The organism is Terrisporobacter petrolearius, from assembly GCF_020748185.1.
In the GTDB taxonomy this organism is placed as follows: domain Bacteria; phylum Bacillota; class Clostridia; order Peptostreptococcales; family Peptostreptococcaceae; genus Terrisporobacter; species Terrisporobacter petrolearius.
Window position 1 is genome coordinate 1 of record NZ_JAHZMO010000022.1, and the last position, 51,555, is coordinate 51,555.

Here is a 51,555-nt window from a genome sequence, read left to right on the forward strand (position 1 = left end):
ATTAGATATGGATGAGAATTTAAAAGAAAGAGTTAAAAAATATCAGTATTAAAAAATCAGGTAGATTAATTTTATCTACCTGACTTATAAAATAAAAACTACTTACACACTTTTATTGACAAACCCGTAATGTATTATAAATCTATATCTATAGAACCTTCATTTTCAAGAGCGTGTTTATATATGGCTTCAGCAGCACATAAATCAAATAAACCAATTCCAACAGATTTGAAAATAGTAGTAGAATTTAATAAATCATCATTTAATTCATTAAGTTGAAGAACTTTACCTAAAGTTTGAATATCTTCTTTTTTTATTAAGTTTTCTTTAACAGGAATTCCTAGGTCGCCACTTTCTTCTATGGCGAATAAAGTATCTGTAAAAATATGATCAGCTGCTTTAATTGCAGCGTTAGAAAATTCTCTAGTATGCGGTTGATAAGAACCTATTCCAATTATATGTTTTCCTTTATATAAATCAACTTCATCAGGAATAACAGGATTTGCTGATGTAGTAGCACATATTATTATGTCGCTTTTCTCTACAGCATCTTTACTAGAATTACTTCTATGGAAGCTCACATTAGGAAGTAATAACTGTAATTTTTCTATGAAAGAGTTTACTTTTGACTCTGTTCTACTATATACATACACGTCTTTTATTGGTCTAACAGCGCATGTAGCTAACACTTGGAATATTGACTGAACTCCAGATCCGATTATGGCTATAGATGAAGCATCTCTTTTTGCTAAATATTTTGCAGATACACCACCAACACACCCTGTTCTTAATGCAGTTAGGTATGTACCATTTAATAAAGCTAAAGATTTACCAGTATTAATGTCATTTAATAAAGTAACACCTTGTGTTACAGCTTCGCCTATTTCACTGTTTTTAGGATAAACAGTTATTAACTTTGTAGAAAAATAGTCTTCTTTAAAACAAGGCATTAATAAAAAAGGATTTTCGTCTTCACCCAAGTGGATACGATCTGGTTGGCTAAAGTTGCCAGACTCTTGTATTAATAATGCTTTTTCTATAGAACCTAATACATCTTCAATTGTTATATTTTGCTCCATGTATTTTTCATTGATGATTAACATATGTTTTTTACTCCCCCTTAATTTGTATTCTTATTTTATTATAAATGTAAAAAAATCTAAAGTAAATTGATATTTATATTAAAAAGAACATAAAAATATATTAGATAAGAACTATACGATTGATATATTATACACTAATGATAATATTTTTGATAAATATGATACACAATATTGTTAAATAAATAAAAATATACTACAATATATAGTGAATAGTACGCATTATAGTTAGAGGATTAAAAAATGGGAGGCTAATAAGCATGGTGGAGATAAGAAAAGATAGTAGTGAAATTCAAGTTTGTAACAAGTGTGGAGAAATTAACTATGACAGTGTTAATTTTTGCCAAGATTGTGGCGGTATGTTAAATGATTTTACTCATGTATTTTGTGAAGTTTGTGGGGAAAAAAATTCAATAGAAAACAAAACTTGTACAGAATGTAAAAACATACTTTAAATTATAACGATATATATTAATCATAGATAAATTAAAAATAAACTCCTTTTTTGAAAGGAGTTTATTTTTTACCTTGAATTTAGTATATAATATTATTAATAAGTTTACGAACTTCAATAGGGGGTAAACATATAGAAATACATATGATAAAAAAATAACAATGATGAAATGTAGACTAAAATTTAAAACGTTATATATAAAAAGGGAGGCCGATTATGAATTTTAAAGAATTGAAAAAAGATTTTTATTGGGCAGGGGTATTAGATAAGGATTTAAGAGTTTTTGACATTATTATGGAAACAGAGTTCGGTACTACTTACAACTCTTATGTGTTAAAAACAAATGATAAAGTTGTATTATTTGAGACAGCTAAAGCTAAATTTTTTGACTCGTACTTAGAAAGTTTGAAGGAAATAGTAGACATAAGTAAGATTGATTATATTGTGGTTAATCATACTGAACCAGATCATGCAGGTAGTGTAGAAAAATTAATAGACTTAAATCCTAATATAAAAGTAGTAGGAAGCACAGTAGCAATAAATTTCTTAAAAAATATAGTTAATCATGACTTCTATAGTTTGACTGTTAAGGATAAGGATACCTTAAAAATTGGAGACAAAACCCTAAGATTTATTTCTGTACCACACTTACATTGGCCAGATACTATGTATACTTATATAGAGGAAGACGAAACTTTAATTACATGTGATTCATTTGGTGCTCACTATTGTTTAGATGATGTAGTATTAAGTAAAGTAACTGATAATGAAGGATATATGAGAGCTACAAAATATTACTTTGATAATATAATAGGTCCATTTAAATCACATATGTTAAAAGCTTTAGACAAAATAAAAGACTTAAAAGTAAATATGATTTGTACAGGGCATGGACCTGTAATAGATTGTAGAATTGATGAAATAAAAGAAACTTACAAAAAATGGTGTACAGTTATAAATCCCAACCCAAGAAAAACAGTAATAATACCTTATGTTAGTGCATATGGATATACAAAAGAATTAGCACATGAAATAGAAAAAGGTATAAAAGATAGTGGAGATATAGATGTTAGAATTTATGACTTAGTTGAAAGTGATATAGACAAGGTGCTAGAAGAGATAGGTTTTGCAGATGGACTATTATTTGGAACACCAACAATTGTTGGTGAAGCATTAAAACCTATTTGGGATTTAACAACTTCAATATTCGCAGGAACTCATGGAGGAAAACTTGCCAGTGCTTTTGGTAGCTATGGCTGGAGTGGAGAAGGAGTCCCTCATATTTTAGAAAGATTAAAACAACTTAAAATGAAAGTTGTAGATGGATTTAGAGTTAAGTTTAAACCAGGGAAAAAAGATTTGAAAGATGCTTATGAATATGGATTCAATTTTGGATGTATATTATTAAATAAAGAAAATAAAAGAGTTAAAAATAAAGTGACAGAAACACCATTGGTAAAATGTGTAGTTTGTGGAGAAATATTTGATGCTAGCTTAGATATATGCCCAGTATGCGGTGTGGGAAGGGAAAACTTTGTACCAGTTAATGTAGAAGATAACAATTTTAATAAAAATACAAATGAAATATTCTTAATTCTTGGTAATGGTGCTGCTGGTATAAACGCTGCCAAAGCTATAAGAGAAAGAAACAATTCTTGTAATATAGTTATGATATCGAATGAAAATGTATTAAGCTATAATAGACCAATGCTTACTAAGAGTATGATTGCTAAGTTTGATGCTAATCAGTTGGCTATTTATAATGAAGAATGGTACAAAGAACATAATATAACTAACATATTAGATAAAAATGTGATAGATATAAATACGGAAGAGAAAATAGTAACTTTAGATGGTGATATGAAACTTAAATATGATAAATGTATTTATGCACTAGGTTCAGAATCATTTATACCACCAATTGCTGGCCACGATAAAGAAGGAGTAATTGCAATTAGAAGAATATCTGATACTGATAAAATAAATGAAGTACTTCCAAATGTTAAAAATGTAGTGGTTATAGGTGGAGGAGTGCTAGGATTAGAAGCAGCTTGGGAACTTTGTAAAGCTAAATGTAATGTAACTGTATTAGAACTTGCACCTGGTTTAATGTCACGTCAATTAGATGAAAAATCTGGAGACTTTTTAGCTAATATAATTAAAGAAACAGGAATAGACTTAAAATTAAATGTTAAAATTAATAGTATTGAAGGAGAAGATAGCGTTACAGGAGTAAAACTTGGTGATGGAGAAATAATACCAGCAGATTTAGTAGTAATGTCTTGTGGTGTTAGAGCTAATACATCATTGGCATCAACTTGTGGAATAAATGTAAATAAGGCAGTAATAGTAAATGAAAAAATGGAAACTAATATATCAGGTATATATGCATGTGGAGATTGTGCAGAATTTGAAGGTATAAATTATGCTATATGGCCACAAGCTGTAGAAATGGGTAAAGTTGCAGGTTCAAATGCAGCTGGAGATTCATTAAAATATGAAACAGTTAGTGCGGGACTTACTTTTAATGGAATGGATACTTCTTTATTTGCCATAGGTGACAATGGAAAAGATCCAAATAAGAAATACAAAACAGTAGAATTTGCAGATGAACAAAAACAAACTTATGAAAAATACTATTTTGTAAATAACCGTTTAAGTGGAGTTATACTAATAGGTGATACTAGTAAATTAGTAGATTTAACTAGCGCGGTAGAAGAAAATAGATTATTCAATAAAATATTTAAATAAAAAGTATATGTAAAAAAACCTCTAAGTTCTAATGATTTAGAGGTTTTTTATAATAAAACTCTAAATAAAGTATAAAAGAAGATTAGATAATAATTATAATATGTATATAATATAATTATGTTCTGTTTGATTTAAAAAATTAAAATAATTTATAGAATAAAATAAATAGTATTTAATGAATAAGAGGATAAGTATGTTTGATTTTAAGGGAGCCATATTTGATTTAGATGGAACTTTGATTGATTCTATGGGAGTGTGGGAGAAAATAGATAAAGAGTTTTTAGAAAAGCGAAATATAGATATTCCATCTGATTACATAGAAAAAATAAATTCCATGAGTTTTGACAAAGTGGCACAGTATACTATAGAAAGATTTAATTTAAAAGAAAGTGAAGAGGAGCTTATAAAAGAGTGGGATGAAATGGCCATATATGAGTATTCAAATAATATTAAGCTAAAGCCCAATGTAGAAGAATATTTAAAGAAACTAAAGCAGAATAATATTAAAATAGCATTATCAACATCATCTCCAAGAATACTTTATGAACCTGTATTAAAGAATAATCATATATATGAGTACTTTGACGTATTGACCTCTTTAGAAGATGTAAAACGTGATAAAAATTATCCAGATATATATTTATTAGCTACAGAAAAATTAAATCTGAATCCACAAGACTGTGTTGGTTTTGAGGATATTTTAGTAGCAATAAATACTCTGAAAAAAGCTGATTTTAAAGCTATAGGTGTATATGATAAATATTCAGATTGTGACATTGAAAAGATAAAAAAAATAAGTGATAGATTTATATGGGATTTTAAGGAAATAATATAATCAAATTTGTTTTAAGTATAAAAAATAAGGTATATGTCAATATATACCTTATTTTTTGTCTATTTTGCAGCAACTAAAAATAATCTTTCATAATTAAATAAAACAGAACCGTTAGGTCTTGGGAAATATACATTTTTAAGTTTAATATAGAAGTTATTTTTAAAGTTTGAAATTATTTCTTCATTTGGAAATGAATCCAAATAAGGGACTAAAGTTGTACTTTCATACCATTTTAATATATCATCTAAGCTATCCATGGCATGAGTATATGTAGTAGACCAAATATAGATGCTCTCTGGATTAAATAATGAAGATAAAATATCATAGTAATACTCTTTAGATTTAGTGTTAAATCTTAAACTTCTATTATCTAGATATTGCTTGTATTTTTTCACGTGTTCTAATTCATATAATGCTTGTTGAGCCTTGACTTCATCAACTAAAGGTAACTGTATGGCAAGTATACCTTCATCTTCAAGTGAATTATATAAAGATTTTATTAAATTTTCATGATCAGGAATACGTTGAATAGCAGCATTAGAAAATATGATGTCAAATTTACCTAACGCGGACAAATCATCCGTTGCATCTTGTAAAATAAATTTAGTATCATCATATAAACTTCTAGCTTTTTCAATCATAGCTTTTGAATTATCAATTCCTATTATTTCTGAATTAGGCCATCTTTTCTTTAGCTCGTGAGTACTATTTCCTGATCCGCATCCAACATCTAGTATTTTTTTGGGATTTATTGCCTCTATTCTTGATATTAAATCTTTAGCAGGTAGTGTTCTTTCTTTTTCAAATTTTAAATAAAGATCTGGATTCCAATCTAACATTTAAAGTCCCCCTTTTTTAATGGAATTACTGTAATAATTCTTATAATTAGAAAATAGCATGTTATTAATAAAAATGCAAGAAAAAAATGGATGAATTCAATTTTCATAAAAAGAAAAAAATAATATAGATATATGCAGAATAAAACGGTATCCTACATGACAATAATGTAATAAAATCTTAATATTATTAATTTATAATTATGTTGTATACTTATATAATAAGAAAATAAAAACTAGGAGATAACTATGGATAATAAAAGAAAGAAAACTTTCCTAAGATATGTATTTTTACTATGTTTAATGGTTGGAACTATATATCTAGTTTTAAAAAGTTTAGACATAAGTATGTTGTCTAGCGTTATTACTATGGTAAATAAGGAGTATTTATTAATAGGGGGAATAGCAATTTTATTTTATATTATTCTTGAAGGAATAATATTGCAAATGATAATTAATGAACAACATAAATTGAAGAGTTCCTTTGTAGGTTTTAAGCTAGCCATAATGGGGTTTTATTATAATTTAGTAACACCTTTTGCATCTGGTAGTCAACCTGTTCAAATATATGTATTAAATAAATATAAAGTTCCACTAAGTAAAGCAACAGGAATAATAACTAATAAAACTATACTTTATCAAGTAGTAATTACAATTTACTGTACTATATTTATTTTTATGAATGCTGGTGAATTAAAGTATGATTTGAAAACAGTGATGCCTTTTGTTATGTTTGGATTAGCAGCAAATTTATTTACATTTATAATTGGATTTTTAGCAATTATAAATACACCAAAGATAAAAGAAATATGTCATAAAGTAGTAAGATATTTATTAAAATTTAAATTTTTTAAATTTTTACAATCTAAAGAAGATAATATAGATTCATTTATAGAGGAATACACAGAGTCAATTAAGTTTTTTATGAAAAATAAGAAATTACTTATTACTACTGTAACTTTAACAATAATTCAAATATCATTCTACTTTAGTGTTGCCTATTGGATATATAGAGCATTCAATCTAAGTGGTCATAGTTTTATTTATCTAATGACTCTTCAAGTATATTTGTATATGGCTATATCACCAATACCAACTCCAGGAAATATTGGGGCCAATGAATTAGCATTCTTTACTATTTTTAAGAGAGTATTCCCTCAAACATTGTTAGGATATGCTGTATTTGTATATGGTGGGTTTATGTATTATTTAATACTAATACTATGTGGAATTTTCACCATATATTCACATTATAAAATGGATAAAAAAATAGAATCTGGTAAAATTAGTTTAAAAACTACGTAAAATAGGAGGCAAAATGTCGTTTGAAAAATTAAACCAAAGTTCAATAAGCAATATTCATGATAGAAGTTGCATAATTGTAGTTAATTTTAATAAAAAAGAATGTAGTATGATAAAAAACATAGGAAGACTGGTAGGAATCAAAGACTGCATTTTTGTAGATAGTAAAAATGGAAAAACTATTATAAAAGATATATTAAAAGATACTGTATCTGATGATAACGAAGAAGTCTGGACAAATAAAGCTGTAATTTTTAATAATATTACTCAATTAAAAATTAATGGGTTTTTAGACAGTTTAAAGAAAATGAAAATAGCAAGACCTTTAAGTGCCGTAGTAACAAATACAACTATAGACTGGACTTTGAATAAATTAGTTTACAATTTAATCCAAGAGAGACAGGCATTAAAGTCAGGTCAAACTTTAAATCACTAAAATAGAAATGACATAATCATTGTAAAAATGGACAAAATAATAGTAACAAATAAATATAAATTACGATTTGTATTTATTTGTTCATATAGATTAATCCTTCAAAATACTTTTGAAGGATTTTTTATTTTATAACAAAGGTATTTTTTAAAAATATGTAGAATATATAATAAGTATGTAGAAATTTTTTAGTTCAGTTGAAGGGAGATGAGTTGTTATTAAAGCATTATTTACACTCAAATTTAGTGATGATGATTTTAATAGAATTAGGGACTTAGGATATGATGTTGTTTTTAATAGTGAAGGTTCAAAATCTACTTTAGATAAAATTAAAGATGAAGAGTTGGAATCTATAGATGTATTAGTAACTTATAATTCCTTTGAAAAATTAGATGTGTCAAAAATGAAAAATTTAAAGTATATACAGCTAGGTAGTACAGGATTTGATCAAGTACCTATAGATAAAGTCATGAATAGAGATATAATTTTATGTAATAACAAAGGCGGATATAGCATTCCTATTGCAGAATGGATTGTATCAATGATTTTACAAATATATAAAAATACCAAAGGATTTTATAACAAACAGTATAAAAGGCAGTGGATATGCGATTATAGCGTTTCTGAAATTTATGGAAGAAGAATAGGCTTTTTAGGAACAGGGACAATTGCATTGGAAAGTGCTAAACGACTAAAAGCTTTTGGGGTAGAAATATGGGGATGTAATACAGATGGAAGAAGTATAAAGTATTTTGATGAATGTTTTTCAACACAAGAGATGGATGAGGTATTTAAACACTGCGATATAGTAGTAAGTACTATTCCATCTACAAAGCAGACATATAAACTTATTAACAAATCAAAGTTTAATCTTATGAAAGAAGGATCATCATTTATTAATGTAGGAAGAGGAAAAATTGTAGATGAAGATGACCTGATAGAATATGCTAATAAATTCAGAGGAATAGCTCTTGATGTTTTTCGAGAAGAGCCTTTATGTGAGAATAGTAGACTGTGGGATTTAGATAATATAATTATAACTCCTCATAATTCTTGGGTATCACAACAAAATTCATTAAGAAGCTTTAATTTATTTTATAATAATTTGAAAAAGTTTATTTCAAATAAAGAATTAGAGAATAAAGTAGAAATGGAAAAAGGGTATTAAAAGAAAAAAGCATCTATATAGATGCTTTTTTTTAATCATGATTTACGCTGAACAATCACATTATTGACACTATTTGGCAATTATACTACTATTATGATAATAAAATGTTACGGATAATTCGGAAAATATTAAAAAAGTGGGGGAATATATGAAAAGGTATTTTACAAGAATATTATGTAGTTTAATAATGGGATGTATTTTAGTAGGAAATTTGGGAATGACAGCTGTAGCAGATGCAATGGAAAGTATTAATATTAAAGAGGGAAACTATAGTTTAAAAAATGTATATAGTGGAAAATACTTAAATGTATCCGGTGGGAAGACAGCAAATGGTACAAATATTAATACTTATGAAGGTAATGGGAGAAAAAGTCAAGCGTATAAAATATATAAAATTAATTCATCTTATGCTTTAACTCCAAATTGTACCTCTAGCGGGAAATTAGTTAATGTAAAAGGTAATAAAGTGAAAGCAAATGCCAATGTTATGTTATATAAAAAAAGTGGTAAAGGTCACTCTACTCAAAGGTGGATATTTGATAAGGTCTCAGGAGGATATGTACTTAGGTCAGCAAATAATACTAAGTATGCACTAACGTGTATAAATAGTAAAAATGGGTCAAATGTTAATATGCAAGTATATAAAAAAGGTAATAAAAAGCAAATATGGAAGTTGGAATCTAAAAAAACTTCATCTAATACAACAGAAGGTTCAAATAATACGAGGAAAGAAAAAGATGTTTCAGAAATAAAGTCACAAATTACTAAAACATATAAAAAATGCAGAGAAAACACAGGAAGAAGTAACTTTAAAAAGCAATGTTCACTTTATGTATACAGTCAGTTAAAAGTTTTAGGAGTATATCAAACTCCGGACACATATTGGAATGGAAATCGATGGTATTCTAAATTAAAATCAAATGCAGTGACTAAAACAGGATATACACAGAAGAAATACTCAGGAAAGTCTTGTTTAAGCAAAATAGTAGGTGCCAATAATAATGAAAACGTATACGATATAGTTGTATCTTTTCCAAATAGATATGTAGATGGAAAGAATACTGGATTTGGTGGAGCAGGTCATGTTTTATTTATACATGGAATAATAGATGGAAAAGTATATTACTCAGATAACTATAGATATTGTGGTATGTCGGAAGGTAGTGTAATAGTTAAAACTGTTTCTGAATTTACTAATTATTTTTCATATCATTATGGTGGACCAACAGGAGCTATACATTTCGTAAAATAGAATTTAAAAAGCATATATTTAAAATTTCTATCTATGATTATTTATCATCTAAAAGTTCAATAGCAAAGGAAGCTAGCCTTAATAGTATTTGTATTATCAATAGATTATAATTTACTTAATACTAATATTTTTAGGGGTGGGGACATGAATGATGAAATATTAAAGAGACAACTAAGTGTAGATAAAATAAAACTGATAGAAAAATATTCTCTTACTTGTTCTGAAGATATGAGATGGGAATTTAAGCATGATAAATATCATTCTGTTAAGTATTTTTCGCATAAATTTGCCCAAAAGGAATCAGCATTAGCACTATTGTTTTATATTAATAGATTGTGTTATGCGAAGATAAAATACTTTGAGAATAATTTTGATAAATATGAACCATATAAGTATGTGTTTTTAAAAGGTTTTTGTAAATGTGAAATATATGATATGGAGTTTTTAAAACATAAACCCAGTAACAGTATGATTGATATTAGAAATTTAAAAGATATAAAGAATATAGAGGAATTTAGAGAATTTTGTGCTGTCTTAGAGAGTTTAGAATAGTAATTAAAGTTATAAAGAAAATATATTAAAAAAACAAGGAATCTGTAACATATGTTACAGATTCTTTTTATTGTTGTATATATAATGTGTATATAAGATAAACATTAAAAATTTGGAGGTATAACAATGGATAATAAAATGTTTTGTTTTCAATGTCAAGAAACAGCAGGATGTACAGGATGTACTAAGTTTGGAGTGTGTGGTAAATCACCAGATTTAGCGAAAATTCAAGACTTATTAATATATACAACAAAAGGATTATCAGAAGTAACTACTAGATTAAGATCAGAAGGAAAAGAAGTAAATGGACAAGTGAATCACTTAATAACTATAAACTTATTTACTACTATAACTAATGCAAACTTTGATGATGCAATATTCTACGATAGAGTAAAAGCTACTTTAGATACGAAGGAAGAATTATTAGCAAAATTAGATAATAAAGAGAACTTAAGTGAAGCTGCTTTATGGGCTGCTTCTACTAAAGAAGAAATGGATGCAAAAGCTCCAATAGTTGGTGTATTAGCAACAGAAAATGAAGATGTAAGAAGCTTAAGGGAGTTAATAATTTATGGCATAAAAGGTTTATCTGCATATATGAAACATGCAAATGCTTTAGGATATGATGATGAGTCTATAAATGCATTTATGCAAGCGACATTAGCTAAAACTTTAGATAATACTTTGAGTGCTGATGATTTAGTTGCTTTAACTTTAGAAACAGGTAAAGTAGGGGTAGATGGAATGGCTTTACTTGATAGCGCAAACACTGGAACTTATGGACACCCAGAAATAACTAAAGTTAATATAGGTGTAAGAAATAATCCGGGGATCTTAGTATCAGGGCATGACCTAAAAGACTTAGAATTATTATTACAGCAAACAGAGGGTTCTGGTGTAGATGTTTATACTCACTCTGAAATGTTACCAGCTCACTACTATCCAGCATTCAAAAAATATTCTCACTTTGCAGGAAACTACGGAAATGCTTGGTGGAAACAAAAAGAAGAATTTGAATCTTTCAATGGACCAATACTAATGACTACAAACTGTATAGTACCACCAAAGGATAGCTACAAAGATAGAATATTCACTACTGGTGCAGCAGGATTTGTAGGAGTTAAACATATAAAAGGAGAAAGTGAAGACAATAAAGATTTCTCTCAAATAATAGAACTTGCAAAAACTTGTGAACCACCAACTGAAATAGAAACTGGTGAAATAGTAGGAGGATTTGCTCACAATCAAGTATTTGCTTTAGCTGATGCTGTAGTAGATGCAGTTAAATCTGGAGCAATTAAGAAATTCTTCGTAATGGCAGGATGTGACGGAAGAGCTAAATCAAGAAATTACTATACTGATTTCGCAGCAGCTTTACCAAAAGACACAGTAATATTAACAGCTGGTTGTGCAAAATACAAATACAACAAGTTAAATCTTGGAGATATAAACGGAATTCCAAGAGTTTTAGATGCAGGACAATGTAATGACTCTTACTCATTAGCTTTAATAGCGTTAAAATTAAAAGAAGTATTTGAATTACAAGATATAAATGAATTACCAATAGCTTTCAACATAGCTTGGTATGAGCAAAAAGCTGTAATAGTATTATTATCATTACTATACCTAGGAGTAAAAAACATACACTTAGGACCAACACTTCCAGCTTTCTTATCACCAAATGTAGCTAAGGTTCTTGTTGAAAACTTTGGAATAGGTGGAATAACTAACGTTGAAGACGATATAAAAATGTTCATGGAACAATAATAAACTAAAAAATATCCTATAGAATTAATTCTATAGGATATTTTTTAGTTTAAATAATGAGGTTTATATTTTTTTCTTTTGGATACACTCTAAATAAGTAAAAGTTTTTAGGGGGTATTTGTTATGAAAAGAATATTTTTAGTTGATACGGAGAATGTGAATATTACTGCTTTAAGCAGTGCAAATAAATTAAATGAAGAAGATATAATAATACTATTTGTAACAGAAAGAACAAATTTATTTCAGTTTGGAAGAGACAAATTAAAATGCTTAAATACAAAGGCAAATATTTTGAAAATAAATGTTGCAACAGGAGTAAAAAACAGCTTAGATTTTCAATTAGTATCTTATCTAGGATTTATAATAGGACAGCATAGATATGAGGCTAATGATTATTACATAGTAAGCAAAGATAGAGGATTTTTAAGTTCTATAAATCTTTTAGAAAATTGTACTGACTACAAAATAGAGCTTATAAATAGCATTTCAGAGCTATTTAAAGAGGATGATGTAGATAATATAATAGATAAGTTTATAGAAAAAGGATTTAGACCAAAAACAGCAATAAAAATGACGCTTATATTAGCTGGAGCAAAGTGTCTATTAGATGCTCAAGATAGATTTCTAATGGAGTTTGGTGGAAATTTTACTGTGCTATATAGATGCATAGATATATTAGAAGGCTACTATAATGAAAAATCTAACGTTAATGAAACTGCATAAACTATTAATAAATTATTAGGAGACAAAAATGAATGCTAAAGAACAATTATTAAAATCACTTTTTCCACAAATTATTAATCATTTTGCAAGTTTGAAAAACATATCATTAGAAGAAAGTACAGATATGTTCTTTAAATCTGTTACTTATGCAAAACTTTGTGGTGACAATGATTTTTACACAAAAGGAATAGATTATATAGTAAATGAATTGGAAAATGAATATTTAACTTTTAGTTAAACAAGAAGAAGCTAGTGTAGATAAAACTGCACTAGCTTTTTACTGTGTAATTAGTAAAGTTAGGTTTATTTATTCGGCTAAAATATTTTCTATTTCTTCTAAATCTAAAATTTTAATATGACTTCGTGAATAATCAATAATACCCATATCTTTCATATTAATCAACTCACGAGACAGAGAAGGTCTAGTTATTCCTAAAGATTCAGCAATTTTTTCTTTAGTCATTTTAAGTTTAATATTTTTGCTATTTTGTAGTTTGTATTCTGTAACTAAGAAGTTACAAATTTTTTGTTTAATGCTATTAAAGGTTAAGCTAGTAATAGAATTATTTAAAACAAAAATCTTATTACTTAAATCATTTAAAAACATTTCTAAAAAATCACTGTGAGAAGTACAGAATTTTATAAAATTATTCTTGCTTATAAACATTATTTTGGAAGAAGTAGAAGACATAACTGTTGCTGGATATAAGTTAATATCAGAAAAAGCGATAACTTCTCCAAAAATATGACCCTTACCAAAGGATGATACGTGTATCACCTTAGTTCCCAATATTCTTTTTATATCAATATTTCCATCTAAAATTAGACCTATGGAAGAGCAAGTATCTCCTTCCATGGCTATGATATGATTTTTTGCATAGTTTTTTATTGTATAGTCTGCATCTTTAAAAAGATCTAAAATATATTCTTCGCTTTTATCTCTAAACATTTTAACTCCTTAAAATAATAAATTTCTTACTATAGATTTTATCATAAAAATGTAAATTTTATGTAGATGTAACATATGTTACAGAATGAAAGTTAATATTAAGGTATTATAAGTACAAATAATACAAAAGATAAGAAATAAAAAAGATAAAGGAGATGTGTTTATGAGTTTATTTTTAGGAAAAATACATTACTGGTTATTCAATAAAATTTTATGGTTTGAGAAACTAGAAGATAAAATAATAAATTTAGCAAAAGAAGAAGGATTTGAGGTTGAAAAATTAAGTACTGAGATTCAAAATAAATATGGAGAAAAACTACCTAATAAACCATTAGAAGAGTTAATAGACACAAGTAACATTCATGGGTGGTTACAAAATCAAATTCACTGCGCTGAAAGAAGAATGGCAGCGTGGACAAAATTATTAGTAGAAGCTGATGAAAAAAATTATTCTAAATTAGAAGAAGTTTATAAATCACAGGGTATAGTAGCAGCTAATGAAATAAAATCAGAAGGAAAGTCGCCATCTACACCAGAAGAATTATTTAACTGCATAAATGACTATATTTTAGATGGAATGCCTTGTGATAGAGTTAATGAAGTTATATGCGAAGATGAAGATAAAATAGAATGGGTACAAAGAATTTGTGTTCATAAAGATATATGGGAAGAGGTAGGATGTAACGTAGGTTATTTTTATGATTTAAGAAATACTTGGATAAAATATTTTGTAAATGAACTAAACAATGCCTATGAATATGACTTACAAGATGGAAATAAAAAAGCAATAAAAAGGAGATAAATCAATGAGTGGGATTGAATTATTAATAGAAGAACACAAATATGTAAAAAGAATGCTTCTAGTAATGAGAAAAGCATGTTTTAAATTAGTAGAAGATGGACAAATTAATTATGATGACTTTAAAAGTATGATAAATTTTGTGAAAAATTTTGCGGATAATCATCATCACAAAAAGGAAGAAATATTTTTGTTTAATAAAATGGTAGAAAATTTAGGAGAAACGGGTAAAAACATAATTACCCACGGTATGCTAGTAGAACATGATTTAGGTAGAAATTATATAAGAAACCTAGAATTAGCCTTAAATCAATTAAAAAATGGAAGTAAAGAAGCAAAATTAGATGTTGTAGCAAATGCTATTTCATACGCAACTTTATTAGAAAATCATATTCATAAAGAAGATAACGTAATATTTACTTATGCAAAGAGAACATTAGATGAAAAATTACTAAAATTAATAGATAAAGAATGTTTTGAATATGAAGAAAAAAATTCTATCACTAGGGAAGAAAATATTGTTATACTTAATAATCTAGAAGAAAAATATATAAAATAAAAAATTTAAAACAATAAGGAGATTAAAACTATGATAACTAAAAATAATACAATTGGTGAAATAATTCAAATGAATCCAGCAGCAGCTGAAATACTAATGAGATTTGGAATGGGATGCATAGGTTGTCCTTCAGCTCAAGTTGAAACTTTAGAACAAGCTTCTGAAGTACATGGAATAAATTTAGAAGAATTATTAGCTGCATTAAATGCATAATAGCAATAAAAAGCTCTTAGGAAGAATCCTAAGAGCTTTTTATATAATATTTTTTAATAATTAATAATTAATGATACTTAATTTCACAGAGCAATTCTAATATTTAAATGAATTTTCCACATCATAATTACAATTTTACAGCCTAAACATTTTCTAAACAGACCTATATTAACTTTAGACAGAAAACATGTGTTTACAAATTATAAATTAACAAAATATACTTAAAATAATAAAAAAGTATTATTAAATATAGAAAATAAATTTTTATTTTAGCCTAAATAAAAGTAGAAATATATAATCATTTTTACAAATTAGCTTTTGTAATATAATAACTATTATATATTTATAAATAAAATTTGAAATGATATACTAAAAAATAGAGGGATAGAAAATACTAAAAAGAGATACTTAAATAAGGAGATTATATTATGGATATAGAAAAAAGAATATCTGAACTTATTGATTTAATAAATTACCACAATGAAAAATATTATAACGAAGATACACCAGAAATAGATGATTTTGAATACGATAATTTAATGAAAGAATTAGTTAAGTTGGAAGAGGAAAATCCAATGCTAAAGAGGGTTGATTCTCCATCAAATAGAGTAGGAGGAAAAGCGCTAGATAAATTTGATCAAATAGTACATAAATATCCTATGTTAAGCTTATCAAATGCATATTCAGCACAAGACTTAAGAGACTTTGACAGAAGAGTTAGAGAAGCTGTGTCGGAAAAAGTAGAATACGTTGTAGAGTTTAAAATAGATGGATTATCAGTAAGTCTTACTTATGAAAATGGAGAGTTTGTAAAAGGTGCTACTAGAGGTGATGGTGTAGTAGGAGAAGATATAACTAAAAATTTAATGACAGTAAAATCTATACCTTTAAAAGTAGATTATAAAGGTGAATTAATAGTAAGAGGAGAGGTTTATATTTCAAAAGATAATTTTGAAAAAATAAATAGACAACAAGAAGAATCTGAACAACCTTTATATGCTAATCCAAGAAATTTAGCTGCTGGTTCTTTAAGACAATTAGATCCTAAATTAACAGCTAAAAGACCTCTTGATATATTTATATTCAATTTAGAACATTTAGCTGCTTATGACTGTAAAACTCATAGTGGCTCTCTTGAATTACTAGACAAATTAAGATTTTCTGTAAGTCCAGATTTTAAAGTGTTTGATAATATTGAAGATATTATCAAATATATAGAATACTGGACAGAGCATAGAGAAGAACTAAAGTATGGAATAGATGGAATGGTTATTAAAGTCAATAACTTTGAACAAAGAGAACAAATGGGGTTCACAGCAAAAAGTCCAAGATGGGCAATTGCTTATAAATTCCCAGCTGAAAGAAAAACAACAAAGTTATTGGATATAATTATAGAAGTTGGAAGAACAGGAAATATAACACCAACAGCTGTTTTAGAACCGGTTAAATTAGCGGGAACAACAGTAAGTAGAGCAACACTACACAACGAAGATAATATAAAAGAAAAAGATATAAGAATTGGTGACATGGTTGTAGTTCAAAAAGCTGGAGATATTATACCTCAAGTTGTGGAAGTTGATAAAGACGCTAGAACAGGTGAAGAAGTAGTTTTTGAAATGCCTCACAAATGTCCTGTTTGCGGGGAGTCGACTGTAAGACTAGACGGAGAAGCAGCAGTGAAATGTATAAATATGTCTTGTCCTGCTCAAATTAGAAGAGGTATTATTCACTTTGTTTCTAGAGATGCCATGAATATAGATGGCCTAGGTGAGTCAATAATAACATTACTACTCGAAAAAAAACTTATAAAAGATGTTTCTGACCTATATTATCTTAAAAAAGAAGATGTAGTAAACTTAGAAAGAATGGGGGAAAAATCGGCAACAAATCTTATAAATGCTCTAGAAAAGTCTAAGACAAATGACTTATATAGATTAATAAATGGACTAGGAATAAAACATATAGGAGTTAAAGGAGCAAAAATCATTGCAAATGAATTTAAGGATTTGGATATAATAATGAATTTAAATGCAAGTCAATTAATCAACCTAGAGGAATTTGGAGAAACTATGGCTGATAGTGTAGTAGAATTTTTCAAAGAAGAAAAAAATATTTCTGTAATAGAAAAATTAAAAGATGCAGGTGTAAATACAAAAAAAATTGATAATGATAATGAAGGTGCTATAAAAGTATTTGATAAAATGAAAATTGTATTAACTGGAACCCTGCCAACGCTTAAGAGAAACGATGCAAAAGATATAATAGAAAAGTTAGGTGGAAAAGCAACTTCAAGTGTTAGTAAGTCAACATCCTTTGTTCTTGCAGGAGAAGAAGCTGGTTCAAAACTTACAAAAGCAAATGAACTAGGAGTGAAGGTAATAGATGAAGAAACTTTCATTAGCTTATCTAAATTATCTTCTAAAGAAGAAGTATTAGAAAGTTTGAAATAATGGAAAAATTATATACATAATATGTTTTAATAAAGGAACCATTATTTTGTAGTAAATTAAATTGAATAGTGCTAAAATTATAACTATGAATAGATTAGAATAAATATTGAAATAGTAGATATTTAAAAAACTAAACTAAAAGATTCTAATATAATAAGCAAAGTAAATTTTAAGCAACGGATTTATCCGAAGCAGTAGCAAGGATATATGTTGACGTTATGAATAAATCGAATTTTGCAAGAAAGGAAAAACAATGATTAGAATTGATGGGAGAAAATTTGATCAAATTAGAGACGTAAAAATCACAAGAAACTTCACAAAGTATGCAGAAGGTTCTGTTTTAATAGAAATGGGAGAAACAAAAGTTGTATGTACAGCTTCAATAGAAGATAAAGTGCCTCCTTTCTTAAGAAATACTGGAACAGGTTGGATAAATGCAGAATATTCAATGTTGCCTAGATCAACTCAACAAAGAAAAATAAGAGACTCCTCAAAGGGAAAAATTGATGGAAGAAGTCAAGAAATACAAAGATTAATAGGTAGAGCAATAAGATCTGTTGTAGATTTAAATAAACTTGGAGAGAGAACTATTTGGGTTGACTGTGATGTTATTCAAGCTGATGGAGGAACTAGAACTGCTTCTATTACAGGAGCATTTGTAGCTGTTGCTGAAGCAATTTATAAATTATATAGTGATGGACTAATAAAAAAAATGCCTATACAAAACTTTGTGTCTGCTATAAGTGTTGGTATAGTTAATGAGGAATGTTTACTTGATATATGCTACGAAGAAGATTCAAATGCACAAGTAGATATGAACATAATAATGACTGACAGATGTGAATTTGTAGAAGTTCAAGGTACAGGAGAAGAAAGACCTTTTTCTAGAAAAGATTTAAATAAGTTGTTAGAGCTGGGGGAAAAAGGGAATAAAGAACTTATAAGGATACAAAGAGCAGCATTAGGAGAGATTGCTGATGAAATATTAGGTATGGATTATGGCAATGATATAGTTATTTCTACAGGAAATGCACATAAATTAGAAGAAATAGGTGCAATACTGAAAGATTTAGATTATAATATATATTCTCTTAAAGATGTTAACTTAGGCAATTTAGATATTGAGGAAAATGGTAAAACATTTGAACATAATGCCTTAATAAAAGCAAGAACTGTTGCTAAACTTACTAATAAGATAACAATAGCTGATGACTCAGGATTAGAAGTAGATGCCATAGGCAAAAAGCCGGGGATTTACTCTGCTAGATATGCTGGAGAGAATGCAACAGATGAAGAAAATAGAGAAAAATTATTAAAGGCTTTAAAAAATACTTCAATAAGTCACAGATCTGGAAGATTTGTTTGTTGTATAGCAGTAGTATTTCCAGATGGTAAGGAATTTGTAGTTAGAGGAACTTGTGAAGGAACTATAGCTTTCGAAGAAAAGGGTAAAAATGGATTTGGATACGATAGTTTATTCCTAGTTAATAATTACAATAAGACTTTTGCAGAATTACCAGCAGCAGTTAAAAATGGTATAAGTCATAGAGCGAAAGCTTTAGAACTTATGAAGGAAGAACTTTCAAGAAGAGTTATAAGATAATAAAGGATAAAAATATATGAAAATAGGAATAATTAGTGATACTCATGGAGATATGAGAACTATAGATAAAGCAATTCCATATTTGAATAAATGCGATTTAATCATACATGCTGGTGATTATATTGAAGATGCAGAATACATATATTATTCAACAGATGTGAAAGTTAAAAGTGTGAAAGGAAATTGTGACTCATATAATATTAATGGACAATATGAATTGAAATTTTCAGTTAAAAATAAAAATTTTTTTGTGTGTCATGGTCATAATCATGATGTTAAAATGGGTATTAGCTCATTATATAAATTTGCAAAAGATAACAAAATTGACTTTATAGTATTTGGACACACTCATATTCCTATATATGAAACAATCGACAATATTACTTTTATAAATCCAGGTAGCCTTACATACCCAAGAGGTGGAAGTGATAGATCTTTTGGAGTATTAACACTGGATGATAATATTTCATATGAAGAAATAAAAATATAAACAAGAAGTGTTGAAATTAAGGGAACACTTGTAAATAAAAAACCTTGTATGATATAATTAAAGAGTTACCTATAAATTAGAATTATAATTTATAAAAATCATTACATAAGATATTTAGGAGGATAAAGTTAATGAAAGTAGAATTAATTAAAACAGAAGGCAATAAAGTAAGTTTTAAATTAACTGTAGATAACGATAAATTTGAATCAGCAATAGTTAAGGCTTACAATAAGAATAAAGGGAAATACAATATACCAGGATTCAGAAAAGGTAAAGCACCTAGAAAAATAATCGAAACTAACTACGGAAAAGGTGTATTCTATTCTGATGCAATAGACATACTATTCCCAGAGGTATATCCATCTGCTATAGATGAATTAAAAATAGATCCAATTGATGCTCCATCAATAGATATAGAAGAAATAAGTAAGGATAATGGATTAGTTATATTAGTTGATGTAGAAGTTAAACCATCTTTTGAATTAGGTGAGTACAAAGGTGTTGAAGTAGAAAAAGTTGAAGAAGCTATAAACGAAGACGCTGTTACTGCTAAATTAGAAGAAATGAGAGAAAAAGGATCTAGATTAGTATCTGTTGAAAGAGAAATAGCTAATGGAGATACTGCTAACATAGATTTCGAAGGATTTGACGGAGAAGTTGCTTTCGAAGGTGGAAAAGGTGAAAACTATGACTTAGTTATAGGTTCAGGATCATTCATACCAGGATTTGAAGAGCAATTAGTTGGTAAAAAAGTTGGAGAGGAATTAGAAGTTAATGTTACTTTCCCAGAAGAATACCATGCTGAAAACTTAGCTGGAAAACCAGTTGTTTTCAAAGTAAAAGTAAATGATGTAAAAGTAAAAGAATTACCAGAGTTAAATGATGAGTTTGCTGCTGATACTACTGAGTTCAATACTTTAGAAGAATTAACAGCTGATGTAAAAGCTAAAGTTGAAGCAGAAGCTGCAGAAGCTGCTAAAAATGAATTAAGAAACAGAGTTATAGAAAAGGTTGTAGCTAATACAGAAGTAGAAGTTCCAGAAGCTATGGTTAAAAATGAAATAGAAAATCAAATGATGGAGCTTAACTATCAATTACAATACCAAGGATTTGGAATGGAGCAATTCTTACAAATGACTGGTAAAACTATGGAAGAATTTAAAGCTGAATTCACTGCTAACAGAAGAGATGAAGCTGTAAAAAATGTTAAAACTTCATTAGTTATAGAAGCAATAGCTAAAGCTGAAGATGTTCAAGTTAGTGAAGAAGAAGTTGATGCAGAAGTGCAAAAAATGGCTGAAGCTTACAACATGACAGTTGAGCAAGTTAAGGAAGCTTTAAGACCAACTGACTTAAAAGACATGGAAGGTCAATTAAAAATAAGAAAAACTATAGATTTATTAGTTGATAGTGCTAAAATAGCTTAATTCTTTACAGTAGTCCCCTCGGACTACTGTAAATTATATATTAAACATTCAGAGGGGGTATGATTTATGGCATTAGTACCTACAGTAGTAGAACAAACAGGAAGAGGAGAAAGAGCCTATGATATATATTCTAGATTATTAAAAGATAGAATAATATTTTTAGGTGATGAAGTAAATGATGTAACTGCTGGGCTTGTAGTAGCTCAACTACTTTTCTTAGAAGCTGAAGACCCAGATAAAGACATACATCTATATATAAATTCCCCAGGTGGAAGCGTTACAGCAGGTATGGCTATATATGATACTATGCAATATATTAAACCTGATGTAAGTACAATATGTATAGGTATGGCGGCATCTATGGGTGCATTTTTACTAAATGCTGGAGCAAAAGGAAAAAGATATGCTCTTCCAAACAGTACAATAATGATACATCAACCATTAGGTGGTGCAAAAGGTCAAGCAACAGATATAGAAATTCATGCTAAATGGATTTTACAAATAAAAGAAAGATTAAATCAAATTCTTTCTGAAAGAACAGGTCAACCATTGGATAGAGTAAAGGCTGACACTGAACGTGACAACTTTATGAGTGCAATGGAAGCCAAGGAATATGGGTTAGTTGACGAAGTCATAGAGAAAGCCCATAGTTAGGAAAGAGGTGCTTGTTATGTCAAAATACGAAGAAAAAAGACAACTGAAATGTTCATTCTGCGGGAAAACACAAGATCAAGTAAGAAGATTAATCGCAGGTCCTAACGTTTATATATGTGATGAATGTGTAGAACTTTGTGATGAAATCATTCAAGAAGAAATTGAAGAAACAATGGAAGAGGATACTACATCTCTACCAAAACCTAAAGAAATGATGGATATTCTTAATGACTATGTAATTGGTCAAGAAAGAGCTAAAAAAATATTATCAGTTGCGGTTTATAACCACTATAAAAGAATATATAGTAAAAAATCTACAACTAAAGATATAGAAATACAAAAGAGTAACATCCTTTTACTTGGACCAACAGGTTCTGGAAAGACACTACTTGCTCAAACTTTAGCTAGAACACTAAATGTTCCATTTGCAATGGCAGATGCTACTTCTTTAACAGAAGCAGGATATGTAGGTGAAGACGTTGAAAATATACTATTAAAACTTATCCAAGCAGCTGATTTTGACATAGAAAAAGCAGAAAGAGGGATAATCTACATTGATGAAATAGATAAAATTGCTAGAAAGTCAGAAAATCCATCTATTACAAGAGATGTAAGTGGTGAAGGCGTTCAGCAAGCTCTTTTAAAAATTCTAGAAGGAACTGTAGCTAATGTTCCTCCACAAGGAGGAAGAAAACATCCTCATCAAGAATTCCTAAAAATAGATACTACTAACGTATTATTTATTTTAGGTGGTGCCTTTGACGGTATAGAAAAAATAATTCAAAGACGTGGAACAGAAAAAACAGTAGGATTTGGTGCCAAAATTGAAAGTAAGAAAGATACAGATTTAGGAAAAATATATGCAAAAGTTCTTCCTGAGGACTTACTTAAATTTGGAATAATACCAGAATTTATAGGTAGAATACCTGTAGTTGCTACATTAGAGTTACTAGATGAAGATGCTTTAATGAGGATTCTGCAAGAACCTAAAAATGCACTAGTTAAACAATATAAAAAATTATTTGAAATAGATAGTGTTGATTTAGAATTCGATGACGATGCTCTAAGAGCTATAGCTAAAAAAGCTATAGATAGAAATACTGGAGCTAGAGGTCTTAGAAGTATAGTTGAGAGTGTTATGATGGAAACTATGTATGAAATTCCATCAAGAGAAGACATTAAAAAAGTAATAGTTACGAAAGAATCTGTTGCTGATGACACACAACCGATTATGGTTCTTAAAGATAAAGAAGAAAGTGCATAATTAATATAAAAAGGAGCTTATATATTAATAAGCTCCTTTTAATTTCCAACTGCTTGATAAAGGTGTTTTGACAACTTGTAACTTAAACAAGAGGATTATTAAATTTAGTTTTATTATGCTAAATTAATACGTACTTTATATGTAGCTTTGATTATGAACAAAATAAATATTTATAAATGAATTATTATTTTATTAATATAGCATAATAAAATTAAACTAGATTATGCATATTGCTATGTTGATTTGTGTTGAAAATTAACATACATAAATATATAATATAAAAAGCAAAGAAAATAGCACTTTAAGGAGTGATAATGATGGAACAAAATTATACTAAAATTGACCATGAGTTACCATTGATACCTTTAAGAGGATTAGCCATATTTCCATATATGATATTAAACTTTGATATAGGAAGAGAAATGTCATTAAAAGCATTAGATCAAGCTATGTTAGAAGATGAATTAGTATTTTTAACTTCACAAATAGAAGCAGAAATAGATGAACCTACAACAGAAGATTTTTATCATGTTGGAACTATTTGTAAAGTTAAACAAGTTATCAAACTACCTGGAGATACAGTTCGCGTTTTAGTAGAGGGAGTATCTAGAGGTAAAGTTAAAGAAATAGACCAAGAAGATGGATACTTTAAGGCAATAGTAGAAGAAATAATATACGACCAAGAAAACGAAGAGGTAGATATAGAAGTAGAGGCATTTGTAAGAAATGTTTTTGATGCATTTGAAGAATACATAAATATAGGAAATAGAGTTTCACCAGAAATATTAGTATCTCTTGGGGAAATAGAAAATGTTGATAGATTTATAGATACTATTGCATCGAATATTTACCTAAAATCAGAACAAAAGCAAGAGATTCTTGAAGAGTTTGATATAGTCAAAAGACTAGAATTATTATATAGCATTCTCTTAGAAGAAATAGACATTCTAAAAATAGAAAAGAAAATAACTCTAAGGGTTAAGAAACAAATGAACAAGGTTCAAAAAGAATATTATCTTAGAGAACAACTAAAAGCTATACAAAAAGAATTAGGAGAAGATGAAGACTTAACTTCTGAAGTTGAAGAATATAAAGAAAAACTTAAGAAAATTAAAGCGCCTAAAGAAACAAAGGAAAAAATAGAAAAAGAAATCAATAAATTTTCTAGAACATCTCCACAGTCTCCAGATTCGTCAGTAAGCAGAACATATTTAGATACTATATTCTCGCTACCATGGAATAAAGAAACAAGAGATAAACTTGATTTGAAAAATGCTAGAGAAATTTTAGATGAACAACATTATGGATTAGAAAAAGTTAAGGATAGAATATTAGAATACTTAGCTATAAGAAAATTATCTAAATCACTAAAAGGACCGATAGTTTGTTTAGTTGGGCCTCCAGGTGTTGGTAAAACATCCATAGCAAAATCTATAGCAGAAGCATTGGGTAAAAAATTTGTAAGGATATCTTTAGGTGGAGTAAGAGATGAAGCTGAAATAAGAGGACATAGAAGAACTTATGTAGGTTCTATACCAGGAAGAATAATTAATGGTATAAAAGAAGCTCAAACTAAGAATCCAGTGTTCTTATTAGATGAAATAGACAAAATGGCAGCTGATTATAAGGGAGACCCATCTTCAGCCATGCTTGAAGTTTTAGATCCAGAACAAAATAAAACATTTGTTGACCATTACTTAGAAGTACCTTTTGATTTATCAAAAATACTATTTGTAACTACAGCAAATAGCTTAAGTACAATACCAGGACCATTACTTGATAGAATGGAAATAATAGAAGTATCAGGTTATATTGAAGAAGAAAAACTTAATATAGCACAGAAATACTTACTTCCAAAACAAATTAAAGAAAATGGATTAAAAGAAGGATTTGTAACAATAGAAGAATCAGCAATGAGAGATATAATAAACTATTACACAAGAGAAGCAGGAGTTAGAACCTTAGAGCGAACTATAGGTAAAGTTTGTAGAAAAATTGCTAAAAAATTCGTTGAAGATTCATCACTAGAAAGTGTTTTAGTAACTTCTAAAGATTTAGAAGAATATCTAGGAAGAGATAAATATATATATGATTTAGCAGGTACAAGACCAGAAGTTGGTATAGTAACAGGTCTTGCATGGACTTCAGTAGGTGGAGTTACGCTTCCAGTAGAAGTAAATGTATTAAAAGGAAAAGGGCAAGTTGTATTAACAGGATCACTTGGTGATGTAATGAAGGAATCAGCTAGAACAGGGATATCTTATATAAGATCTATAGCAGATAAATTTGATATAGACCAAGATTTCTACAAAACAGAAGATATTCATATACATTGCCCAGAAGGAGCAACTCCAAAAGATGGACCATCTGCAGGTATAACTATGGCCACTGCAGTAATTTCTGCATTAACTAAAATTCCTGTTAGATGTGATGTAGCTATGACTGGTGAAATAACTCTTAGAGGTAGAATAATGGTTGTAGGTGGAGTTAAAGAAAAGGTGCTTGCAGCACATAGAGCTGGAATTAAAAAGGTATTAATACCAAGAGAATGTGATGCTCAATTAGATGAAATACCTGAAAATGTAAAAGAAAAACTAGAAATTGTTCTTGTTGACCATATGGATCAAGTTTTAGAACATGCTTTAGTAAAAGACGGTGATAAAAATGAAAATTAGAAGTTCAGAAATAGTAGTAAGTGCAATAAAAAAAGATCAATATCCTGCAGAAGGGCTGCCAGAGATAGCTTTAGTTGGAAGATCAAACGTGGGAAAATCTTCAGCTACAAACGCCTTATTAAACAGAAGAAATTTTGCTAGAACAAGTCAAACTCCTGGTAAAACAAGAACTATAAACTTTTATAAAATAAATGAAGAGTTTTATTTTGTTGACCTTCCTGGTTATGGTTATGCTAAGGTATCAAAATCAGAAAAGGACAAATGGGGAGTTATCATGGAAAGATATCTACAAGATAGACCAGAATTATGTGCTATTTTCTTACTTGTAGATATAAGACATGAGCCAACAAATGATGATGTTATGATGTATGAATGGATAAAGCATTTTGGATATAACTGTGTTATTATAGCAACAAAAGCAGATAAAATATCTAGAGGTCAATATCAAAAACATATAAGTGTAATAAGAAAAAAATTACAACTTGAAAAAGATGAAAAAGTTCTACCTCTTTCTTCTTCAAAGAAAACTGGAGTAGAAGATGTATGGAATGAAATAATAGCTCAATATGAAGAACATGGTTATGAAATAAGGATTGATTAGTATAAAATTGTGCTAAAATGTAAATTAACATTTTAGCACAATTTTTTTATTGAAAAAATTATAATTCTAAAAAATTAATTTAATCAAAATAAAGGCTATAGTTTATAAAAGTTTAGACGTATTATAAATATAAACATTATAATTATTAGACAGAAAAACAAATAAACTATTTAGAAATATATATAAATTTAAGAATATAGGAGTATGATAATGCAATATACAGAGAGTGTTAGTCAAACAAAAATATTATTAGAATCGGGAACTAATGAACTTGAAATAATGGAGTTTACAATAGGGGAAGAATTATTTGGAATAAATGTAGCTAAAGTGCGTGAGATATTAAGAGCTCAAGAAGTAAAAAAAATGCCAAACTCACATGAGGTAGTAGAAGGAATATTTAAGCCAAGAGATGAAATAATAACTGTTATAGATTTAGGTAAATATTTAAATATACCTAGAACTGGCAGTGGAACACATGATATTTTTATAAAAACTAATTTCAACAAATTAGTTTTTGCTTTTCATGTTGAAGCCGTTGTAGGAATCGGTAGAGTTTCGTGGGAAAAAATAAGAAAGCCTGATAAAATCATATATGGTGGAGAAGAAGGTGTTGCAACAGGTATTGCTGAACATAATGATAAATTAATAACTATATTAGATTTTGAAAAAATAGTAGCTGAAATAAGTCCTGAGTCTAGTATTCAATATGATGAGATAGATAAACTAGGAAAACGAGACGATTCTTATAAGCCTATATTAATAGTTGAAGATTCAACACTACTTTCAAAAATGATATGTGATTGTATGAATAAAGCAGGATATAGAAATATAATAAAAATGGATAATGGTCAGGATGCATGGACATATTTAAGTGAAGTTAAAGAAAGTGGCGAACCTATTTCCAATCATGTAACATGTATAATATCTGATATAGAAATGCCTCTAATGGATGGCCATAGATTAACTAAACTGGTAAAAGAAGATCATGATCTTAAAAACATACCTCTTATATTATTTTCATCACTAATAAGTAATGAAATATATGCAAAGGGAAAAGAATTGGGAGCAGATGAACAAATAACAAAACCAGAGATCGGTAATCTTGTTAGTGTTGTTGATAGGCTTATAAATAAATAATCTTATTAAATATTTAAAAATTAACTCATATTATACTTACATAAAGCATTATAAAATTAATGTTTTTGTTAGTTGATATGAGTATTTTTATATAAAATAATATTATCTTAGAGAACAGTTAAAAGCCATACAAAAATAATTAGGAGAAGATGAAGGCTTAACTTGTGAAGTTGAAGAATACAAGTAAAAGCTTAAGAAGATCAAATGTGGGAAAATTTTCGGTTACAAATGCTTTATTAAATAGAAGAAACTTTACAAGAACAAGTCAAACTCCTGAGAAAACAAGAACAATAAATTTTTTAAAAATAAATGAAGAGTTTTATTTTGTTGACCTTCTTGGATATATATATATACGAATAGCAAAATACTACAAAATATAACATTGGGTATATGTATACTATAAATATAGAGTTTATTTAAGAAAAACTCTATATAAAAATAATGTTAAAATAAGGAGATTGAACTTATGAAATTAAAAAAGTATTAGTATCATCTGTTGTACTTATGGGTATATTCTCAAGTACAGTATCATTTGCAGCAACATCAAACTGGGCTGGAAGGTTACCTGGAAATCATGGAAATATATATACGGGTATGGTGACTAAAGCAACTAATAAGCGTACTGGAGTTGCGGAAGCTACAAAAGTTCCAAATAGTGGAATTAATGTTTGGATACAAAAAAATAGAGGCTCAGGAGCATTATTAGCTAGTAAACCTAAATCTATATATACAAAAAACGTGAAAATAAATATAGATTATCATAGCTATTATGCTGTTGGAAACAAGGTATGTGGAGGAGTTGAAAATAAATCATCAGGTCCATTAGGATTTTCAAATGGAACGATAGATTTTAGATAGTAATAAATAATGTTCATAATATGATGTATTATGAACATTATTATATAAATATAATGGAGGCAATTTTGAAAAATTTAGTTAAAATAGAGATAAAAAAATGTTTAAAAAGAAAAGAGTTTATATTCATACTACTGTTGATGATAATAGCTATATCTACAGATTTTACGTTAACTAGTATGTATTTTTATGGTTGTAAAACATCACAATTATTATCAGCACATAATGGTATTATAATCAAAAACATAATAAGAACTCCTTTACAGCCTGTTTTTGGAGTATTGTTACCCCTTACTGTAAGTATTATTGGTTCAGATATATATTTGGAAGAGCAAATTAATGGAACTGAAAATATTATGAATACAAGAATAAGTAAAAAAGATAATATAATAAGCAAAGCTATTGCAATAAGTATTATATCTTTTTTTATAGTATTAATACCATTATTAATAAATCAAATATTAGCACTAATAGCATTCCCTATTCAAGGGCATGGTTCTTTTAGAGAGGCGGGCTATAAGCAATTAATATATATAGACAAAGGAATTATGCTAAGTAAAATTCAAGCTTACTATCCTTATTTAAATAACATAATATTCATGATAATTCGTTCTATATCTGCAGTATTATTTACATTAATATCTTATGGATTTTCATTTATTCCAAAAATAAATAAATATTTAGGAATATTATCTTCATTTATAGTACATACATTATTAACTACTGTATTATCGCTAATAACAATTGTTCTATTTAATATTATTAATGAATCTTTAGCGGAGGCAATGCGTACTGATATTTTGGGTGTTAATGGTTATGGAAATATATATATGCTGTTTGGAATATTAGTTATCTATTTAATTGTAGGAATCTTTCTTATAAATAGGGGGATAAAGATAAAAAATGAGGTATAAAAGTTTATGAAAAATATAACTAAAGAAGAAAAAATATTATATTTAATTTTAATTGCCATGTTTAGTATGTTTACTATTGATAGTTTTAATAAAAGTTCAATGGAATTGTATAATTTAATATTTAATCATATTTTATTTACTTTTTTTTATGTTCCTGCTTTTTTATACATATTACTAAAAAGAATAAAAAATATATCTTTACCAGAAATTTTAATAAGATATGAATCTATCGATGATTTAATAATACATAGAATTAAAATTTTGATTTTTTTATGCTTAAGAGTAAGTATATTTTTCATAATTTTTTCTAATTTATTTTTAATTTTAAAAGATATAAATATAATTTTTTATAAAGAATTTTGGCTTATGAATGTTTTTTCTATAGGAACCCAGTTTATAGGATGGTTTTTTGTAGGTTTAATATATTTATTTTTTATTAAACTATTTAAACATGAAATATTAGTATATACTATGGAAATATTTATGTTAGCATCTATGATATATATATTATCTCCAACAGCTCTTGTTTTTTTAAAGAAATACATTCGCCCTATATGGGAAATAATGTATTTCTATGATTTTAATATAAATATGCAGGATAAAGTTTTATATATAAATTTAACCATAATTATAAATGTAATGATTATATATTTATATAAATATTTATTAAAAAGTAAAGATATAAGGAGATAAAATAAATGAGTATAAAAAAGGTCAAAATAATAAGAAATATGTATACTTTCATTTTAAGTTCATTTGTATACAATTTATTATTATCATTTATGTATATTGACTCTAAAGATATTAATACGTTAATAATAAATATATATAGTAATATAGATTTATTATATTTGGATGATATAAGAAAAATAATGTTATGGATATTTCCGCAATTAATTATAGTTAGATATTTTGGGAACTTTTTTGAAGAAAATTTATTAAATAATACTACTGTTATTTTTACAAGAACAAATAACCGAAGTTATTTTTTGCTAAAAAATATATTTAGCTTATTTATTAATCTTTTAATATTTTGTATAGTCCAAGTAATATGTATTATCATTGTATCGATAATTAATAAAATTCAAATAAATATAGATTTAAGTAGTTTATTAATTGTATGTAGAATAAATTTATATTATTTTTTAATGTTATTAATAGTAAACGGGCTTAGTGTGTTGTGGAAGTCTATTAATGTAGTGTATGTAGTTATGTTACTAAAAATGTCCATGATGTATTTATCAGGTATGCTATTAGAATATTACAATTTAATAATAAGATATTTACCTACAAATATTGGAATAATATTTAATGGAAATTTAAATACATGTATAAATAATATAGAGGCGATAGCTTATTGCTTATTATATATTTTATTGTTTCTAATATTAATACTATTTTTATTTAGAAAGAAAGAATTTTTAAATTAGGAAAATTATCATGGGGGTAAAAGGCAAATGAAAAAAATATGTGTAAATAATATGTCTAAAATAATAAATAATACAGATATATTAAAAAATATAAATATTGAGTTTGAAGAAGGACATATTTATGGTATATATGGACATAATGGTTCTGGAAAAACTATGTTTTTTAGAGCCTTATGTGGATTAATAAAACCATCAAGTGGTTTTATAGAAATAAATGGAGATATATTACATAAAGATATAGATTTTCCTAAAAGTATAGGTGTATTAATTGAAAATCCAAGTTTTTGGAAAGAATACACAGGTATGGAAGTGCTAGAGACTTTAGCTAAAATAAAGAATACTGCAACTAAAGAAGATTTAATACATGCATTAAACAGAGTAGGTCTTGATTATAAAGACAAAAGAGTTTTAAGAAAATATTCGTTAGGTATGAAACAAAGATTAGGAATAGCACAAGCTATAATGGAAAAACCAGAAATAATAATATTAGATGAACCTACAAATGCATTAGATGAAAATGGTGTAAATTTAGTTTATAAGATACTACAAGAAGAAAGAAATAGAGGTGCTATAATATTAATATCTAGCCATAATAAACAAGACATAGAAAAATTATCAGATTATAAGATAAAAATAGATAATGGAAGTATTGTAGAGGTTAGGGGTAATTAAAATATGACGAAATTAAGACGATTTATATGGATAATTATAATAGTTATATTATTAGCTATGACTATATTAGCTTTTAATGTAAGCAAAAGTTTTGTAAAAGATACAGATATTAATTTATATATTGATGACAAAAACATTTTATTTACAACTGTAGATCATCAAGAAGATATAACTAAAGATTTTATAAAAAATGAAGATATATCAAAATTAGAGCAATTAGAAAAAATATCACCAGTTGTAGTAAAAGTAAAAGTAGATAGTAGTTCACCTAGAGAAATATATGAAGAAGCCACTTTGACAAAGGTAACGGTAAAAGAAGTATTAAAAGGAAATTTAGATAAAGGGAGTATATATGTATTTGAGCCACTTTATATTCTAACTGATCCACCTATTACTATAAATTCTTTAGATGGATACAATGTTATGGATAAAGATTTAGAATATATTCTGTTTTTAAGAGATATGAGAGATTCTAATTATACAGAAGATAATACTATATATATGCCAACTACTACATTATTAAGTAAGTATTCTATTAATGATACAATATTAAAGTTAAATAGTGTTAAATTAATAAATAATGAAGTAAAATATTACAATGTTAAGGACTTAGATATTATAAGTGGTGATTCAAATGATATAAAAAAATATAATAACATGAAATTGAGTATTTTAGAAAAATATGTAAATATAGATTGATGTAAAATAAAATTATTTTAGTGGTGTAACAAAACTTACTCCTAATTAATATCTTATTAAGTAGAATATTTTAGGGGGCATGAATATGAAAGGCAAAATTAGAAAGGTATTTCCAGGAGCAAATACAAGTAACGGATTTTATTCCTATTTTGATTATATTATTCCAAAAGATGTAAATAGAATCTTTTGTTTAAAAGGAGGTCCTGGAGTCGGAAAATCATCTCTAATGAAAAAAGTAGCGCGTGACTTTTCAGAAATAGGATATGATGTAGAAGTATTTCCATGTTCATCTGATCCGAGTTCGTTAGACGCAGTTGTAGTAAAAAAACTAAAAGTCGTATTGTTAGATGCAACAGCACCACATGTTGTTGATCCTAAAATACCAGGTGCTATAGACGAAATAGTTAATTTTGGTGATTTTTGGAATGTAGATAATTTAGAAAAAAATAAGGAAGAAGTGGTTCAATGCAATAAAGAAATAGGAGAATGTTTCCAAAGGGCATTTAAATATTTAAAGGCAGCAGAGCCTATTTTTTATGACATAGAAAGCAAAAATATGGATATGATGAATTTTGGTAAACTCAACAAATTTACAGATGAATTTATGGAAGAAATATTTAAAGGAATAGAAAATAAAGATGAATTATCTAATCCTAGACATTTATTTGGAACAGCAATAACTCCAATAGGACATATTGACTATTCAGATAGCTTGCTTCAAGATGCTAAAAAAGTTTATTATCTTGATGGAAAAATAGGTTATGGAAAGACAACTTTTTTAAAGCGAGTATATGATAAAGCAATATTAAAAGGACTAAAGGTAGAAGTATTTCACTATCCTCTTATACCAGAAAAAATAGAATCAATAATGATTATAGATTTAGGGATAGCAATAACTACAAGCTCTTTATTTGAAAATAAGGATGCAATTAACCTAGGAGAATTTATAGATAAAGAAAAAATAGATAATCACAAAGAAGAGGTAGAAGTAGATGAAAAAATATTAGATGAATTAATTAATTATGCTATTTCTAATTTGAAGAAAGCAAAATCAAATCATGATGTAATTGAAGGTTACTATATACCAAATATGGATTTTGATAAGATTAATCAGTTGAAAGAGGAATTAATAGGGCGAATTCTAAAATATGAAAATAAATAGTTAAGATAAAAAGCTATGATGTAAAATGAAAAAATTCATTTTAATATCATAGCTTTTATTGTTTTGGATAAAATAAGAGTTTATATCTGTATAAATAAGAACTTAAGTGTTGATAATCATAGTAGATATTCATTGTAATGGAGGTGATTAAAATTACAACATCAGAAGTGGATTTGTCCATATTAGTACCAGAAAAGCTAGCAAGGAAATATAATTTATTTCCTATGGAGCTAAATGAAGATTATTTAATAATAGGAATAGAAAAAGAAAACATATATGCAGCTCAAGATTTAAAGTTAGTCACAGGAAAAAACATAATTTTAAAACAAGTATCAAGAGAAGAGGTTTTAGAAAATATTGAATTATGTTATGGCGATTCAATTGATATAGATGATGATTATGCTAACTATTTATTTCAAGACATTCTACAAAAAGCTGTAAAAGAAAAAGCCAGCGATATACATATTGAACCTTTTAGTGAGTTATTAAAAATTCGTATGAGGGTGGATGGCAATATGAAAGAAATGTTGAATTTAGAATTGGACTTATACCCATCCCTTGCATCTGTAATAAAATACAAAGCTGATATGGATATTACAGAAAAAAGATTACCTCAAGATGGAAGAATAGACGTAAAAATCAAGGATTTATTAGTAGATATTAGGATTTCAACTGTGCCAACCACTTATGGAGAAAAAATAGTGCTTAGACTTTTAAGTAGGGATTCTTTTCTTAAAACAAAAGAAGAACTGGGATTTTCGAAAGATGCTATAAAAAAAATTCAAGAAATAATAAATAAAAAGACAGGCATATTGCTTGTTACTGGTCCAACAGGAAGCGGAAAAACTACAACTGTATATTCTATTTTAAAGGATTTGAGAAATACAAGTAAAAATATTATGACAATTGAAGATCCTGTTGAATACAAAATGGAAGGCATAAATCAAATACAAGTAAATCACAAAGTAGGTCTTACTTTTGAAAAAGGGTTAAAAGCAATTCTAAGACAAGACCCAGATATTATTATGGTTGGTGAAATTAGAGATATAGAAACAGCAAAAACGGCTGTGAGAGCAGCTATTACAGGACATTTGGTAATAAGTACTCTTCATACTAATGATGCAGTCTCATCTGTAGCTAGATTAATTGACATGGAAATTCCACCATACTTACTAAATGCATCTTTGATTGGCATTATATCTCAAAGATTAGTAAGAAAAGTATGTGAAAGCTGTAGTAATGAAGTTATTATTAATCAAAATGAAAATAAATCAATTTATACAGCTATTCCTATTGGATGTGAAGAGTGCTCACACACAGGATATAATGGCAGAACTGTAGCTTTTGAAATTTTGCCTGTAGATGATGAAATACGAAATGCAATTCAAAAAAACAAAGAAGCAAAGGATATAAAAAGTATAGCGGTTAAAAATGGAATGATTACTTTTGAAGATACTTATTCTTATTTAATTAAAAATAAAATAACAACGTTAGAAGAATGCATAATGAGCAAAGAAATTATTAATTAGGAGAAAAAATATTGTATAAATGCATAATTTATGATGAAGAAAATAATAGAAAAGTTTTAAAACTAGATATTGATAGTGAATACGAAGTATATTCTTATGCTGATAAAAACAGATTTAAAGTAGTAGATATTAAGGAAATAAAATCACTTTTTAAAGGGAAGAAATTAAAAAACAAGGATTTAAAAGTTTTTTCAAAAGAAATGAGTATTCTTTTAAAATCAGGATGTGAAATATCTAAAATTTTAACAATACTAATAAATGAGTCAAAGGATAAAGTAAGAATTGTACTAAAAAAAATACTTGGAGACATTGAAAGAGGTAATTCAATAAAAGAGTCTTTTGAAAATACGAAGGCATTCTCCAATTTTTATATAAGCATGATAGCAGCAGGAGAAATGAGTGGTAACTTAGATGATATTATGGACAAACTAGCAATTTATTATGATAAAGAAAACAAATTGAAAAATAAAATTACAAGTATATTAATTTATCCAACCATATTGATAATCACCGTGATTATATCATTTATATTTATTTTACTTTTTTTAATCCCTAACTTTGAAGATATCTATGCAGATAATAACATGGAAACACCAGGATTAACTAAAATACTAATATTTATCTCTCATTTACTTAGAGATGATTTTCTTTTAATTATAATTGTTAATTTGATTTTAGTATGCGGATTAGTATATCTCAAGAATAATAATGATAAGTTTAATCAAATGCTAAATAAGCTTATATTTAAACTTCCAATTGTTAAAACATATATGAAATTAATTATTAGTAACAGATTTATAAAAGCTTTATCAATTTTAATATCTAGTGGAGTTCAAATTGTAGACTCTATTGAAATATCAGCAAAAGTAATGAGTAATGAATATATATATTTTAAAATATGTAAATCAAATGAGCTTATTAAAAAAGGTAATAGCATAGGAGATTCTCTAAAAACAGTAGAGGAATTGCCATCATTGCTATTATCAATGATAACAATAGGAGAAGAAAGTGGGAAACTAGATACAGTGCTAAATACTGTCACTGAGTACTATGAAAATGAACTAGATTCAAAACTTGAAATTGGGACAAAATACTTTGAAAACTTTATTACTTTAGTTATAGGAGTAGCTGTAGGGATAATTGTTATATCTATGATGGTACCAATGTTTGATGCTGTATCAGCTATTTAAATAAGGAGGAAATAATAATGTTTAAATTAAAGAATAATAAGAAAAGAAGAGGATTTACTCTGATTGAAATGGTTATAGTCATTACTATAATAGGAATTTTATCTAGCATTGCAGTAACAAAATACTCTAAAGTGCAAGAAAATGCAAAGAAAAATGCTGATTATGCTACAGCTGCCAATTTGGCAACAGCAGCAATGATATCTATAAGCGATGGAAATACATCAGTTCAACCAAGTAACTTAGAAAGTGATGGATATATTCAATTTGTGCCAGTTGCGAAATCAGTAAAAGGCGGTTCATTTGATGTAACAGCACAAGGAGATTCTGTAACAGTTAAAATAGGTACTGAAACATTTTATCCAAAGTCTAATGAAACTAACAAAAATTAGTACCTCAACAATATAATTAATAATAAATTTGTGGAGGTGATTTTATAAAGGAATATCTTGTTGTAAATATTAATAATGAAAATACAGAAATACTGCTCATAAGAAAAAATAGAAATAAGTATAATGTATATAATCAATTAACATATGAAAAGGGTAGCAGTTGTTTAAATAATAAAATGAATAATATGTACGGAGATGAATTAGTTAAAATAATAAAGGAAAATATAAATTATAAGTTAAAAAATATATATTTCAATATACAAAATGATGAAATTATAATTAGAAATATACCAAATATAAACTCTAAAAGACAAAAAGAAATTATTCAACTAATTAAATATGAAATAGGTGACCATATATCCTTAGATTTACAAAATTATGTAATAAAATATAAAAAAATTATCAATACTAAGGGAAAGGGATCAATACAAGGAATATTATTTCCCAAGAAATATGTAGACATATGCAAATCTATAAGCGAAAAGCTAAATATTAAGAAAAAATATTTATATATTAATTTTGATATTTTACAAAAACTGATTGATATGAAAGTTATTAGTTTATTGCAAAGTGATTATGAAAAAATAACTATAATAGAAAATAGAAAAAAAGATATGGTTTTAAATACAGTTTGTAATAAAAAAATTATTGAATCTTATGTGGTAGATAAATCCAATAGCCAGTGTTCTATTAATCAATTTTCCTGTGATAATACATACTATTATGGAATAAATGATGAATTTATAGAGAGTTTACAAATACAAAAACTAGATCTGAAGAATAAATTAATTTTAAATAATAGTGAAGAAATTGTAGATATAACATTAGACAATTTATTAGCTTGGGGGATGATAGTATAAATGAAAAAGAATAAAAATATCAATTTTTTGAAAGAAGAAAAACAAGAAGAAAAAATTTTTAAGTGTACTGTAATAATATTAATATACTTATTAATTTTTCAAACTTATACAAATATAAAAACAGTTAACAATTTAAAAGAAGAAATCAATAACACTAAATTAATGACTCAATCTAATGAAGTACTAAAATCGGAAAATAAAAAGAGTACATTAATAAAAGATACAAATAAAATATATGATTTGTTAGGCTTTTCAAATGTAGAGAAACTATCAGTTGAAAATAATAAAGTAAGTATAGAAGGTAAATGTAAAAACTTAAAAAAATTAGATGAATTAAAATATATGGATAATATAAAAAATTTTTCTATAGCTAGTGTGGAAAATAAAAATAATAGATTATATTTTCATGCAGTATACGAAATAGGAGGTTCTGAATAATTTTGAAGAATAAAAAAGAATTTAAAAAAATATGCATAGCAGTAATAACATTTACAGTAGTTAGCATTGTTGTTTCTTATCCTATGAACAATAAAATCAATGCTTTGGAACAGGAAAAAACTAAACTAACAGAAACTAAACCTCAATATAAAGGCGACTGTTATGATGAAACAATGGATTTAAATGATGATATAGTGATTAAGATAATTGGGAAAATGGATTCTAGTTTAGATATTAATTTTGTTAATAAATTTGATGAAACTGATGAAAATAATAAATCATATTCCTCAATTGAATTAAGTGTATCTGGAAATTTAGATAAAATTAAAGAAATAGAAAGTGTTTTAAATGATTTGAATCTAAATTATAAAATAGAAAAGATGGATATAAAAAATGCTAAAGATGAAAAGGGAAATGAGAAGAATTATGTAGATTGTATGATGACGTTTAAAGTCATATAAAGTAATATGACAAGGTAATAATTTATGAATTGGAGTTTTATGAAAGTTTACAATGAAAATAGTAGTACGATTGTTAATAAATTTAAAAGGATAATAGACTAATTTCTAGAAAATTATTATTAAAGTATGGAAGTCTAAAAGATTATATGAAACTATAAAAAGCAAACTTATAATAATAATTAACAATATAAATGAATGATAAATTCTAATATAGGATCAAGTATATATTGCCGTGCTTAAAAATAGTAAAGGAGTGAAGATAACTTGATAGGTAGAAATGAACTATGTCCTTGTGGTAGTGGTAAAAAGTATAAAAAATGTTGCTTACAAAAAAATCAGTTAGTAGAGTTTACAAGAAACAAAATATTATATGCAAAAGGTTTGTATAAAAATATGGAAAATAAAATATATGAATATTCTAAGACATCAAGTTTCTACAGTGATAGAGAAGAATGTGGGAAGAAATTTCATATTTCACAAGAAAGTAACTCTAAAATAGACAAGCTATATAATACATATTTTATGTATGATTATAGAAACGATAAGGGAAATACTATAACTAAAATGTTTATAGACGATAATAAACTAACTTTAAATAAAAATCAAAGAAATTTATTATCGGCAATGCTTAAAGCTAATATAAGCATATTTAAAATTGAAAATATAGGAATTACAAAATCAATAATTAGAGACTATTTTAATGATAATAAAATAGTGGTGGAAGATGTTGATGCTTTCAAAAACTTAAATGTTGACGAAAGTATAATTGTAAGAGTGGTAAATGTTCAAGGAATGAACATATTAGTTGATGAATGTATAAATGTATCAGATAAAAGCTTAAAGATTATACTTGATAATGTTAAGCAACTATACAAATCTAACAGCAAAAAAACAAAGAGTATAAAAGAATTTGTAACTTATAATAGTGAAATAATTTATAAGTTTGGACAACAAATACTATTAAATAATAAATCACATATTTCAAACTCATTAAGTACTCAAGTTAAAAATGATATAGTAAGCAAAGATAACAATAATTCAGATGTGAACATATATGATGCATTAAAACATAACATGGAAGAAAAATATCTGCAAAAAGGATTAGATTTATGGAAAGAGTTTATTAAATCCAATAGATCTATAAAAGGTAGCGAAAATGGATGGGCTGCTGCAATAGAATATTATATTAAAAAGGATGCAGGAGAAATTATAACTCAAGTACAAGTATCTGAAAAATATGAAATAAGTCCTCGTACCCTAGGTAAAAGATATAAAGAATTACGAGCATCATAAAATTTATTACTATTAAAAATTAATTAGATTAATAAGAAAATACTATTAAATTTTATATTTAATAGTATTTTTGCGTTTAAAATATAAAAAGTTATAAAAAAAAGGTTTTAATATATTTAAAAGGTGATAAAATAATACATATATAATAGAGAAAGAGGTAAAAATATGAGTCTTAGTTTAGGAAATGGAATTGCAGTATCAACTAACTATATAAAATCAAATCCAGCAGTGCCTGTATATAATGGTGAGGAAAGTCCTAGCAACTTATATGCTGTAATTTATCATATAGAGATAGGATACAATGAAGGTAAAGAACAAAAAGTAAAACAATACATAATAATTGACTATAAAGACTTTGATTTATCTTCAGAAAAGAAAGATGAATTATTAGACACAGCAAAGAAATACTGTGAAATGAAAGGTATACCTGAGGGAGATCAATTAGAGATAACATTATTAGACAATGATGAAGCTGAAGATTTCTTAGAAAAGGTATTTAATAATATGAAGGTTATAAGAGGTCTTATTACTAAAAGAGACTAAGAGTATTTAATAGCTAAAAATAAATAATAGTTTTTAAAAATCAAAGGCATTGGAAACTCCTAGCTTTTGATTTTTTTTGAGTAATAACAGTAATATTATTATTTTAGTGGTAAACATAATAGGTAAGGGAAAACAAACAATTACAATTAAGGAGAAAAAAATGTTAAGAGTATCCAATATAAAAATTAGCATTAACGATGATAAATCGAAAATACTAAAGTTAGTACTGAAAAAATTAAAAATAAAAGAAAATGAGATAATTAAATATCATATTTTTAAAGAATCTATAGATGCACGAAAAAATGGAAAAATAGATTTTGTATACACTGTAGATGTAAAAGTTAAAAATGAAGAAAAATTATTAAAAAGAGGACTAAAAGATGTAGTTGAAGTAAAACAACATAGTTATTTAGATGTTAAACATGGAAGTAATAAAATAAATAATAGACCAGTTGTTGTGGGAAGTGGACCGGCAGGTTTATTTGCATCTTTACTTTTGGCACAAAGAGGATACAATCCACTATTGCTTGAAAGAGGATTAGATGTGGATGAAAGAACAAAAGATATTAATAACTTCTGGAATAATAGAGTTTTTAAGAATAATTCAAATGTACAATTTGGAGAAGGTGGAGCTGGAACATTCTCGGATGGTAAGCTTACAACAAGAATAAAAGATATCAGGTGTAGAAAGGTTCTAGAAGAGCTTGTAAACTTTGGGTCGCCTGATGAAATATTATACTCTCATAAACCTCATGTGGGAACTGACATACTTAAAAATGTGGTAAAAAATATAAGAGAAGAAATAAAAAGATTAGGTGGAGAAGTAAGATTTAACACTAAAGTTACAGATATAGAAGTAGAAAATGATAGTATAAAAGCTGTAATAATAAATAATAAAGAAAAAATAGAATGTGACCATGTAATTTTTGCTGTAGGTCATAGTGCAAGAGATTCTTATGAAATGTTATATAGCAAAGGTGTGAAAATAATCCAAAAACCATTTGCTATTGGGGCAAGAATAGAACATCCACAAGTATTAATTAATAAATCTCAATATAAAGAGTTTTACGACCATCCAAGACTTGGAGCGGCGGATTATAGATTAATAGAGCATACATCTAATGGAAGGACTGCATATTCATTTTGTATGTGTCCAGGAGGGACTGTAATAGCCTCTGCATCAAATGAATTTGAAGTAGTAACAAATGGTATGAGTGAACATGCAAGAGATAAGGTAAATGCAAATAGTGCCTTCTTAGTTAATGTTACCCCAGAAGACTTTGGAAGTGCTCATCCTCTGGCAGGTATTGAATTCCAAAGGAAATATGAAAAACTTGCCTATGAATTAGGTGGAAACAACTATAATGCACCAATGCAGTTAGTAGGAGATTTTTTAAATGATAAGATAACAACAGATATAGGAAAGATTGAGCCTTCATACAAACCAGGTGTAACAGGTACTGATCTAAGAGAATGCCTACCAGAGTTTGTAGCATCAACTATGAAAGAAGCATTAGTATCTCTTGATAAAAAATTAAATGGATTTGCTACGTATGACGCAGTATTAACAGGAGTGGAAACGAGATCATCGGCACCAGTTAGAATTGTAAGAGATGAAGAAACATTACAATCAGTAAGTACTAAAAATTTATATCCTTGTGGCGAGGGTGCTGGTTACGCAGGAGGAATAGTTACAGCTGCTGTTGATGGTATAAAATGTGCAGAGAAAATAATTGGAAATTATTGCCCTATTGTTAAATAATTTTAACAATAATGGGGAAATTGATAAAAAAAATTAACAAAGATTTATGATATAATGTTTATGCATTAAATCATAAATACATAATAATAAAAAATTTTTTAAGATTAAAAGCAAAATATAATAATCAATGAACGAATGTAACTAAGGAGGAATAAAATTTGGAAATAATCATAGGTATTATGGGTGGATTAGGACTATTCCTATTTGGAATGAACCTTATGGGAGAAGCCCTAGAAAAAGCAGCTGGAAGTAAGCTTAAAAAAATCATAGAACTTCTAACTAGTAATATATTTATGGGAGTTCTTATTGGGACATTAGTAACAGCTGTAATTCAGTCATCAAGTGCCACTACGGTAATGGTAGTTGGTTTTGTTAATGCTGGTATAATGACATTGCCACAAGCAGTAGGAGTAATTATGGGTGCCAATATAGGTACAACAGTTACAGCCCAGTTAGTATCTATAGATATGAATGGCCTAGCTCCTGTAGCTTTAGGAATAGGTATTATTCTTTATTTATTCGGAGGCAAACCAAAAACTAAGCATATAGCAGAAGTTTTAATAGGATTTGGTATATTATTTACAGGTATGGACTTTATGAAAGAAGCAGTTCAACCATTATCAGAATACCAAGGATTTACAAACGCATTACTTACTTTTGGTAAATATCCAATCTTAGGGTTATTATTAGGATTTGGAATAACAGCAATTATACAAAGTTCAAGCGCCTCAATGGGTATGTTAGTTGTTTTAGCATCACAGGGATTAATACCACTTAGCAGTGCACTACCAATGTTATATGGTCAAAATATAGGTACTTGTGTAACATCTTTATTATCAAGCATAGGTGCAAGTATAAGTGCAAAAAGAGCAGCTCTTATACATTTAATATTTAATATACTTGGAACTGTAATATTCTTAATATTCTTAAATAAATTAGTTGTTTCTGCAGTAACTTATATGGATCCAAACAATGTTGCCAGACAAATTGCCAACGTTCATACAATATTTAATATAGCATCAACTTTAATTTTATTACCATTCAATAAATTTATAATAAAATTAGCTACTAGATTAATACCAGATAACCACACTGAAGATGATGATGTAAGAATTGTTAAATTTATAGATGATAGAATAATTGAAACACCTTCAATAGCATTAGTAAATGTAGAAAAAGAAACATTAAGAATGGGTGAAAAGTCTAAGCAAAGTTTAAATTGTGCGATGAAGGGTGTACTGGAAAAATCAGAAAAAGATATATCTAGTACTTTAAGGAAAGAAAAAAGAATAAATGAATTACAAAAAATGATACTAAATTATTTACTTAAATTATCAAAAGCTCCTTTAAATGAAGAATCAAGGGAAGTTATAGATTCATTGTTTAATACAGTTAATGATATAGAAAGAATAGGAGATCACGCTGAAAATATAGCAGAATTAGCTCAAAATAGTATAACAAATGATGTTACATTTTCAGATCATGCAAGAAATGAATTAGACGATATGTACAACAAAGTTTTATCAACATATACTTATGCATTAGAATCTATGAGAACGTCAGATGTTGATCTTGCTTGTAAAGTAATCAAAATGGAAGAACAAGTAAATGTTATGGAAAAATCATGTAGAATAAATCATATGAGAAGATTAAATAATAATATGTGTAGTATTGACAATGGGATTATTTATTTAGAAGTAATAGCTAACTTAGAAAGAGTTTCAGACCACGCTGTTAATATAGCTCAACAAGTTATAGCACAAAGTGTAAATGAAAAATAGATAACATATAAAGCTTTAGAGATAATATTTATTTCTAAAGCTTTTTATATTTTTTAAAAAAATGTAAATATTAATCAATGTAATAAAAAAATAATATAAACTAAACAATTTTTTAACAAGAAGGCAAATTAGTTTTATGATATAATTCTATGGTATAAATATTATAAAAAAGGGAGTACAATTATGAACAAAATTAAATTTAATTACAGTAAAGCCTTAGATTTTTTTGCTAAGGAAGAAGTTGATACATTACAACCCTATGTTGATGTTGCCCATGAGATGCTTCATGAAAAAACTGGTCCAGGAAAGGATTTTTTAGGTTGGATAGATCTTCCTAATAATTATGACAAAGAAGAGTTTGCAAGAATAAAAAAAGCAGCTCAAAAGATACAATCTGATTCAGATGTGCTAGTAGTAATAGGAATTGGTGGTTCATATTTAGGGTCTAGAGCTGCAATAGAATGCTTAGGTCACTCATTTAGAAATAGCTTAAGCAAAGAGGATAGAAAAGCTCCAGAAGTATATTTTGCAGGAAACAATATAAGTTCAACTTATTTAATGGACTTAATTGAAATAATAAAGGACAAAGATGTATCATTAAATGTTATATCTAAATCAGGAACTACTACTGAACCAGCTATAGCTTTTAGGGTTTTAAAAGAGTTCCTAGAAAATAAATATGGTAAAGAAGAAGCATCAAAAAGAATATATGCAACTACAGATGCTAAAAAAGGCGCATTAAAACAAGTTTCTGATGAAGAGGGATATGAAACTTTTGTAATACCAGATGATGTTGGGGGAAGATTCTCTGTTTTAACAGCAGTTGGACTATTACCAATAGCAGCAGCAGGATTTAATATAGATGAAATGATGCAAGGAGCTAATGATGCTCGTATAAAATATTCTAAATCTAACTTAGAAGAAAATGATTGTTACCAATATGCAGCTGTAAGAAATATATTACATAGAAAAGGTAAAGACATAGAATTACTTGTAAACTATGAACCAAATTTACACTTTGTAAGTGAATGGTGGAAACAATTATATGGAGAAAGTGAAGGGAAAGATCAAAAAGGTATATTCCCAGCTTCAGTAGACTTTTCAACTGATTTACACTCAATGGGACAATATGTTCAAGATGGTAAGAGAATACTATTCGAAACAGTTCTAAATGTGGAAAAACCAAGAAAAGTAGTTGAATTAAAGTCAGAAGAAAAAGACTTAGATGGACTTAACTACTTAAGTGAAAAAACTATGGATTTTGTAAATGAAAAAGCATTCCAAGGAACTCTACTTGCTCATACTGATGGTCAAGTTCCAAACTTAATAATAGATATACCAACATTAAACGAGTATAATTTTGGATATTTAGTATACTTCTTTGAAAAAGCTTGTGGAATAAGTGGATATTTATTAGGAGTAAATCCATTTAATCAACCAGGCGTTGAAGCATACAAGAGAAACATGTTTGCTTTATTAGGTAAACCAGGATTTGAAAAAGAAAAAGAAGAATTAGAAAAAAGACTTTAGAAATTAAGGTTTAATTAAGAATAAAATATTATAATGAAATCATCATAAGAGATTTATATCGAATTTGATGATTTCTTTTTTTTAGAAAAGATTATAAAATTTAATAATATAAATAAAATAATAATAAGTTTATTTTGTTAGGAGGAGAAAAAATGGCAAGAAAAAAAGGGATAGGATTGGTAGTAGTTGTAGCTATAATATGCTCAGTACTTAGCTCGTTTTTAACAGTAGTACTATTAAAAAATAATTTAAGTACATCATCTGGATCATCTTCATCACAAAGTATAAGTATAAATAGCAATGGAAAAAGTACAAATGTATATCAGGCAGTAACAGAAAAAGCAATGCCATCTGTAGTAGGTATTACTACAACTGTTATGAATTCAGATAATATGTTTTCTATTCCGACTGAATCAGAAGGTGTGGGAACAGGTATAGTAGTAGATTCAAATGGATATATTCTTACAAATTCACATGTTATTTCTGATGGAAAAGCTAAAAAAGTAAATGTACTATTTAACGATGGTTCAAGTGTTAATGGTAATGTAGTTTGGTATGACTCACAATTTGATTTAGCTGTAGTAAAAGTAAATAAAACTGGACTTACTCCAGCAGAACTTGGAGATAGTGACAAAGTTTCAATAGGAGATATAGCAATAGCTATAGGAAATCCACTAGGATTAGAATTACAAAGAACAGTTACACAAGGTATAATAAGTGGACTAGATAGAACCATAAAAACTCAACAAGCTACTATGGCAGGACTTATTCAAACAGATGCAAGTATAAACTCTGGTAATAGTGGTGGACCATTGTTAAACGAAAGTGGCCAAGTTATAGGAATAAATACAGCTAAAACATCTGAAGGTGAAAGTTTAGGATTTGCTATTCCAATTAATCAAGCAAAAGAAATAATACAATCAGTAATTAAAGATGGAAGTTATAAAAAAGTGACACTTGGTATAAAAGGATACGATGCATCAACTTATGCAGCTTATGCTCAGTCTCAAGGGCAACAAGTAGCTACTGACGAAGGTGTATTTGTTGGAGAAGTAGTAGATAATTCACCAGCTAAAAAAGCAGGAGTTAAAGCAGGAGATATAATAGTTAAATTAGGGGACACAAAATTAACAAGTATGTCTGACTTAACTAAACGTTTATATGAATATAAAAGTGGTGATAAAACAACTTTAGTAGTGAATAGAGAAGGTAAAGAAGTAAAATTAAACGTGAGTTTTTAATAACAAATAAAGATAGTGGGGATTGTTATCCTCACTATTTTTTTAACATATTATAAGTTTGACAACATAAATTTAATTTATATTGAGATTTAGAGATTAAATTATTACTATACTATATATAAGTATAAAAAGAAAGAAGATGAAAAATATATGAAAAATCTTGTGATTTTTTATTCATTAGAAGGTAATACAAAACTAATAGCAGATGCTATAGTTAAAAAAACTAACGCAGATGTGTTAGAACTAAAACCAAAGAAAAAGTATCACAATTCCGGGTTCAAAAAATATTTTTGGGGAGGAAGAAGTGTATTATTTAAAGAAAAACCTGAACTTTTATCATATTACATAAATGTAGACGATTATGATAATGTTTTTATAGGAACACCTATATGGGTAGGTACTTATGCACCTCCTTACAATACTTTTTTAGATCAAGAGGACATATGTAATAAAAACATATATTTATTTGCTTGTCATGGAGGCGGTGGAGCAGATAAGTTCTATAAGAATATAAAAGAAGTGATTCCAAAGAATAATTTTAAAGGAGAAATTGATTTTAAAGATCCATTAGAAGAAGGTAAAGAAAAAGTAGTAGATAAAATTAATACTTGGTTAAATAACGTATATTTAAATAGCTAAATATCAATAGGTAAAATAAATATTGTTTATTAAAAAAAGAAAAATGAAAATGAAAATGAAAATGGGAGAGTATTATGAGTAAGATAATGATATTTGGAGCAGGTCAAGCTGGAAATATGATATCAAATTGGATAAATAGAGATTTTGAATTATTAGGGTTTATAGATAATGATCCCGATTTATGTGGGGAATATAGACATAATAAAAAAATCTATTCAACTAAAGAATCTGTAAAATTTATGCCAGACATTATTGTTATAGCGGTCCTAAACAAAGAAGCAGTCGAGGAAATTCAACTACAATTAAAGTTATTAGACTATAAAGGAATGGTATTTGATATTAATGAGTTTAAACATTATATTGATATAAGATTGGCCTCATTAAGATTAATAGCATCAGAAATAAATGAGCAAAAACTAGAGGGAGAGGTTGCTGAATTAGGTGTATACAAAGGGAGATTTGCATCAGAAATAAATAAACTTTTTCCAAATAAAAAAATATATCTCTTTGATACTTTTGAAGGATTTTATGATGAAGATATTGAGGTAGAAAGAAATCATGGATATTCAAGAGCTAAGAAAGGTGATTTCTCAGACACTAATGTGGAGTTGGTAAAAAATAAGCTTCCATATAAAGAACAAGCAAAGTTTATAAAAGGACACTTTCCTGAAAGTATAAAAGAAGATTTGCCAAGTTTTTGCTTTGTTAGTTTAGATACAGATTTGTATAAACCTACCTATGAAGGATTAAAAATATTTTATCCAAAGCTTGTTAAAGGTGGAATGATTATAGTACATGATTATAACAGTAGTCAATTTCCAGGAGTAAAAAAAGCTGTAAAAGAGTATTGTAATGCAAATAGTATTTTTATTGTGCCATTATGTGATATGCATGGTTCGGCAGTATTAATAAAAAACTAATTATAGAATGAATATTTTAGTCTAAAAAGCGAACTTATAAAGTTCGTTTTTTTATTAGTAAAAACTTATAGCAAAAAAAATCAAGAAACTAAATCCCATAGGGTATAAAATATACTCTGAAAAGGAGGTATATTTATGTTATTTAATTACCCAGAAGAAAAAGAATATCTTAATTTTACCTTAGAAAAATTAAAAAACTATTTAAAGAATTTAGAGAGAAAGATAAAACTTTATACTGAAGAATTTAAAGAATCAAAAAAATATCTTTATGAAAATAGAAATGATATGGATGCCATGGAAGTATTTTCAAACGAGAATTCCATCAATCAAATTGTGGATAATGGAGAATTTGCTTATGAACAAAAAAGAAGAATAGAAAACCTAATTGAATCACCATACTTTGCAAGAATAGATTTTCTATATGAGGGGGAAGGGGAAAGTGAAAAAATTTATATAGGAAGAAATTCATTTTTAGATGAGCATGGGGATATGATTATTTACGATTGGAGAGCACCAATTTCGAGTATGTATTATGATTTTGAGCTTGGTAATGCTAACTATGAAGCGCCGGCTGGAAATATACACGGAGAGATAACTAAGAAGAGACAATTTAAAATAAGTAAAAGTAATATGGAATATGTATTAGAAAGTTCACTTAGTATTAATGATGAAATACTACAAAGAGGATTAAGCTATGGGTCTGATCAAAAAATGAAAAATATCGTAGCAACAATTCAAAAAGAGCAAAATGAAATAATAAGAAATGAAGACAAAGATACTTTAATAATTCAAGGTGTGGCAGGATCAGGAAAAACTTCTATTGCACTACATAGAGTGGCATATTTTTTATATAAGTACAGAGATTACTTACATGCAGAAAATATAGCTATAATATCACCCAATAAAGTATTTTCTGATTATATATCAACCGTATTACCACAACTTGGTGAAGAGCCTATGAATGAGCTAAGCTTTGAAGATATAGTGAAAGAACAACTAAACAAAGATATTAAATTTGAAAAATACAATGAAGTAGTAGAAAATAATAATGAATCAGTAGTAGAGAGAATAAAGTTCAAAGCAACTAGTAAATTTGTAGATTTATTAGATGATTATATTAAATATGTGGATAGTAGGTATTTTTTTCCAAAAGAAGTTGTTTATAAAAATATATTAATTGATAAAAACTTTATTTTAGAAAAGTATAATGGTTATAAACGACATCCGATATTTAAAAGATAAGAAAAAATAAGTGATGACATTACAGAAAAGATAAATATGGATACTAGAAATATAATTGATATAAATAAAAAAGAAATATACAAGCAAGTCAAAGAGATGTTCAAGTTAAATACAACTTTAGAGCTTTATAAAGATTTCTATAAATATATAAATAAAGAAAATTACTTGATCATAAAGGATAAAAAGAATTAGAGTATTATGATGTATTTCCATACATTTATTTACAACATTATACGGAGGGAACTAAGGAAATAAATCATATTCAGCATATAATCATAGATGAAATGCAAGACTATACACCGATTCAATATGAAGTTATTAAAAAAATATATAAATGCAAAAAAACTATATTGGGTGATTTTGGTCAGTGTGTTAATCAATATAATTCAAATACATTGAATACATTGAAAAATATATTTGAAGACAGCCAAATTGTTCATATTAATAAAAGTTATAGATCCACGTATGAGATAGTTAATTTTGCAAAGAAAATATATTATACTGATATTGAACCTATAGAAAGGCATGGCAAAGATCCGCAAATAATAAAATGTAATAATATTAAAGAAGAAGTACAAGAAATAGAAAAGATAATTAAGAAATTTAATGAAAGTAAATCAACTACTTTGGGAATAATCTGCAAAATGAAAGAAGAAGTTGAGTATTCATATGAAATTTTTAAAGAAAAATATGAAATAAATAAATTAGATTTTGATTCCAGAGAATTTAAAGAAGGGGTAATTATTTCTACTATTCAAATGTCAAAAGGTCTGGAATTTGATGAAGTATTACTTCCTTTTGTAAATAATCATAATTATAGTTCTGATTTTGATAGAAATTTACTATATGTAGCATGTACTAGAGCTATGAATAACTTAAATTTAACCTATAGTAATGAAATTTCTTCGCTAATACAAATAAATTAAAGGTGGTATGTAATTTGAAAGAATTTGAAAAAGTTATAGCTGTTCAACAAATGCAGGATTATATAGATGATAATTTAAATAAAAATATAACTCTTTATGAACTAGCAAAGTGCTCTAATTATTCCCCGTGGTATTGTGCTAAATTATTTAAAGAATATATAGGAAAAACACCTTTTGAATATATAAGACTAAAAAGATTATCAAAAGCAGCCATAGAGCTTCGAGACCAGGATAAAAAAGTTGTGGACGTGGCATTGGATTTTGTATTTGATTCCCACGAAGGATTTACAAGAGCTTTTAAAAAGCAGTTTGGTTTAACCCCTAAAAGTTATAAAAAAGATACTCCGCCTATAAGTTTATTTACTTCTTATCCTATAAAAGAACAGTATATATATGAGAATAACTTAAATACTGATAGCAAATTGATATACAATAATTTTTTCACTCAAGTTATTAATTTCCCAAGGAGAAAATGTATTTTAAAAAGAGGTAAAAAAGCTGGAAATTACTTTGAGTACTTTGAAGAAACAGGAGAGGAAGTATGGGGAATTTTATCTAGCATCAAAGAAGCTATTAATGAACCTGTAGGAATGTGGTTGCCAGATAAATTTATTAAAGAGAATACTTCTAATTATGTTCAGGGAGTTGATGTTCCACTAGATTACAAAGGAATTGTTCCAGAAGGATTTGAAATAATAACACTGCCTACATGTAAAATGATGATTTTTCAGGGAGAACCATTTGAAAATGATAATTTTCAAAGTGCAATAGTTTTTTTATCAAGGGAAATAGATAAATATAATCCTACTTTATATGGATATGAGTGGCATTTAAATGAGTCGCCAAGTTTTCAGATGGAGCCACAAGGATATAGAGGTTATATAAAAGCCAGACCCATAAAAGAAATAGATACGATACAACTTTAATTAACATAATAAAAAAATGCTATATCTTAATATAAAGTGGACCCTTTGTCAAGGACACTAGAAAAAAAGAGTGGCTAAGCCGCCATTAAAAGCTGATTTCTATATTGAATAGGAGTCAGCTTTTTCAAATTCCACTGATATCTATAATTATTGTAGTAA

52 protein-coding genes and 1 pseudogene are annotated in these 51,555 nt (G+C 27.3%); 49 read left to right on the plus strand and 4 right to left on the minus strand.

Going from position 1 to position 51,555, the window contains the following annotated elements; genetic code table 11:
• Nucleotides 1–134: 134 nt before the first annotated feature.
• Nucleotides 135–1,103: an ornithine cyclodeaminase family protein gene (locus K0040_RS12580; RefSeq protein WP_228109133.1), complete on the minus strand. Its 969-nt coding sequence runs from the start codon at nucleotides 1,101–1,103 to the stop codon at nucleotides 135–137.
• Between the two features lie 257 nt (nucleotides 1,104–1,360).
• On the opposite strand from K0040_RS12580, the gene K0040_RS12585 reads away from it, so the two are divergent.
• The 3 genes from K0040_RS12585 (at nucleotide 1,361) to K0040_RS12595 (ending at nucleotide 5,140) form a co-directional block, all read left to right on the plus strand.
• A complete protein-coding gene (locus K0040_RS12585) occupies nucleotides 1,361–1,555 on the plus strand; it encodes a double zinc ribbon domain-containing protein (protein ID WP_228109134.1) in 195 nt (64 codons plus the stop codon).
• Between the two features lie 215 nt (nucleotides 1,556–1,770).
• Nucleotides 1,771–4,305 (plus strand): FAD-dependent oxidoreductase, encoded by a 2,535-nt coding sequence (locus K0040_RS12590; protein ID WP_228109135.1) that lies wholly within the window; start codon nucleotides 1,771–1,773, stop codon nucleotides 4,303–4,305.
• Between the two features lie 193 nt (nucleotides 4,306–4,498).
• Nucleotides 4,499–5,140, plus strand: coding sequence for an HAD family hydrolase (locus K0040_RS12595; RefSeq protein WP_228109136.1), 642 nt, complete (start codon nucleotides 4,499–4,501; stop codon nucleotides 5,138–5,140).
• 59 nt (nucleotides 5,141–5,199) lie between these two features.
• Here the strand turns inward: K0040_RS12595 and K0040_RS12600 are convergent, their stop codons facing one another.
• Nucleotides 5,200–5,979, minus strand: coding sequence for a methyltransferase domain-containing protein (locus K0040_RS12600; RefSeq protein ID WP_228109137.1), 780 nt, complete (start codon nucleotides 5,977–5,979; stop codon nucleotides 5,200–5,202).
• Between the two features lie 246 nt (nucleotides 5,980–6,225).
• Here K0040_RS12600 and K0040_RS12605 point away from each other — a divergent pair, with 246 nt between their 5' ends.
• From K0040_RS12605 to K0040_RS12640, 8 genes are all read left to right on the plus strand, one after another.
• On the plus strand, nucleotides 6,226–7,281 hold the full coding sequence (locus tag K0040_RS12605; RefSeq protein ID WP_228109138.1) for a lysylphosphatidylglycerol synthase transmembrane domain-containing protein: 1,056 nt from the start codon (nucleotides 6,226–6,228) through the stop codon (nucleotides 7,279–7,281).
• A 13-nt stretch (nucleotides 7,282–7,294) separates the two neighbouring features.
• Nucleotides 7,295–7,714 carry a DUF3783 domain-containing protein gene (locus K0040_RS12610; RefSeq protein ID WP_228109139.1) on the plus strand — a complete coding sequence of 140 codons (420 nt, stop codon included), beginning with the start codon at nucleotides 7,295–7,297 and terminating at the stop codon, nucleotides 7,712–7,714.
• 214 nt (nucleotides 7,715–7,928) lie between these two features.
• Entirely contained in the window at nucleotides 7,929–8,879 is a 951-nt protein-coding gene (locus K0040_RS12615; RefSeq protein WP_228109178.1) for a phosphoglycerate dehydrogenase, read from the plus strand.
• Between the two features lie 148 nt (nucleotides 8,880–9,027).
• A complete protein-coding gene (locus tag K0040_RS12620; RefSeq protein ID WP_228109140.1) occupies nucleotides 9,028–10,131 on the plus strand; it encodes an RICIN domain-containing protein in 1,104 nt (367 codons plus the stop codon).
• 144 nt (nucleotides 10,132–10,275) lie between these two features.
• On the plus strand, nucleotides 10,276–10,683 hold the full coding sequence (locus K0040_RS12625; protein WP_074919615.1) for a hypothetical protein: 408 nt from the start codon (nucleotides 10,276–10,278) through the stop codon (nucleotides 10,681–10,683).
• 126 nt (nucleotides 10,684–10,809) lie between these two features.
• Complete coding sequence (hcp, locus tag K0040_RS12630) at nucleotides 10,810–12,450, plus strand: hydroxylamine reductase (protein ID WP_228109141.1); 1,641 nt, start codon at nucleotides 10,810–10,812, stop codon at nucleotides 12,448–12,450.
• A 123-nt stretch (nucleotides 12,451–12,573) separates the two neighbouring features.
• Complete coding sequence (locus tag K0040_RS12635; protein ID WP_228109142.1) at nucleotides 12,574–13,173, plus strand: PIN domain-containing protein; 600 nt, start codon at nucleotides 12,574–12,576, stop codon at nucleotides 13,171–13,173.
• Nucleotides 13,174–13,201: 28 nt separating this feature from the next.
• The gene (locus K0040_RS12640) at nucleotides 13,202–13,411 is read left to right on the plus strand and encodes a hypothetical protein (RefSeq protein WP_228109143.1); all 210 of its coding nucleotides are present in this window, start codon (nucleotides 13,202–13,204) and stop codon (nucleotides 13,409–13,411) included.
• 69 nt (nucleotides 13,412–13,480) lie between these two features.
• Here the strand turns inward: K0040_RS12640 and K0040_RS12645 are convergent, their stop codons facing one another.
• Nucleotides 13,481–14,122: a Crp/Fnr family transcriptional regulator gene (locus tag K0040_RS12645; RefSeq protein WP_228109144.1), complete on the minus strand. Its 642-nt coding sequence runs from the start codon at nucleotides 14,120–14,122 to the stop codon at nucleotides 13,481–13,483.
• Between the two features lie 163 nt (nucleotides 14,123–14,285).
• Here K0040_RS12645 and K0040_RS12650 point away from each other — a divergent pair, with 163 nt between their 5' ends.
• The 38 genes and pseudogenes from K0040_RS12650 to K0040_RS12835 all read left to right on the plus strand — a co-directional run bounded on the left by K0040_RS12650 (nucleotide 14,286) and on the right by K0040_RS12835 (nucleotide 51,396).
• Complete coding sequence (locus K0040_RS12650; RefSeq protein WP_228109145.1) at nucleotides 14,286–14,924, plus strand: hypothetical protein; 639 nt, start codon at nucleotides 14,286–14,288, stop codon at nucleotides 14,922–14,924.
• 4 nt (nucleotides 14,925–14,928) lie between these two features.
• Entirely contained in the window at nucleotides 14,929–15,480 is a 552-nt protein-coding gene (locus K0040_RS12655) for a hemerythrin domain-containing protein (RefSeq protein WP_228109146.1), read from the plus strand.
• Nucleotides 15,481–15,510: 30 nt separating this feature from the next.
• The gene (locus K0040_RS12660) at nucleotides 15,511–15,693 is read left to right on the plus strand and encodes a DUF1858 domain-containing protein (RefSeq protein ID WP_074919608.1); all 183 of its coding nucleotides are present in this window, start codon (nucleotides 15,511–15,513) and stop codon (nucleotides 15,691–15,693) included.
• A 428-nt stretch (nucleotides 15,694–16,121) separates the two neighbouring features.
• Nucleotides 16,122–18,143, plus strand: coding sequence for an NAD-dependent DNA ligase LigA (gene ligA / locus K0040_RS12665; RefSeq protein ID WP_228109147.1), 2,022 nt, complete (start codon nucleotides 16,122–16,124; stop codon nucleotides 18,141–18,143).
• Nucleotides 18,144–18,396: 253 nt separating this feature from the next.
• Nucleotides 18,397–19,746 (plus strand): ribonuclease PH, encoded by a 1,350-nt coding sequence (gene rph, locus K0040_RS12670; RefSeq protein WP_228109148.1) that lies wholly within the window; start codon nucleotides 18,397–18,399, stop codon nucleotides 19,744–19,746.
• 16 nt (nucleotides 19,747–19,762) lie between these two features.
• A complete protein-coding gene (locus tag K0040_RS12675) occupies nucleotides 19,763–20,236 on the plus strand; it encodes a metallophosphoesterase (protein ID WP_228109149.1) in 474 nt (157 codons plus the stop codon).
• A 131-nt stretch (nucleotides 20,237–20,367) separates the two neighbouring features.
• On the plus strand, nucleotides 20,368–21,663 hold the full coding sequence (tig, locus tag K0040_RS12680; protein ID WP_228109150.1) for a trigger factor: 1,296 nt from the start codon (nucleotides 20,368–20,370) through the stop codon (nucleotides 21,661–21,663).
• 66 nt (nucleotides 21,664–21,729) lie between these two features.
• On the plus strand, nucleotides 21,730–22,317 hold the full coding sequence (gene clpP, locus K0040_RS12685) for an ATP-dependent Clp endopeptidase proteolytic subunit ClpP (RefSeq protein WP_018591841.1): 588 nt from the start codon (nucleotides 21,730–21,732) through the stop codon (nucleotides 22,315–22,317).
• A gap of 16 nt (nucleotides 22,318–22,333) precedes the next feature.
• Nucleotides 22,334–23,581, plus strand: coding sequence for an ATP-dependent Clp protease ATP-binding subunit ClpX (clpX, locus tag K0040_RS12690; RefSeq protein WP_074919602.1), 1,248 nt, complete (start codon nucleotides 22,334–22,336; stop codon nucleotides 23,579–23,581).
• Nucleotides 23,582–23,898: 317 nt separating this feature from the next.
• Nucleotides 23,899–26,256: an endopeptidase La gene (lon, locus tag K0040_RS12695; protein WP_228109151.1), complete on the plus strand. Its 2,358-nt coding sequence runs from the start codon at nucleotides 23,899–23,901 to the stop codon at nucleotides 26,254–26,256.
• A complete protein-coding gene (gene yihA / locus K0040_RS12700) occupies nucleotides 26,246–26,857 on the plus strand; it encodes a ribosome biogenesis GTP-binding protein YihA/YsxC (RefSeq protein ID WP_228109152.1) in 612 nt (203 codons plus the stop codon). Before lon ends, yihA begins: the two co-directional genes overlap by 11 nt.
• A gap of 210 nt (nucleotides 26,858–27,067) precedes the next feature.
• The gene (locus K0040_RS12705) at nucleotides 27,068–27,994 is read left to right on the plus strand and encodes a chemotaxis protein (protein WP_228109153.1); all 927 of its coding nucleotides are present in this window, start codon (nucleotides 27,068–27,070) and stop codon (nucleotides 27,992–27,994) included.
• 197 nt (nucleotides 27,995–28,191) lie between these two features.
• Nucleotides 28,192–28,368: pseudogene (locus tag K0040_RS12710) on the plus strand (GTPase); the annotation flags it as partial.
• A 130-nt stretch (nucleotides 28,369–28,498) separates the two neighbouring features.
• Entirely contained in the window at nucleotides 28,499–28,852 is a 354-nt protein-coding gene (locus K0040_RS12715; protein ID WP_228109154.1) for a hypothetical protein, read from the plus strand.
• Between the two features lie 65 nt (nucleotides 28,853–28,917).
• Entirely contained in the window at nucleotides 28,918–29,763 is an 846-nt protein-coding gene (locus K0040_RS12720; protein WP_228109155.1) for a hypothetical protein, read from the plus strand.
• Nucleotides 29,764–29,769: 6 nt separating this feature from the next.
• Nucleotides 29,770–30,456, plus strand: a complete 687-nt coding sequence (locus tag K0040_RS12725; protein WP_228109156.1) for a hypothetical protein — start codon at nucleotides 29,770–29,772, stop codon at nucleotides 30,454–30,456.
• A 5-nt stretch (nucleotides 30,457–30,461) separates the two neighbouring features.
• The gene (locus tag K0040_RS12730) at nucleotides 30,462–31,193 is read left to right on the plus strand and encodes a hypothetical protein (RefSeq protein ID WP_228109157.1); all 732 of its coding nucleotides are present in this window, start codon (nucleotides 30,462–30,464) and stop codon (nucleotides 31,191–31,193) included.
• A 27-nt stretch (nucleotides 31,194–31,220) separates the two neighbouring features.
• Entirely contained in the window at nucleotides 31,221–31,865 is a 645-nt protein-coding gene (locus K0040_RS12735; protein WP_228109158.1) for an ABC transporter ATP-binding protein, read from the plus strand.
• Nucleotides 31,866–31,868: 3 nt separating this feature from the next.
• Complete coding sequence (locus tag K0040_RS12740; protein WP_228109159.1) at nucleotides 31,869–32,564, plus strand: hypothetical protein; 696 nt, start codon at nucleotides 31,869–31,871, stop codon at nucleotides 32,562–32,564.
• A gap of 85 nt (nucleotides 32,565–32,649) precedes the next feature.
• Nucleotides 32,650–33,726, plus strand: a complete 1,077-nt coding sequence (locus K0040_RS12745) for a PRK06851 family protein (protein ID WP_228109160.1) — start codon at nucleotides 32,650–32,652, stop codon at nucleotides 33,724–33,726.
• A 137-nt stretch (nucleotides 33,727–33,863) separates the two neighbouring features.
• Nucleotides 33,864–35,255, plus strand: coding sequence for a GspE/PulE family protein (locus K0040_RS12750; RefSeq protein WP_228109161.1), 1,392 nt, complete (start codon nucleotides 33,864–33,866; stop codon nucleotides 35,253–35,255).
• An 11-nt stretch (nucleotides 35,256–35,266) separates the two neighbouring features.
• Nucleotides 35,267–36,445 carry a type II secretion system F family protein gene (locus K0040_RS12755; RefSeq protein WP_228109162.1) on the plus strand — a complete coding sequence of 393 codons (1,179 nt, stop codon included), beginning with the start codon at nucleotides 35,267–35,269 and terminating at the stop codon, nucleotides 36,443–36,445.
• A gap of 17 nt (nucleotides 36,446–36,462) precedes the next feature.
• On the plus strand, nucleotides 36,463–36,834 hold the full coding sequence (locus K0040_RS12760) for a prepilin-type N-terminal cleavage/methylation domain-containing protein (RefSeq protein WP_228109163.1): 372 nt from the start codon (nucleotides 36,463–36,465) through the stop codon (nucleotides 36,832–36,834).
• Between the two features lie 176 nt (nucleotides 36,835–37,010).
• Nucleotides 37,011–37,694, plus strand: a complete 684-nt coding sequence (locus K0040_RS12765; RefSeq protein ID WP_228109164.1) for a hypothetical protein — start codon at nucleotides 37,011–37,013, stop codon at nucleotides 37,692–37,694.
• Nucleotides 37,695–38,132, plus strand: coding sequence for a hypothetical protein (locus K0040_RS12770; protein ID WP_228109165.1), 438 nt, complete (start codon nucleotides 37,695–37,697; stop codon nucleotides 38,130–38,132).
• 2 nt (nucleotides 38,133–38,134) lie between these two features.
• Nucleotides 38,135–38,593 (plus strand): hypothetical protein, encoded by a 459-nt coding sequence (locus K0040_RS12775; RefSeq protein ID WP_228109166.1) that lies wholly within the window; start codon nucleotides 38,135–38,137, stop codon nucleotides 38,591–38,593.
• A gap of 264 nt (nucleotides 38,594–38,857) precedes the next feature.
• A complete protein-coding gene (locus tag K0040_RS12780; protein WP_228109167.1) occupies nucleotides 38,858–39,886 on the plus strand; it encodes a YecA family protein in 1,029 nt (342 codons plus the stop codon).
• Between the two features lie 165 nt (nucleotides 39,887–40,051).
• Nucleotides 40,052–40,429: a hypothetical protein gene (locus K0040_RS12785; protein WP_228109168.1), complete on the plus strand. Its 378-nt coding sequence runs from the start codon at nucleotides 40,052–40,054 to the stop codon at nucleotides 40,427–40,429.
• A gap of 160 nt (nucleotides 40,430–40,589) precedes the next feature.
• Entirely contained in the window at nucleotides 40,590–42,191 is a 1,602-nt protein-coding gene (locus tag K0040_RS12790) for an NAD(P)/FAD-dependent oxidoreductase (RefSeq protein WP_228109169.1), read from the plus strand.
• A gap of 158 nt (nucleotides 42,192–42,349) precedes the next feature.
• Nucleotides 42,350–43,972: a Na/Pi cotransporter family protein gene (locus tag K0040_RS12795; protein WP_228109170.1), complete on the plus strand. Its 1,623-nt coding sequence runs from the start codon at nucleotides 42,350–42,352 to the stop codon at nucleotides 43,970–43,972.
• Nucleotides 43,973–44,155: 183 nt separating this feature from the next.
• Nucleotides 44,156–45,502 (plus strand): glucose-6-phosphate isomerase, encoded by a 1,347-nt coding sequence (locus K0040_RS12800; RefSeq protein ID WP_228109171.1) that lies wholly within the window; start codon nucleotides 44,156–44,158, stop codon nucleotides 45,500–45,502.
• Nucleotides 45,503–45,654: 152 nt separating this feature from the next.
• A complete protein-coding gene (gene htrA / locus K0040_RS12805) occupies nucleotides 45,655–46,743 on the plus strand; it encodes a serine protease HtrA (RefSeq protein WP_228109172.1) in 1,089 nt (362 codons plus the stop codon).
• A 150-nt stretch (nucleotides 46,744–46,893) separates the two neighbouring features.
• Entirely contained in the window at nucleotides 46,894–47,382 is a 489-nt protein-coding gene (locus K0040_RS12810; RefSeq protein ID WP_228109173.1) for a flavodoxin, read from the plus strand.
• A 74-nt stretch (nucleotides 47,383–47,456) separates the two neighbouring features.
• Nucleotides 47,457–48,302 carry a TylF/MycF/NovP-related O-methyltransferase gene (locus K0040_RS12815; protein ID WP_228109174.1) on the plus strand — a complete coding sequence of 282 codons (846 nt, stop codon included), beginning with the start codon at nucleotides 47,457–47,459 and terminating at the stop codon, nucleotides 48,300–48,302.
• A gap of 135 nt (nucleotides 48,303–48,437) precedes the next feature.
• Entirely contained in the window at nucleotides 48,438–49,544 is a 1,107-nt protein-coding gene (locus tag K0040_RS12820) for a HelD family protein (protein ID WP_228109175.1), read from the plus strand.
• 36 nt (nucleotides 49,545–49,580) lie between these two features.
• Nucleotides 49,581–49,736 (plus strand): hypothetical protein, encoded by a 156-nt coding sequence (locus K0040_RS12825; protein ID WP_228109176.1) that lies wholly within the window; start codon nucleotides 49,581–49,583, stop codon nucleotides 49,734–49,736.
• A gap of 68 nt (nucleotides 49,737–49,804) precedes the next feature.
• Entirely contained in the window at nucleotides 49,805–50,470 is a 666-nt protein-coding gene (locus K0040_RS12830) for a 3'-5' exonuclease (protein ID WP_331476310.1), read from the plus strand.
• Nucleotides 50,471–50,484: 14 nt separating this feature from the next.
• Nucleotides 50,485–51,396, plus strand: coding sequence for a helix-turn-helix transcriptional regulator (locus K0040_RS12835; RefSeq protein WP_228109177.1), 912 nt, complete (start codon nucleotides 50,485–50,487; stop codon nucleotides 51,394–51,396).
• Between the two features lie 74 nt (nucleotides 51,397–51,470).
• Here K0040_RS12835 and K0040_RS12840 read toward each other — a convergent pair.
• On the minus strand, nucleotides 51,471–51,555 hold an 85-nt coding region (locus K0040_RS12840), incomplete at its 5' end, for an IS3 family transposase (RefSeq protein ID WP_228109180.1).

What these genes read in the sequence shown, in the direction of transcription:
- clpP (WP_018591841.1), top strand. Translation starts at nt 21,730, where the DNA reads ATGGCATTAGTACCTACAGTAGTAGAACAAACAGGAAGAGGAGAAAGA.
- hcp (WP_228109141.1), top strand. Translation starts at nt 10,810, where the DNA reads ATGGATAATAAAATGTTTTGTTTTCAATGTCAAGAAACAGCAGGATGT.
- K0040_RS12715 (WP_228109154.1), top strand. Translation starts at nt 28,499, where the DNA reads ATGGGTATATTCTCAAGTACAGTATCATTTGCAGCAACATCAAACTGG.
- K0040_RS12640 (WP_228109143.1), top strand. Translation starts at nt 13,202, where the DNA reads ATGAATGCTAAAGAACAATTATTAAAATCACTTTTTCCACAAATTATT.
- yihA (WP_228109152.1), top strand. Translation starts at nt 26,246, where the DNA reads ATGAAAATTAGAAGTTCAGAAATAGTAGTAAGTGCAATAAAAAAAGAT.
- K0040_RS12810 (WP_228109173.1), top strand. Translation starts at nt 46,894, where the DNA reads ATGAAAAATCTTGTGATTTTTTATTCATTAGAAGGTAATACAAAACTA.
- K0040_RS12605 (WP_228109138.1), top strand. Translation starts at nt 6,226, where the DNA reads ATGGATAATAAAAGAAAGAAAACTTTCCTAAGATATGTATTTTTACTA.
- K0040_RS12705 (WP_228109153.1), top strand. Translation starts at nt 27,068, where the DNA reads ATGCAATATACAGAGAGTGTTAGTCAAACAAAAATATTATTAGAATCG.
- htrA (WP_228109172.1), top strand. Translation starts at nt 45,655, where the DNA reads ATGGCAAGAAAAAAAGGGATAGGATTGGTAGTAGTTGTAGCTATAATA.
- ligA (WP_228109147.1), top strand. Translation starts at nt 16,122, where the DNA reads ATGGATATAGAAAAAAGAATATCTGAACTTATTGATTTAATAAATTAC.
- K0040_RS12740 (WP_228109159.1), top strand. Translation starts at nt 31,869, where the DNA reads ATGACGAAATTAAGACGATTTATATGGATAATTATAATAGTTATATTA.
- K0040_RS12770 (WP_228109165.1), top strand. Translation starts at nt 37,695, where the DNA reads ATGAAAAAGAATAAAAATATCAATTTTTTGAAAGAAGAAAAACAAGAA.
- K0040_RS12675 (WP_228109149.1), top strand. Translation starts at nt 19,763, where the DNA reads ATGAAAATAGGAATAATTAGTGATACTCATGGAGATATGAGAACTATA.
- K0040_RS12765 (WP_228109164.1), top strand. Translation starts at nt 37,011, where the DNA reads ATGAATAATATGTACGGAGATGAATTAGTTAAAATAATAAAGGAAAAT.
- K0040_RS12620 (WP_228109140.1), top strand. Translation starts at nt 9,028, where the DNA reads ATGAAAAGGTATTTTACAAGAATATTATGTAGTTTAATAATGGGATGT.
- K0040_RS12785 (WP_228109168.1), top strand. Translation starts at nt 40,052, where the DNA reads ATGAGTCTTAGTTTAGGAAATGGAATTGCAGTATCAACTAACTATATA.
- K0040_RS12760 (WP_228109163.1), top strand. Translation starts at nt 36,463, where the DNA reads ATGTTTAAATTAAAGAATAATAAGAAAAGAAGAGGATTTACTCTGATT.
- tig (WP_228109150.1), top strand. Translation starts at nt 20,368, where the DNA reads ATGAAAGTAGAATTAATTAAAACAGAAGGCAATAAAGTAAGTTTTAAA.
- K0040_RS12655 (WP_228109146.1), top strand. Translation starts at nt 14,929, where the DNA reads ATGAGTGGGATTGAATTATTAATAGAAGAACACAAATATGTAAAAAGA.
- K0040_RS12590 (WP_228109135.1), top strand. Translation starts at nt 1,771, where the DNA reads ATGAATTTTAAAGAATTGAAAAAAGATTTTTATTGGGCAGGGGTATTA.
- K0040_RS12585 (WP_228109134.1), top strand. Translation starts at nt 1,361, where the DNA reads ATGGTGGAGATAAGAAAAGATAGTAGTGAAATTCAAGTTTGTAACAAG.
- clpX (WP_074919602.1), top strand. Translation starts at nt 22,334, where the DNA reads ATGTCAAAATACGAAGAAAAAAGACAACTGAAATGTTCATTCTGCGGG.
- K0040_RS12595 (WP_228109136.1), top strand. Translation starts at nt 4,499, where the DNA reads ATGTTTGATTTTAAGGGAGCCATATTTGATTTAGATGGAACTTTGATT.
- K0040_RS12735 (WP_228109158.1), top strand. Translation starts at nt 31,221, where the DNA reads ATGAAAAAAATATGTGTAAATAATATGTCTAAAATAATAAATAATACA.
- K0040_RS12790 (WP_228109169.1), top strand. Translation starts at nt 40,590, where the DNA reads ATGTTAAGAGTATCCAATATAAAAATTAGCATTAACGATGATAAATCG.
- K0040_RS12730 (WP_228109157.1), top strand. Translation starts at nt 30,462, where the DNA reads ATGAGTATAAAAAAGGTCAAAATAATAAGAAATATGTATACTTTCATT.
- K0040_RS12815 (WP_228109174.1), top strand. Translation starts at nt 47,457, where the DNA reads ATGAGTAAGATAATGATATTTGGAGCAGGTCAAGCTGGAAATATGATA.
- K0040_RS12820 (WP_228109175.1), top strand. Translation starts at nt 48,438, where the DNA reads ATGTTATTTAATTACCCAGAAGAAAAAGAATATCTTAATTTTACCTTA.
- lon (WP_228109151.1), top strand. Translation starts at nt 23,899, where the DNA reads ATGGAACAAAATTATACTAAAATTGACCATGAGTTACCATTGATACCT.
- K0040_RS12610 (WP_228109139.1), top strand. Translation starts at nt 7,295, where the DNA reads ATGTCGTTTGAAAAATTAAACCAAAGTTCAATAAGCAATATTCATGAT.
- K0040_RS12750 (WP_228109161.1), top strand. Translation starts at nt 33,864, where the DNA reads ATGGAGGTGATTAAAATTACAACATCAGAAGTGGATTTGTCCATATTA.
- K0040_RS12725 (WP_228109156.1), top strand. Translation starts at nt 29,770, where the DNA reads ATGAAAAATATAACTAAAGAAGAAAAAATATTATATTTAATTTTAATT.
- rph (WP_228109148.1), top strand. Translation starts at nt 18,397, where the DNA reads ATGATTAGAATTGATGGGAGAAAATTTGATCAAATTAGAGACGTAAAA.
- K0040_RS12635 (WP_228109142.1), top strand. Translation starts at nt 12,574, where the DNA reads ATGAAAAGAATATTTTTAGTTGATACGGAGAATGTGAATATTACTGCT.
- K0040_RS12650 (WP_228109145.1), top strand. Translation starts at nt 14,286, where the DNA reads ATGAGTTTATTTTTAGGAAAAATACATTACTGGTTATTCAATAAAATT.
- K0040_RS12600 (WP_228109137.1), bottom strand. Translation starts at nt 5,979, where the DNA reads ATGTTAGATTGGAATCCAGATCTTTATTTAAAATTTGAAAAAGAAAGA.
- K0040_RS12800 (WP_228109171.1), top strand. Translation starts at nt 44,156, where the DNA reads ATGAACAAAATTAAATTTAATTACAGTAAAGCCTTAGATTTTTTTGCT.
- K0040_RS12625 (WP_074919615.1), top strand. Translation starts at nt 10,276, where the DNA reads ATGAATGATGAAATATTAAAGAGACAACTAAGTGTAGATAAAATAAAA.
- K0040_RS12745 (WP_228109160.1), top strand. Translation starts at nt 32,650, where the DNA reads ATGAAAGGCAAAATTAGAAAGGTATTTCCAGGAGCAAATACAAGTAAC.
- K0040_RS12660 (WP_074919608.1), top strand. Translation starts at nt 15,511, where the DNA reads ATGATAACTAAAAATAATACAATTGGTGAAATAATTCAAATGAATCCA.
- K0040_RS12825 (WP_228109176.1), top strand. Translation starts at nt 49,581, where the DNA reads ATGGATACTAGAAATATAATTGATATAAATAAAAAAGAAATATACAAG.
- K0040_RS12580 (WP_228109133.1), bottom strand. Translation starts at nt 1,103, where the DNA reads ATGTTAATCATCAATGAAAAATACATGGAGCAAAATATAACAATTGAA.
- K0040_RS12645 (WP_228109144.1), bottom strand. Translation starts at nt 14,122, where the DNA reads ATGTTTAGAGATAAAAGCGAAGAATATATTTTAGATCTTTTTAAAGAT.